Raw genomic sequence first — 57,671 nt, forward strand, 5'->3', positions numbered from 1 at the left:
CACCACGCTCGAGCTGCGGAAGCGCCTCGCCGCCCAGGCCTTCGCGCACACCGCCGCGTACGACACCGCGGTCGCCGGCTACTTCGCGAGCGACGTCGTGGCGGACGCCGCGGCACCGACCACGCGCGGGGACATCGAGACGCCGGGGTCGTTCGACGCGCACCTGACGGTGGACGCCGACCTCGCGGCGACGCTCCGGTACGGCGAGAACGCCCACCAGGCCGCGGCGCTGTACACGAGCGCCGGTGGCACCGGGATCGCCCAGGCGGCGCAGCTGCACGGCAAGGAGATGTCGTACAACAACTACGTCGACGCCGATGCCGCCGTCCGCGCGGCCTACGACTTCGCCGAGCCCGCCGTCGCGATCATCAAGCACGCCAACCCGTGCGGGATCGCGATCGCCCCGGCGGACGCCGCCGACCCGATCGCCGCCGCGCACGCCGCCGCGCACGCGTGCGACCCGCTCTCGGCGTTCGGCGGGGTCATCGCCGCCAACCGACCCGTCACGAAGCAGATGGCCGAGACGGTCGCCGACATCTTCACCGAGGTCGTCGTCGCGCCGGCCTTCGACCCCGAGGCGATCGAGATCCTCTCGCGGAAGAAGAACATCCGCCTGCTCACGCTGCCGACCGACTTCGCCCTCGCCCCGCGCGAGGTCAAGCAGATCTCCGGCGGGTTCCTCGTGCAGGACGCCGACCGCTTCACCGCGTTCGACCAGTCCACGTGGACCCTCGTCGCGGGCGAACCGGCCGACGAGCAGACCCTGGCCGACCTCGCCTTCGCGTGGAAGGCGAGCCGTGCGGTGAAGTCGAACGCGATCCTCCTGGCGAACCAGGGCGCGAGCGTCGGCGTCGGCATGGGCCAGGTGAACCGGGTCGACTCGTGCCACCTCGCGGTGAACCGAGCGGGTGAGCGCGCCACGGGCAGCGTCGCGGCCTCCGATGCCTTCTTCCCGTTCGCGGACGGGCTGCAGGTGCTCCTCGACGCGGGCGTCCGTGCTGTGGCGCAGCCCGGCGGGAGCGTCCGGGACGACGAGGTCATCGCCGCGGCCACCGCTGCCGGCGTGACGATGTACTTCACGGGCGAGCGGCACTTCTTCCACTGAGTCGAACAACCGGCAACTCCGGGAAACGCTTGCGCACCACGTTCGACTGTGAATAGTCTGTAAGGCTCCGCGACAGGCACGCCGACGGCCCCAGTGTCCACGACAGACACCGGCCGGCGGCACCGCGGACACAACGGTGACGATGACGACGACTGGAGTGACGATGAACACGACGACCGGAACCGTGGCGACGGCTGCCCGTGCGGGTCTCGTGCTCTTCGTGGGGACCGCTCCCGACGCACGACCGTTCGGTGGGGCACGTGGCATCCGCCCACGTCCCGCACACGCGGCCGTCGCGCCGTACCCCCACCGGGGTGCGCCCGCCGTCACGGCACCGCTGTCCGCGTAGGGCTGCCTCCCACAGCCAGCGACGAGCCGTCGGCACCGCCCGACGACGACGAGCACGCGACGAGCCGTCGGCACCGCCCGACGACGAGGAGCACGCGACGAGCCGCCGCGACACCAGCGACGACGACGAGCACGGGCCAGCGCGAGCCCACGCCTGAACCCGGGGGACGACTGTCTCCCGGTGCACTCCGACCGAACCGACGCCGCGCGCGACGCGGCGGCGGGCGACCGCGACGAGGACCGAGCACGCCCCACCGGGGTGGGCACGGCCCGGGACGCGACCGACCCGCTCGGCCGACGACCACCACGCAACGGACACCGAGCCTCCAGACCGACGGCTGCGACAGCAGCGGCCGATCCAGAGGATTTCGGCACGACGCACGAGGACGCAATCCATGTCCAAGACGCCAGACCAGGCGCGCCCGTCCACCGACCGCCCCTCGACCTTCCGCGCGATCGCGCGGATCTACCCCTACGTGAAGCCCTACCAGGGCCGGCTCATCGGCGGCATGTTCGCCGCCATGGGCGCCTCCCTGGTCGCGCTCGCGATCCCCTACGTCCTGCAGTGGCTCGTCGACGGCCCGCTGTCCTCGAAGGACTCCGCACAGATCTGGCCCGCGGGTCTCGGTGTGCTCGCGCTCGGCGTGCTCGAGGCCTTCTTCATCGCGTCCCGGCGCCGGATGGTCATGCGGCCGTCGACGCGCATCGAGACGAGCATGCGGAACGCGCTCTACGCGAAGCTGCAGGACCTGCCGGTGGCGTTCCACGACCGGTGGGAGTCCGGGCAGCTGCTGTCCCGCTCCGTGTCCGACCTGTCGCTGATCCGCCGGTGGCTGGCCTTCGGCGTCGTGCTGCTGGTCGTCAACATCGTGACGATCGTCGTCGGCTTCGTCGTGCTGTTCACCTTCGGGTGGCTGCTCGGCCTGGTGTTCCTCGTCGCGTCGATCCCGCTGTGGATCAACGGCCTGCTGTTCGAACGTCGGTACTCCGTCGTCGCGCGCCGCAGCCAGGACCAGGTCGGCGACCTCGCCACGAGCGTCGAGCAGTCGGTGCACGGCATCCGCGTGCTCAAGGCGTTCGGCCGCGGTCGCTACAAGCTCGACGAGTTCAGCGAACAGGCCGAGGCGCTGCGCGGCACCGAGATCGAGAAGGCGAAGGCGATCGCGGGCATCTGGCTGTGGCTGCTGCTCGTGCCCGACGTCGCGTTCGCGCTCTGCCTGCTCGCCGGCATCTGGCTCGCGAGCCAGGGGGAGCTGTCCGTCGGGCAGCTGTTCGCGTTCTTCGCGACGGCCACGGTGCTCCGGTTCCCGATCGAGTCGATCGGCTTCCTGCTCTCGATGACGTTCGACACGCGCACCGCGGTCGACCGCTTCTTCGAGGTCATGGACTCCGAGAACACGATCACGGACCCCGAGCACCCGGAGACGATCGCGGAGCCGCACGGTGCGCTGTCGTTCAACGGCGTGCACTTCCGGTACCAGGACTCCCCGCCGCAGTTCCCGGACCTCATCAACGGGGTCGACCTGCAGCTCCGACCCGGTGAGACCATGGCGCTCGTCGGGCTGACCGGCTGCGGCAAGACCACGCTGCTGTCGCTCGTGCCCCGGCTGTACGACGTCACGGGCGGCTCCGTGACGATCGACGGCGTCGACATCCGCTCGCTGACCCGTGCGGAGCTGCGTCGCCACGTCGGTGTCGCGTTCGAGGACGCCACGCTGTTCTCGACGACCGTGCGCGAGAACGTGCTGCTCGGTCGCCCGGACCTGTCCGGCGACGAGGCAGAGGCCCTCATGCGCGAGGCCCTCGACATCGCCCAGGCGTCCTTCGTGGACGACCTGCCCGACGGGGTCGACACCCGTGTCGGCGAAGAGGGCCTGTCCCTCTCCGGCGGGCAGCGGCAGCGCCTGGCGCTCGCCCGTGCGATCGCGGCGCGGCCGTCGGTGCTCGTCCTCGACGACCCGCTGTCCGCGCTCGACGTCGACACCGAGGCGCGGGTCGAGGCCGGTCTCCGCCGCGTCCTCGCCGAGACCACGTCGCTCATCGTGGCGCACCGCCCGTCGACCGTGACGCTCGCCGACCGGGTGGCGCTCATGGAGAACGGCGTCGTCACGGCCGTCGGCACCCACTCGGAGCTGATGGCGAACAACGACCACTACCGCTACGTCATCTCGTCGCTCGACGACGACGACGCCACCGCACGAGAGGAGGCGATGGCATGAGCCAGCAGGAGAAGAACCTCCCGGTCGACACGTCGGCCGGTCCAGGAGGCGCGGATCCCGTCCTCGACGACATCGCCGACACGCAGGCTGCCGCGCCCGTCACCGCGTCGATCACCACGCTCGGCGTGCGCGGCGAGGAGCGCGAGGACTTCACCAAGGCGGAGAGCAAGCGCCTGCGGCGCCGCTCCCTCGCCCTGCTCGGGTCGCTCGCCGCGCCGCTCAAGGCCCGGCTCGTCGTCCTCGCCGTCGTGGTCGTGGTCTCGACCGCGGGCACGGTCGCGGGCCCGGCGCTCATCGCCTGGGGCATCGACAACGCGCTGCCGGCGGTGATGGAGCAGAACGACTGGGTGCCGGCCTTCGGCGTCGTCGCGACGTACATCGTCGTGGCGGTGCTCGGTGCCGTGCTCACGGCCTGGTACACGGTGCTGGCGGCGCGGATCAGCCAGGCGATCCTGTTCGACCTGCGCAAGCGGGTGTTCCTGCACACGCAGCGGCTCTCGCTCGAGTTCCACGAGACCTACACGTCCGGTCGGATCATCTCCCGCCAGACGAGTGACCTCGACTCGATCCGCGAGCTGCTCGACTCCGGGCTGAACCAGCTCATCCAGGGCGTGCTGTACATGGTGTTCACCGCCATCGCACTCGTGGCGCTCGACCCGACGTCCGGGCTCGTGCTCGCGGTGTCGCTCGTGCCGCTGTGGTTCCTGATCCGCTGGTTCCAGTCCAACTCGCAGACGCTGTTCCGCGCCACCCGTGTCACCTCGGCGCGCGTGATCGTGCACTTCGTCGAGACGATGACGGGCATCCGGGCGGTGCAGGCGTTCCGCAAGGAGTCCCGCAACCGCGACGAGTACGGCGGCTACGTCGAGGACTACCGGCAGGCGAACACGAAGGTGTTCAACCTGTTCGGGACCTTCGACCCGGTGCTCGTGCTCATCGGCAACGTCACGCTGGCCGCGGTCGTCGTCGTCGGCGGCTTCCGGATCGTCGGCGGGACGCTCGAGGTCGGCGCGCTGCTCGCGGTCGCGCTGTACGCCAAGCGCTTCTTCGACCCGGCCCAGGAACTCGCAATGTTCTACAACGGGTACCAGTCGGCCTCGGCCGCGATGGAGAAGATCTCGGGCGTGCTCGAGGAGCGGCCGAGCGTGCCGGACCCCGCGAAGCCGGTGAAGCTGCCGGACGCCACGGGGAAGATGGACTTCGACGACGTCGTGTTCGCCTACAACAAGGGCAAGGTCGTCCTGCCCGAGTTCGACCTGCACATCCCGGCGGGGCAGACGATCGCGCTCGTCGGGTCGACCGGTGCCGGCAAGTCGACGCTCGCCAAGCTCATGGCGCGCTTCTACGACCCGTCGCAGGGCTCGGTGAAGCTCGACGGCGTGGACCTGCGGGACCTCGACACGAAGGACATGCGCCGCGCGATCGTCATGGTCACGCAGGAGGCGTACCTGTTCTCCGGCACCGTCGCGGACAACATCGCGCTCGGCAAGCCGGGGGCGTCACGGTCCGAGATCGAGTCGGCGGCGAAGGCGGTCGGCGCGCACGAGTTCATCATGGCGCTGCCCGACGGGTACGACACCGACGTGAACAAGCGCGGTGGCCGGGTGTCGGCCGGGCAGCGGCAGCTCCTGTCGTTCGCCCGGGCGTTCATCGCGGACCCGAAGGTGCTCATCCTCGACGAGGCCACGGCGTCGCTCGACATCCCGTCGGAGCGGCTCGTGCAGGAGGGGCTCGAGACGCTGCTCGCCGACCGGACCGCGGTGATCATCGCGCACCGGCTGTCGACCGTGGCGATCGCGCACCGGGTGCTCGTGATGGAGTACGGCCGGATCGTCGAGGACGGCACCCCGGACGACCTCATCGCCGGGACCGGACGGTTCGCGCAGCTGCACGCGGCCTGGCGGGACTCGCTCGTGTAGCGGCACCGTCGGACGGCACTGTCGATCGACGCTGTCGATCGGCACTGTCGGACGAACCACGGATCCGACGTGGAACCACGCACTCGCGCTGGTTCCGCGTCGGATTCGTGGTTCCACGTGGTTGGGTTGACCCATGAGCGACGACAGCGTGCAGCCCGGCGGCGTGGCCCTGCGCGACCCCTTCTACGGGGCACCCTTCACCGAGGCCGTCCGGCGGTTCTGGCGGAAGTACACCGTGTTCACCGGGCGGGCCTCCCGTTCCGAGTTCTGGTGGTGGTGGATCACGTCGCTCGCGATCGGCCTGGTGCTGCAGCTCGTGCCGCAGGTCTTCACGCCGGACACCCCGGTGCTCGAGAACCCGGTCGGCTCCTACCTGTTCGTGCTCTGGGGGCTCGCGACGCTGATCGGGTCCCTCGCCCTCGGCGCCCGACGGCTGCACGACGCGAACCTCTCCGGCTTCTGGCAGTTCCTGCACGTGGTGGTCGGCATCGGCTCGCTCGTGCTCTTCGTCATGTGCCTGCTGCCGTCGAACCCGAAGGGCGCACGCTTCGACGCGTGACGGTGCCGCTCAGAACGGGTCGTCCGCGTCCGTGGCGGGTGACCAGCGCGCCCGACGCATGTCGATCCTCCAGGTCGTCGTCCCCTGCACGAGCGGGGTGCCCTCGGCGCGGTAGTGCTCGTGCGCCCGGGCCTCGTGGTGCACCGGGGGCAGTCCGCCGGACCGCACCACGCGCCACCACGGCAGGTCGGAGCCCTCGTGCGCCATGACCTTGCCGACGGCACGCGACGCCCGGGAGCCGAGCGCCGCGGCCACGTCGCCGTAGGTCATGACGTGACCTGCCGGGATGAGCCGGACGACCTCGGCGACGGCTGCGCCGAAGTCGTCGGGGGGAGCCTCGGTCACACCAACGGCAGGACCGCGAAGTGGTCGCCGTACTGGGTCTCACGCACGACCTCGAACCCGACGGCGCGGAAGAACGCCTCGGGGCTGTCGTCGCCACCGGGCTCGTACACGACCGTGAGACGCTCGAGCCCACGGTTGCGGGCCTCGTCGGCGAGGCCGTGCACCGCGAAGCGACCGACGCCGCGGCCCTGGGCCGTCGCGGACACGTTGACCCGCCAGATCGCGCTGCGCAGTTCTTCCTCGGCGTTGTCCTCGTCGAAGGTGCCGATGATCATGCCGACGACCTCGTCGCCGTCGAGGACCACGCGCGTCCACGCCGAGCTCGGCTTCACGTCCGACTCCGCGACGCCGTAGGTCGTCGGCTGCACGAACTGCTCCTGCCCGGGCTTGAGCGTCAGGGAGTTCGCCGCCGCAGCGGTCGACGCGGAGAGTTCTTCGAGGCGGAGGTCCGTCATGCCGCTCAGGGTAGCCGTGCGACCCGTGTGGGGGCCAGCGGGGCGGGAGACCGATACCGCACCGTTGTGCCGACCGTGCACGATCGACCGGCGCGGTATGGTCGCGGCATGGCAGAGCATCGGCGCGGGGCGAACCTCCCGTCGATCGGCGGGTTCAACCGGACGGTGGTGCTGGACGCCGTGCGCCGCTCGCCGGACGGCCTGAGCCGCGTCGAACTCGCGTCCCGCACGGGCCTCAGCGCGCAGACCGTGTCGAACGTGACGCGGTTCCTCATCGAGGCGGGGATGATCGCCGAGTCCGGCACGGTCGTGTCCGGTCGCGGCAAGCCCCGCACGATCCTGCGGCTCGAGGCCGGCAGCCGCTACGCCGTCGGGGTGCACGTCGACCCGGCCGTCGTGACCTACGTGCTGCTCGACCTCGCGGGCACCGTGGTCGCGTCGAGCACCACGTCGACCCCGACCGCGGACGACCCGTCCGAGGTCGTCCGGACCATCGCGACCGCGATCGACGAGCTCGTCTCGGGCGCCCGCGTCGACGTCGAGGCCGTGCTCGGGGTCGGCATCGCCAGCCCCGGACCCATCGACGTCGACGCCGGCGTGGTGCTCGACCCGCCCTTCCTGCCGCGGTGGCGCGACGTCCCCCTGCGCGACGCGCTCGCCGAGGCGACCGGGTACCCCGTCCTCCTCGAGAAGGACGTCACGGCGGCCGTGGTGGGGGAGATGTTCCTCGCCGGGGAGTCCTCCGCGCGGAACTTCGCCTTCGTGTACTTCGGCACGGGCTTCGGCGTGGGCCTCGCCGTCGACCACGAGCCCGTCCGCGGGGTCGGGTCGAACGCCGGTGACGCCGGGCACATCATGGTCGACCAGGGCTCGCTCGCCGGGACGCCGGACGGCGAGGGCACGCGGGGCGAGGTCGGAGCGGCGGTGGCACCGGACCGCCTCGTGCACATCGCGCAGGCCCGGGGGCTCGCGCTCGGCGGCGCACCCGCGGACGTCGCGGCGGTCGACCGTGCCTGGGACGCGCTCGGCGCGGCGATCGACGCCGAGGACCCGGTCGCCGTCGGACTCGCGGCCGAGGCGGGGACGGTGATGGGCAACGCGGTCGTCCTCATCGTGAACCTGCTCGACATCGACCGCGTCGTGTTCGGCGGCCCGTTCTGGTCGCGGATCGCGAGCGCGGCCCTCCCCGCTGCGCGCGAGGCGATCGTCGGTTCGCCGCTGCTCGTGCCGAAGCACCCCGTCGTCGTGACCGAGAGCGGTCGCGGAGCGGACGTGGCCGCGGTCGGCGCGGCCTGCCTCGTCCTCGACGCGGCGCTGTCGCCGCGGGCGAGCACCCTCCTCATCCGTCGCTGACGGGGGTCGGTCGCGACCAGCCCGTGACGGGAGGCGCGGTGCAGGCCCGACCCGCGCCTCCCGTCCGGCACACTGTGCCGTTCCCCGTGTCGCGCGCGACACCGGTCGTTCACCTCGCCGCCACCGGCCGGATGCCCGGATGCTGAACAGTCGTGCAGGTCCCCCCGAACTCCTGAGAAGGACTCTGCATGCATCCCCGTGCTCTGCGCCTCGGCGCGTCCGTCGCCGCCGCCCTCGTCGTCGCCGCCGGCGTGCTGACGACGTCGCCCGCCTCCGCTGCCGTCGGTGACGACGATCCGTCCGTGGGCGCCGCGAGCCCGAACGGACTCGTCGTGAACGAGGTCGAGTCGAACGGCGACGACACCGACTGGGTCGAACTGCGGAACACCTCGTCGGCGGCGATCGACCTGTCCGGGTACGCGTTCCTCGACGACGACAGCTCGCACGAGGCGTACGTCCTGCCCGCCGGTTCGACCATCGCCGCCGGCGGGTACTTCGTCATCGACCAGGTGTCGGCGACCGCTCCCGGCTTCGACTTCGGGCTCGGCGGCGCCGACACCGCCAGGGTGTACGACCCGGCCGGCGACCTCGTGCTGCGGTACTCGTGGACGGCGCACGCCGCGGTGACGTACGGGCGCTGCCCGGACGGGACCGGCGCGCTCGTGGACACCACGGCGTCGACGAAGGGGGCGGCGAACGACTGCTCCTCGCCGGTGCGCATCAACGAGGTGGAGTCCGACGGCGGGACCCCGGGCGACTGGGTCGAGCTGACGAACGTCGGGACGACCACGGTCGACCTCGGCGGGTACGTGTTCCGGGACAGCGACGACACGCACGCGTACACGATCCCGAACGGGACGACCGTCGCACCGGGTGGCTTCACCGTCCTCGACGAGCAGGACTTCGGGTTCGGGCTGGGCAAGGCGGACTCGGCGCGGGTGTTCGATCCTCGTGGCGACGTCGTCGACTCGTACACGTGGACCGCGCACGCCGCGACGACGTACGGCCGGAACCCGGACGGCACCGGCGCGTTCGCGGAGACCTCGGCACCGACCAAGGGCACCGCGAACCGGTTCGCCGGGGTCGTCACCGCCGAGGCGTGGCCCGGCGGTCCGGACGAGCGGGTGCTCGACGACGAGGACACCTTCACCGGTGACCTGAGCGGCATCGACTGGACGGCCTCGGGTTCGACGTCGGGTTCGGCCGCCGGGCGGCTCTGGGCCGTGCAGAACGGGGACGGGCTGCTCTACCATCTCGTGTCCGACGGCGAGGGCGGATGGGCGCCCTCGAACGCAGCCGGTACGGAACTGCACTACGCCGACGGCTCCGGCACCCCGGATGCCGAGGGCATCACCGTCACGTCCGACGACCCCGGCGCGGTCTACGTCTCGACCGAGCGGAACAACGACGTGTCCTCCACGAGCCGCCCGGCCGTCCTGCGCTTCGCCACCGCCGACGGCTCCCAGTCGACGCTGGACGCGACCGACGAGTGGAACCTCGCGGCGGACTTCCCCGGGCTCGGCGCGAACGCGGGCCTCGAGGGCGTCACCTGGGTCCCGGACTCCTGGCTCACCGCGCACGGCTTCGCGGACGAGCACACCGGCGCCGCGTACACGCCGGCGACCTACACCGGACACGGCGACGGGCTGTTCTTCGTCGGCGTCGAGGGCACGGCCAGCGTGTACGCGTACGCCCTGATGTCCGACGGTGCCTTCCAGCGGGTGGCCACGATCGCGACGCCGTTCTCCGTCGTCGCGGACGTCCAGTTCGACCCGACGCTCGACGCGCTCTGGGTGGTCTGCGACGACGCGTGCTCGGGCCGGACGGCGCTGTACGAGGTGGCCGACGGGGCCTTCGCGGCGACGACTGTGTACGAGGCGCCGTCGAACGCCGACCGGACGCTGGCGAACGAGGGCTTCGCGATCTCGGGTGTCTGCACGGGTGGCTCGCGGGCGACGTTCTACGCCGACGACAACGACACGGACGGGTTCTCGCTCCGGACGGGCACCTACCCGTGCGACGGTGGGACGCCGGGCGACGGTGGGACGCCGGGCGACGGTGGGACGCCGGGCGACGGTGGGACGCCAGGCGACGGCGGGACGCCGGGCGACGGTGGCACGACGCCGACGCCGACGCCGACGCCGGGTGGTGGCTCGACGCCCGCCCCGGGTGACACCGCGCCCGGTGGCTCCACCCCCGGAGCGGGCGCCTCGCCGTCGGGCGCGCCCGCCGCACCGTCCGAGTCGTCCCTGACCGAGGCGAACCGCGGCACGCTCACCGCCCCGGCCACGGCGCGCCCCGGCGAGACGATCACGATCGGCGTCGGCACCCGGTACGCCGGGCAGCAGGTGCACGTCTGGATGTTCTCCACGCCGACGCTGCTCGGGACCGCCACGGTCGCGGCGGACGGCACGGTCACGGCGACCATCCCGGCCGACGCCCCCGCGGGCGAACACCGCATCGTGGTGACCGCCGAGGACGGCACGGTGCTGGGCTGGACCACGATCACGATCGACCCCGTGACCGGTGCGCTGGCGTTCACGGGTGCCGAGGGGCTCGGGGTCGGCGCCGTGGCGGCGTTCCTGCTCCTGGCCGCCGGTGCGGGCGTGCTCGTGCTCCGTCGGCGCCGGGGGACCCCCGCCTCGGAGTGATCTGGTGAGCAGGAATGGTCGGGTTCGTGATGCGGACCCGACCATTCCTGCTCACGAACGCGCGCCCGCGAGCCCCGACGCCCGCGGGCCACGCGCCCGCGGCGGTACGGTCGCAGGGTGCACAACGAGATCCTCCGGTACACCGCCTTCGCCGCCGAGCCGGGCGGCGGCAACCCCGCCGGCATCGTGCTCGACGCGGCCGACCTCTCCGACGACGAGATGCTCGCGATCGCGCAGGCGGTCGGGTACCCCGAGACCGCCTTCGTCACCGGGCAGACCGCCGCGGGCCCGCGCCTGCGGTACTTCTCGCCGGCGGCCGAGGTCCCGTTCTGCGGCCACGCCACGATCGCCACGGCCGTGGTGCTCGCCGAGCGCGAGGGTCTCGGGCGCCGGGTCTTCACGACCGCCGCGGGGGAGATCGCCCTCGACGCCACGACCGCTCCGGACGGCAGCGTGCAGGTCGCGATGACGAGCGTCCAGCCGGCGTCCCGGCCGCTCGACCCCGACCTCCGCGACCGCCTGTTCGCCCTGCTCGGCCTGACGGTCGACGACGTCGCGGCGGGCTTCCCGGTGCTCGAGTCCTTCGCCGGCAACTGGCACCCGGTGATCGTGCTCGCCGACGTCGAGCTGTTCCACCAGTTCCGCTTCGCCCCGGAGCCCCTCGCGGCCCTCAAGCGCGAGGCCGGCTGGGCGGGGACGGTCACGGTCCTGCACCGCACCGACGCGCTGGAGTACGAGGCGCGCAACCTCTTCCCGGCCGGCCGGATCACCGAGGACCCCGCGACCGGTTCGGCGGCGGCATCGACCGGCGCGTACCTGCGCGAGATCGGGGCCGTGCAGCCCGGCGACCGCGTGATGATCCGGCAGGGACGCCACGTCGGACGGCCGAGCGTGCTGCTCGTCGACGTCCCGGCGACCGGCGGCATCACGGTCACGGGCGGTGCCACTCCGGTCTGAGCCGTCCGCGAGCGTGACCGAATCGACACGCCACAGCTCTTGACACGGATAAGTCAATACGGTGGAGTAATCCTGCGCGCGGGTGACGGAGCCCGCGAACATCCCGTGCAAAGGAGCACCGATGAAACGCCGCACCCGAATCATCGCCGGACTCGCAGCCGTGGCAGTCGCCGCGGTCGGTCTGGCTGGTTGTTCCAGCTCAGGCTCCGCCTCGAGCGACACCATCAAGATCGCGTACCAGAAGTTCGGTGCCTTCCAGCAGCTCGACGCCCAGATGAAGGTCGTCAAGACGGAGTACGAGAAGGAGAACCCGGGCAAGAAGGTCACGCTCGTCCCCATCCAGGCCCAGGGCAACGACTACTACACGAAGCTCGCGCTCATGAACAAGGCGCCGGCAACCGCGCCGGACGTCATGTACGAGGACACCTTCCTCATCAAGGCCGACGCCGAGGCGGGCTACCTCCTGCCGCTCGACAAGTACACGGCGAAGTGGAAGGACTGGAGCCAGTTCTACGACAACGCCAAGCAGGCCGGGCAGGGCGACGACGGCAAGATCTACGGCGTCCCGATGGGCACCGACACCCGGGCCCTCTGGTACAACAAGGACATCTTCAAGGAGGTCGGCCTGCCCGTCCCGTGGCAGCCCAAGACCTGGGACGACGTGCTCGCGGCCGCGAAGACGATCAAGGACAAGAAGCCCGACATCATCCCGTTCAACATCTACTCGGGCAAGGCGCAGGGCGAGGCCTCGACGATGCAGGGCTTCGAGATGCTCCTGTACGGCGCGGACGGCTCCGGCAACACGCTCTACAAGGACAAGAAGTGGGTCACCGGCTCGAAGCAGTTCGAGGACTCGCTGCAGTTCATCAAGGACGTCTACCAGGGTGACCTCGGACCCACGCCACAGCAGGCGCTCGACACGAACGTCGGGACGACCATCGCCCAGACGTGGCTCCCGCAGGGCAAGCTCGCCATCGACCTCGACGGGTCCTGGCAGTCCGGCACGTGGCTGAAGTCCGGCACGGCTCCGTGGGCCGAGTGGAACGACGTGATGGGCCAGGCGCCGATGCCGACCCAGAACGGCCAGGAGCCCGGCTACAACTCGATGTCCGGTGGCTGGACCCTCGCGGTCGGCAAGAACTCGAAGAACCCGCAGGCGGCGTTCGACTTCATCGCGAAGTTCCTCGACAAGGACGGGTCGCTCAAGTACGACAGCGAGAACAGCCAGATCGCCGTCCGCAAGGACGTCGCCGAGGACACCGCCTACACGGACGCGAACCCCACGTTCAAGTTCTTCTCCGGGCTCGTCGAGCACACCAACTTCCGCCCGGCGACGAGTGACTACTCGCAGGTGTCCAACGCGATCCAGGTCGCGATGGAGGCGGTGATGACGGGGCAGCAGACGCCGAAGCAGGCGGCCGCCGCCTACGACAAGGCCGTCGAACAGGTGGTCGGCAAGGAGAACACGGTCTCCGGCTGATCGCTGCGGTGACCACCTGACGGACTGGAGGCGCGGCTCGCGTCGTGCGCCGCGCCTCCCGTCCGACCCCACCCACCTTCGGAACCCCTCTCCGCACCCGGAAGGCAACCACCGTGTCCAGCACCCCCCTCGCGCCGACGCTGTCGGCGCCCGGTGCGCCGAAGCGCACCGATCCGCCGGTCCCGCGCAAGCGGAAGCCGCTGCGGAACGTGGGACGAGCGGTCCCGCTCCTCCCCGCCGTCGTCCTCCTCGTCATCTTCCTGCTCGGCCCCGTCATCTCGTCGTTCTACGGGTCGTTCACCAACTCGGCGCTCACCGGTGTCGGCGCCGCCGACCAGCAGTTCGTCGGCTTCCAGAACTACGTCGAGCTGTTCCAGGACCCGGACTTCCCGAAGTCCGTCATCCTCACCATCGTGTTCCTGCTCGCGTCCGCGGTCGTGGGCCAGAACGTGCTCGGGCTCGGGCTCGCCCTGCTCATGCGCTCGGCGAACAAGGCCGTCCGCGCGATCGTGGGCACGTTCGTCGTCGCCGCGTGGGTCCTGCCCGAGATCGTCGCCTCGTTCGCCGCGTACGCGTTCTTCAACGACGAGGGCACGCTCAACGAGTTCCTGCGGTCGATCGGGATCAGCGGCCCGAACTGGCTCTACACGTACCCCATGCTCGCCGTCATCCTGGCGAACATCTGGCGCGGTACGGCCTTCTCGATGCTCGTCTACTCCGCCGCCGTGCAGGAGGTCCCCGAGGAGATCACCGAGTCCGCCGAGGTGGACGGAGCCGCCGGCTGGCAGCGCCTCGTCTACATCACCCTGCCGGTCATCCGCCGGTCGATCTCGACGAACCTCATGCTGACGACGCTGCAGACGCTGTCGGTCTTCACGCTGATCTTCGTCATGACCGGCGGCGGTCCCGGGACCAACTCGTCGACGCTGCCGATCCTCGCCTACCAAGAGGCGTTCAAGTTCTCGCAGCTCGGCTTCGGGACGGCGATCGCGACGATCCTGCTCGTGGTCGGCGCGGTCTTCTCGATCATCTACATCAAGGCACTGAAGCCGGAGGTGGACTGATGGCCATCACTGCCCCGTCCCTCGACCAGACCACCACCCGTTCGGTGACCGCACCGGGCTCGCTGCACATGACCTCCCCGCGGGGTCGGACGATGCGCTGGGTGTCGAACGTCGTGCTGCTCGTCATCGCGGTGTGCTTCGCGGTCCCGCTGCTCTGGCTCGTCCTCGCGTCGGTCGACACCCAGGCGTCGCTGTCCGTGAAGATGCCGACGCAGTTCACGCTCGACAACTTCACGAAGGTGCTCACGCCGGAGCTGTCGTTCATCCCGCTCGCGAACAGCCTGCTGCTCTCCGGCGGCACGGCGGTCGTCACCGTGGTGTTCGCGCTGCTCGCCGCCTACCCGCTGTCCCGCTACAAGATGCGGGTCAACAAGCCGTTCCTGTACAGCATCCTGTTCGGCACCGGCCTGCCGATCACCGCCATGATGGTGCCGGTCTACGCGCTCTTCGTGTCGCTCAACCTCATCGACAACGTGTGGGGCTGCATCTTCTTCCTCGCCGCCACCTCGCTGCCGATGGCGATCTGGATGGCGAAGAACTTCATGGACTCGGTCCCGGTGTCACTCGAGGAAGCGGCGTGGACCGACGGCGCCTCGATGATGACGACCCTGACCCGCATCGTGATCCCGCTCATGCGCCCGGGGATCGCCGTGGTGTTCATCTTCGTGTTCATCCAGGCCTGGGGGAACTTCTTCGTCCCCTTCGTCCTGCTCCTCTCGCCCGACAAGGTGCCCGCCGCGGTGAGCATCTTCAACTTCTTCGGGCAGAACGGGGCGGTCGCGTACGGGCAGCTCGCCGCGTTCTCGATCGTGTACTCCGTGCCCGTCATCGCCCTCTACGTGCTCGTGTCCCGGGGCCTCGGCGGCGGCAACGCCCTCGCCGGCGGCATCAAGGGCTGACACCCGTCCCTGCTGGAAAGGAACCACCTCCATGCACCACGACGAACCCCTCGTCGAAGCCCGTATCGCCCGGCTCGTCCGGGACCGCATCGACCCCGCCGTCCTGCGCCGGTCCGCGCCGGTGGAGATCGCCGCCTGGACCGTGCCGGACGAACCGGTCCCGTTCGACGTCGCGGTGGCTGCCGACTACGAGCCGTTCACGGTGGGCGGCTCCTGGGGTGGCCGACCGTGGGGGACCACCTGGTTCCGGATCCGCGGCACCGTGCCGGAGGACTTCGGGACGGCGCCGGGCACCACGGCGGAACTCCGGGTCGACCTCGGCTTCACGAAGCGCCACCCCGGGTTCCAGGCCGAGGGACTCGCGTGGCGGCCGGACGGCACGACCGTCAAGGGCATCGAGCCGAAGAACGACACCGTCCCGCTCGAGGTCGGTCCAGGTGAGTCCTTCGAGCTCTACGTCGAGGCCGCGGCGAACCCGGACATCGGCGGCGACTCGTTCCAGGGGGCGACCCCGCTCGGGTCGCGCTCGACGGCCGGGACGAAGCCGATCTACAAGGTGAAGGCGCTCGAGATCGTCGAGCGGGACGACACCGTGTGGGAGCTCCAGCAGGACTTCTGGGTCCTCCGCGGCCTCATGGCCGAGCTGCCCACCGACGGCACCCGCGGCGCGGACGTCCTGCGCGTGCTCGAACGCGCCGCCGACGCCCTCGACCCGGACGACGTCGCCGGGACGGCCGCCGACGCACGAGCGGTCCTCGCGCCCGTCCTCGCCGTGCCGGCCAGTGCCGCCGCGCACCGGGCGATCGCCGTCGGCCACGCGCACATCGACTCGGCGTGGCTCTGGCCGGTGCGCGAGACCATCCGGAAGTGCGCCCGCACCTTCTCGAACGTGCTCGACCTGATGGACCGCGACCCCGACTTCACGTTCGCCTGCTCCTCGGCGCAGCAGTACGCCTGGATCCGGGACGGCTACCCGTCGATCTGGGCCCGCATCAAGCAGCGGGTCGCCGAGGGCCGGTGGATCCCGGTCGGCGGCATGTGGGTCGAGTCGGACACGAACCTCCCCGGTGGCGAGGCCCTCGCGCGGCAGTTCGTCGCCGGCAAGCGGTTCTTCCTCGAGGAGTTCGGCATCGACACCCCCGAGGCGTGGCTCCCGGACTCGTTCGGGTACTCCGGAGCCCTGCCGCAGATCGTCCGGGCCGCCGGCTCGAAGTGGTTCGTCACGCAGAAGCCCTCGTGGAACGAGACGAACGTCATCCCGCACACCTCGTTCCACTGGGAGGGCATCGACGGCTCCCGGGTCCTCACGCACCTGCCCCCGGCGGACACCTACAACTCGGACGTCTCACCCGCCGACCTGCACCGCGGCGAACGGCAGAACAAGGAGCGCGGCGTCGCGAACACCTCGATGCTGCTCTACGGCTTCGGCGACGGCGGTGGCGGCCCCACCCGCGAGATGGTCGCCGCTGCCCGACGTCAGCACGACCTCGACGGGTCCCCGCGGGTCGACCTCGGCACCCCGGCGCAGGTCTTCGAGGAGATCGAGGCCGCACTGCCGACGCCGGCGGTGTGGTCGGGCGAGATGTACCTCGAGTTCCACCGCGGCACGTACACGTCCCAGATCCGGACGAAGCAGGGCAACCGGCGCTCCGAGCACCTGCTCCGCGAGGCCGAGCTCTGGGCATCCACCGCTGCCGTCCGACTCGGGCTCGACTACCCGTACGAGGAGCTCGAGCAGGCGTGGCACACCGTGCTCCTGCAGCAGTTCCACGACATCCTGCCCGGCTCCTCGATCGCCTGGGTCTACGAGAACGCCGAGGCGAACTACGCCGAGGTCGCCCGGGTGCTCGAGGGCCTGATCGGCAACGCCACGACGGCGCTCGCGAACGGCGGTGCCGCGGCGCTCGCCGGGGTCGGGGCGTCGTCCACCGCCCGGTCCGGCGGTGGCAGCGCCCTGCTGGACGCGCCGTCGGGGGCGGACGCCGCCGGCGGCAGCGGCTCGACCGGGAACGTCGTGCGCTTCAACGCCTCGCCGGTCGCGGCGGGAGACGCAACCGCCCTGGGTGGTTCGCTGGGCGACGAACTGCGAGCCGTGCCTCCCGTCCGGAACGGCGACCGCTTCGTGTTCGACACCGGCGTCGTCACGGCGACCATCGACGCGGCCGGTCACGTCGTGTCGCTCGTCGACCACGCGTCCGGACGCGACGCCGTCGCCCCGGGCGCGGCCGCCGCGGAGTACACCGTGTTCCGCGACACCCCGAACCAGTGGGAGGCGTGGGACATCGACCGCGCCTACCAGCGCAGCGGCACGGTGCTGGAGGCGTCCTCGGTCGAGGTGTCCGGCGACGAACTCGTCGTCCAGCGGTCCTTCGGGTCGTCGTCGATCACCACCCGGTACTCCGCCGTCGCCGGGCAGTCCGAGCTGACGATCGTGACCGAGGTCGACTGGCACGAGCGCCAGAAGCTCCTCAAGCTCGCGTTCCCCCTCGACGTCCGTGCGGCGTCGGCGTCGAGCGAGATCCAGTTCGGCCACATCGACCGCCCGACCCACCAGAACACCTCGTGGGACATGGCCCGCTTCGAGACGAGTGCCCACCGCTGGGTGCACGTCGCCGAGCCCGGGTTCGGCGTCGCCGTCGCGAACGACTCCACCTACGGACACGACATCACCCGGAGCACCCGGGCCGACGGCGGCACCACGACGCTCGTCCGGGAGTCGCTGCTGCGGGCCCCGACGTTCCCGGACCCGCACGCCGACCAGGGGCACCACGTGTTCCGGACGGTGCTGCGGGTGGGTGCCTCGGTGCTCGACGCCGCCGATGCCGGGTACCGGCTCAACCTGCCGGTGCGCACGGTGGAGGGGACGACCACGGTCGACCCGCTGGTGACGGTGTCGTCGCCGCAGGTGTTCGTCGAGGCGGTGAAGCTCGCCGAGGACCGCTCCGGCGACGTCGTCGTGCGGCTGTACGAGGCGTCGGGCGGTCGCGCGGCCGACGTCGGCGTCGACTTCGGGTTCGACGTCGCCGGGGTGGCGGCGGTGGACCTGCTGGAACGCCCGCTGGGGGACTCGTGGGAGTCGGGGGAGCCGGTCGTGCTCACGCTCCGGCCCTTCGAGATCGTGACCCTCCGGGTGCGTCGGGCCTGAGGCAGCGGGCTCGCGCGCGAAGGACCGCGGCGCCGGACGGGACACGGGTGCGTTCCGTCCGGCGCCGTGCTGCGGGTTGGCCTGGTCGTTCCGGGCGTAGGTGGTCGAATCGGGCGTACCTGGTCGAAAGATCTGACCAGGTACGCCCGATTTCGTCAGGGATCGCGTCCGTCCTGGGAAAGAACGTTGGTCCTCCACAACAGCGTGGGCCTGGAGGCGCGTCAACAGTTGACGAGATCGGACCGCTTTGCGCGTGGCTGGCGGGCATCGTTTCGTCGATGAACGAACCGCTGCCCATCCTGCGGGCCTCCACCACGCGCGAAGCCGGCCTCGACGCCAGCACCCTCCGCCGCCGGACACGGCTGCACGGCCCCGGTCGTCTCGTCCGCGCGGGGCCGAACGCCTTCGTCGACGGGGCGGCGTGGGACGCAGCGGGGCCCCGGCAGCGGTACGTCACCCGCGTGTACGCGCGGCTCGGTCGACTCGGCGGCCGGGCAACCGCCTCGCACGCATCCGCGGCCGCAGTGCACGGGCTGCCGTCGCTCGGCGGGTGGAGCATCCCGGTCCACGCGACCGTGCCGGAGTCGATGTACCGCGCCCGGACCGCCGAACTGGTCCTGCACACCCGGCCGGTGTCCGACACCGAACGGACCCGAGCGGGCGACCTCGCGATCACCACGATTCCACGAACCGTCATCGACATCGCGATGACGGACGACCTGCGGACCGGAGTCGTCGTCGCCGATGCAGCGTTGCGCCGCGGCATCCGACGCGACGACCTGTGGCGGGCGCTGCACCCGAGCGCTCGGGGACGGGCACGGGCTGCGCAGGTCGTCGAGCTCGCAGACGGACGGTCGGGTTCCCCGGCGGAGTCTCTCGCGCGAGTGGTCTTCCGCGAGCTCGGGCTCCCCGCGCCCGTGCTGCAGCAGGAGTTCGTGATCGGTGGTCGTCGGTCCGCCGTCGACTTCTGGTTCCCGGACGAAGGGGTGATCGTCGAGATCGACGGGCGTGCGAAGTACACGCAGGAGCGGTACCTCGGGGGCCGCGACCAGACCGAGGTGTTCATCGACGAGAAACGTCGTCACGCCCGCCTGCTCACGGTGCCGGGCGTCCGCACGGTGCTCCGCGTCGAGTGGCGCGAGCTGTTCGACCTCGACGCGCTGGCACTCCGGTTCCGTGCCGCCGGCCTCCCGTGTGCGGTCCGGCCGGTGCGGAGCGCTCGACGCCCCGCGATGACGCCGATGCGGTGAGTCGGCTCGGTGTCCAACGCCGCTCCTTCTTTCCCAGAGCGTCCGCGATGCATGGTGTTTCCGGGCGTACCTGCCCGAAACTTCCGACCAGGTACGCCCGAAACGGTCAGGTACGCCCCGGCGCCTACGAGCGCAGGGACTCGACGGCCTTGTCGATGCGGCGCTGCCGGGTATCCGGGGACTTCGCCTGCGCGACCGGGTCGGCGAGGGCCCGCTGCCGCGAGTTCGACAGCGTGTCGAAGGCCGCACGGACCCCGGCCTCCTGCAGCGCCGATGCGAGGTCCTCCGGCAGGTCGACGACGCGGGGCAGCGTGTCGACCTCGATCGTGACCTCGACGGTGTCGCCGGCCGCGACCCCGGAGGCGGCACGGTGCTCCGCCGACAGCGGGACGAGGGACTGCTCGTTCATCACGCCGATCGAGGACCGGTACGTGTAGGCGCCGTTCAGGGTGACGACCACGGGTGGGCGGCGCCCCGCGCCCAGCGCGTCGACCACGTCGGAAGGGACCGGCAGGCCGGTGGCCGTCTTCCGCGCCTGCAGGACGGTCGTCGTGAACTGCATCCGTGCCTCCTGGACTGAACCGGGCTGACCCGGCCGGCCCGATGCGGGCCGACGCCGGCGCCTGTGCCGACAAGCGAAACCGTACAGGCGAACCCGCTGTTCCGCCGCCGTTCACCGCCGCAGCACTGGCCGGAAACCGGACGCGTCCACGATCGTCCAGGACCCGGACCCCGGTCCACCCCGACGCACCACAGCACCCGAAAGGCACACCCCGTGCAGCACAAGCGCACCCTCGCCGGCATCGCCCTGGCCGCCGCCGCCATCGTCACCCTCGCCGGCTGCTCGGCCACGAGCTCCGCCAGCACGACCAAGGACGACACCGACTGGAAGACCGCCACGAGCGCCGAGTCCGCCGGTGGCATGGACGCCCTCGTGAAGGCCGCCAAGGCGGAGGGGCAGCTCAACGTCATCGCGCTGCCGCCGTCGTGGGCCAACTACGGCAAGATCATCGACGGCTTCACCAAGAAGTACGGCATCAAGATCACCTCCGCGAACCCGAACGGCTCGAGCGCCGACGAGGTCGCCGCAGTGAAGTCGCAGAAGGGCCAGTCGACGGCACCGGACGTGCTCGACCTCGGCAACGCCGTGCTGCAGCAGAACCTCGACCTGCTGACGGACTACAAGGTCGCGAACTGGAGCGACATCCCCTCGGACCTCAAGGACGAGGACGGCGCCTGGACCCGCGACTACACGGGCCTGATGTCGATCGGCTACGACTCGTCGAAGATCACGGACGCCCCGAAGGACCTGGACGACCTGCTCGGCTCCGAGTACAAGGGCAAGGTCTCGATCGCGGGCGACCCGACCCAGGCGAACCAGGCCGCGTCAGCGGTGTACCTCGCGGCGCTCGAGAACGGCGGCTCGGCCGACGACATCACGAAGGGCGTCGACTACTTCGGCAAGCTGAAGCAGGCGGGCAACTTCCAGAACGTGCTGCCGTCGCAGGCGACCGTCGCCTCGGGTGAGACGCCCGTCGTGATCCAGTGGTCCTACAACAACCTCGCGTGGGGCCCGGCGGCCGGCGCGAGCGGGAACAAGAACTGGAAGACCGTCGTCCCCGAGGGCCAGGCCCTCGGCTCGTACTACTCGCAGGCGATCAACAAGGACGCCCCGCACCCCGCGGCCGCGCGCCTCTGGCAGGAGTACATCGCCAGCCCGGACGTGCAGAACCTGTACCTCCAGGCCGGCGCCTTCCCGTCCACCCTCGCCGCGCTCGAGAAGTCGGGCAAGGTCGACCAGGACGCCCTCGACGCCGCCGGTGGCGCGCCGAAGGACTACGTCGAGCTGACCGACGAGCAGGTCACCGCCGCGGCGAAGGTGCTGTCGGCGAAGTGGGCCTCGACGATGGGCTCCTGAACAGCATGACCACCGCATCGGCACCGGGTGTGCCCGCCCCCGCGGCGGGCGCCACCGCATCGGCACCGGTCGCCGGGGCGACGCTCGTCACGAGCGAGCAGCCGGCCGATGCCACCGCCCGCCGCGTCGCCGGACCCCGTGTCCGGCGCCGCGGCGGCATCGCGTGGCTCGGCCTCACCCCCTTCGCCGCCTACGTCCTGCTGTTCCTGGCCGTCCCCGCGGTGGTCGCGATCGGCAGCGGCTTCTTCACGAGCGACGGCGCGTTCACGTTCGCCAACCTCGCCGCGTTCGCCGACCCGTCGGTCCTCCGTGCCTTCGGCGGCTCGTTCGCCCTGTCGGCCGTGTCCGCCGTGATCGGTGCCGTCGTCGGGGCGGTCGTGTGCTGGGCGCTCGCCGCACTCCGGCCCGACGGGCTCGTCCGGTCCGTGATCGACTCCGCCGCGAGCGTCCTCGCCCAGTTCGGTGGCGTCATGCTCGCGTTCGCGTTCATCGCCACGATCGGCGCGCAGGGCCTCGTCACGACGTGGTTGGTGTCCGTCTTCCACATCGACCTCAACGCCGAGGGCACCTTCCTCTACACGGTCCCCGGGCTCGTCATCCCCTACGTCTACTTCCAGGTGCCGCTGATGGTCCTCACGTTCATGCCCGCCCTCGAGGGCGTCAAGACCCAGTGGGGTGAAGCCGCCGCCACCCTCGGCGCCTCCCGCGCGACGTACTGGCGCCGCATCGGCCTGCCCGTGCTCGCGCCGGCGTTCTGGGGATCGCTGCTGCTCCTCTTCGCGAACGGGTTCTCGTCGTTCGCCACCGCGGCGGCCCTGATCTCCCAGGGCGGGATCGTGCCGCTCACGATCCGCACGCAGCTCACGAGCGAGACGATCATCGGGCTGCAGAACGTCGCCGGTGTGCTCGCCTTCGGCATGGTCGTCGTCATGGCGATCGTGATGGGCGCGTACTCGCTGCTGCAGCGTCGGGCATCGAGGTGGCAGCGATGAGCGCGGCTGCCCCAGTGCGTCCGTCGCGTGGGTCGGGTGAGTCGCGCCCGTCGCGCCCGTCGTCCCGTCGACGGCCAGGAGGCGCGGCTCGCCCCGGCCGCTTCGGCGCGGCCCCGTCACGGGTCACCGCCGCGATCGTGCTCGTCGTGGTCGGCCTCGTGTTCGCCGTCCCGCTCGTCGCCCTCGCGCAGTTCACCTTCCGCCAGGGGACGGACGGCAGCCTGACGCTCGCGCACTACGGCGCACTCGTCGACCCGGTGAACGCCGCGACGTACCAGCCGGTGTTCGACGGACTCGGGGCATCCCTGCTCATCGCGCTCATCACCGTGGGGATCGTGCTGCTCGTCCTGCTGCCGGCCCAGATCATCACGGCCCTGCGGTACCCGCGGCTCCGTCGGGTCCTCGAGTTCGTGTGCATCGTGCCGATCACCGTCCCCGTGGTCGTCCTCGTCGTCGGGTTCATCCCCGTGTACCAGGTCGTCGCCCAGGTGTTCGGCTCGGGCGCGTGGACCCTGTCGTTCGCGATCGGCATCGTCTCGCTGCCCTTCGCGTTCCGACCGATCGCCGCGGCCATCACCGCGATGGACATGGCCGTGCTCTCCGAGGCCGCCCGGTCGCTCGGCGCCTCGTGGTGGACCGTCACGTGGCGGGTGCTCCTGCCGAACCTCCGCCGCGGCATCACCGCCGCCTGCTTCCTGACCATCACGGTCGTCCTCGGCGAGTACACCCTCGCCTCGTTCCTCTCCCGCACGACGTTCCAGACGGCGCTCCTGCTCGTGCAGTCGACCGACCCCTACGTCGCCGCGATCTTCTCGCTGGGCGCACTCGTCTTCGGATTCGTGCTGCTCGTCGTCATCGGCCGGGTCGGCTCCCGCCGTCGCCGTGCCCCGAAGGAGTCCGCATGACCGTCACCGCCCCCGCCGCCCCGGCATCGCTCGCCACCGACGGCGCGACCGTCGAGCTGCACGGCGTCGAGAAGCACTACGGCGCGCACCGTGCCCTCGCCGGCCTGTCGCTCCGCATCGAACCCGGCGAGTTCGTGTCGCTGCTCGGGCCCTCGGGCTGCGGCAAGACGACCGCGCTCCGGGCGCTCGCCGGCCTCGAGGCCATCGACGCCGGCTCCATCCGCATCGACGGCGTCGACGTCGCGGGCACCCCGGTGGACAAGCGGGACATCGGCATGGTGTTCCAGCAGTACTCGCTGTTCCCGCACATGACCGTGCGGCAGAACGTCGCGTTCGGCCTGGAGATGCGCCGGGTCCCCGCAGCCGCGCGCCGCGAGCAGGTCATCGACGCGCTCGACATGGTGCACCTCGCCGAGTTCGCCGACCGCTACCCGCACCAGCTCTCCGGCGGCCAGCAGCAGCGCGTCGCCCTCGCCCGGGCCCTGGTCACCCGGCCCCGTGTGCTCCTGCTCGACGAGCCGCTGTCCGCGCTCGACGCCAAGGTGCGGGTGACCCTCCGCGACGAGATCCGCCGCATCCAGAGCGACCTCGGCATCACGACCGTGTTCGTCACCCACGACCAGGAGGAGGCGCTCGCCGTCTCGGACCGCATCGCGGTGATGAACGCCGGCGACATCGAGCAGATCGGCACGCCCGAGGAGCTCTACCGGTCCCCGTCCTCGGCGTTCACGGCGGACTTCGTCGGGCAGTCGAACCGGCTCCGCGGGGACCTGCGCGGGGGCGACGTGTTCGTCTACGGGTTCAGCGTCCCGGCCCTCGACGCCTCGGTGCCGGACGGCCCGGTGCTCGCCTACGTCCGCCCGGAGGACGTCGCCTTCGCCTCGGAGGGCGTCACCGGCACGGTCGTGGCCTCGAGCTTCCTCGGGTCGATCCGGCGCACCACGGTCCGGCTCGACGACGACACCGTCGTGACGGTGCAGCACGAGGTCGGCGACCGTCGTGCGGCCGGCGAGGCCGTCGCCGTGCGCCTGCTCGGCGCGCGCGTGGCGGTCGCCCCGCTCGCGTAGCCGCGAACTGACGGACGGGAGGCGCGGTGCGGGCCCGCGCCGCGCCTCCCGTCCCGTGGGTCAGCGCTGGAAGCGCGCGGCCGGGTCGTCGGACAGGGCCGCCTCGATCCGTGCCCGCATGGTCGCGGGCATCTCCGGCAGCGCGTCGAGCCGCACCCAGAAGGCCTCGGTGTTCTCGCCGTCGGCGGGGAAGGGATCCCCGGAGACGTACCGGCAGGCGAACACCAGGTCGAGGTACTGCGCCCGGTCGCCGTTCGGGTACGTCATCTCCGGCAGCACCTGCACCCACGCGAGGCGCTCGGCGACGGCGACGACGTCGGCTTCCTCGAGGACCTCGCGTTCGGCGGCGACCGCGGGTTCCTCGCCGGGGTCGACGATGCCGGTGACCGGCGTGAACGCGTGGTTGTCGGCCCGGCGCACGACGAGGAGCTCACGGTCCGGGCCCTCGCCGCGCGTCACGACGGCGGTGACCCCGGTGAGCCAGAGCGGCTCGTTCCCGATCTTCGAGCGGAGGGACAGGACGAAGTCAGGCGTGGGCATGCCGCCACGCTACCGACACGGGACCCTGTCGCGGACTGGTCATGACCAGTAGGCTGTCACCGTGGAGATCATCATCCTGCCCACGCCGGCTGAGGTCGGTCGCGTCGCCGCGGCCAAGATCGCCTCCGTCGTCGCGAAGAAGCCGTCCGCCGTCATCGGTGTCGCCACCGGGTCCAGCCCGCAGGGCATCTACGCCGACCTGCAGCGTCGTGTCGACGCGGGGGAGATCTCGTTCGCCGAGGCCCGCGCGTTCGCCCTCGACGAGTACGTCGGCATCCCGCTCGAGCACCCCGAGTCGTACGCCTCGGTGATCCAGCGCGACGTCATCGAGCCGCTCGGGTTCGAGCCCTCCCGCGTCCGGGTCCCGGACGGCCGCGCGTCCGACCTCGAGTTCGCGGCGAAGGAGTACGACGCCGCGATCCGTGCCGCCGGCGGGGTCGACGTGCAGATCCTCGGGATCGGCGCGAACGGGCACATCGGGTTCAACGAGCCGACGTCGTCGTTCGCGTCCCGCACGCGCATCAAGACCCTCGCCCCGTCCACGCGCGAGGCCAACGCCCGGTTCTTCGACAGCCTCGACCAGGTCCCGACGCACTGCATGACGCAGGGGCTCGGCACCATCCTCGAGGCCCGCGAGCTCGTCCTCGTCGCCCAGGGCTCGTCGAAGGCCGACGCCGTGGCCGCCGCCGTCGAGGGGCCGCTGTCGTCGTTCGTCCCCGGGTCCGCGCTGCAGCTGCACGAGCACGCCACCGTCGTCGTCGACGAGGAAGCCGCGGTGGGCCTCGAGCTCGCCGACTACTACACGTACACGTACGCGAACAAGCCGGCCTGGCAGCTGTTCGAGTAGGGCCGCGGATCAGCCGCCTGCACGTCGTTCGAACGCGGTGTGCAGGCGGCTGAGTCCGTCGTCGAGGGTCTCCGCCGAGCACCCGAAGTTGAGTCGCGCGAACCCGGCCCCCTGGCGTCCGAAGTCCGGTCCGCTGCCGAGCGCGACCTTCGCCTCGTCGACGAGCAGGGCTGCGGGGTCGTCACCCCACGGGAGCGCCCGCAGGTCGAGCCACGCCAGGTAGGACGCCTGCGGCTGCCGGTACCCGGTGCCGGGCAGCACGTCACCGAGTCGCTCGGCCAGGGTGCGGCGGTTCGCGGCGAGCTCGGTCAGCAGCGACGCGAGCCAGGGTCCGCCCTCGCTGAACGCCGCCACGCTCGCGGTGTACCCGAGGATCCCGGTGCGCTCGACCACCTCGCCGGGCATGCCGTCGAACCAGGCGCGGGCACGCTCGGAGGCGCCGACCATCAGGGCGCACTTCGTCCCCGCGAGGTTCCACGCCTTGCTCGCGCTCGTCAGGGTGACCCCGAGCTCCGCTGCCTCGGGGCAGGAGTCGAGGAAGGGCGTGAACGTCGCGTCCGCGTGCACGAGCGGCGCGTGGATCTCGTCCGAGACGACCACGGCGTCCCACTCGGCGGCGAGTCGGGCGAGGGCGGCGAGGTCCTCGCGGGTGTGGACGAGTCCGAGGGGGTTGTGCGGGTTGCAGAGCAGCACCGTGCGGGCCCCGTCCGCGAACGCCCGGCCGATCCCGTCGAGGTCCATCCGCCACCCGGCCGTCGTGTCGAACGGATCCGCGGTGCCCTCGGGTGCGATCAGCGGGACCTCGGTCACGGAGCCACCGGCCTCGGCGACGTACTCCCAGAACGGCGGGTACACGGGCGGCATGATGACGACCTGGTCCCCGGGCTCGATGACCCGGCGGAGCGTCTCCACCGCAGCCACCGAGACGTCCGTGGTGGTCCGCACGAGGTCCGGGTCGAGGCGCCACGACCAGCGGGCCTCGGCGAAGTCGGCGAACGCCTCGGGGAGCGCCCGCCCGTGCCCGACGTACCCGGTGTCACCGTTCGTGACCGCGGCCACGAGGGCGTCCCGCACGGGTTCGGCGAGCATGCTGTCCATCTCGGCGACGAACATCGGCAGCACGTCCGGCGGGTAGGCCGTGTACTTCTCGCTGGTGCGGGTGCGGTGCGCATCGAAGAGGGAGACCATGACGCTCATGGGGCCATCCTCGCAGCGGAGGGTGTGATCTGGACCTCAGTCGACGTCGGCGAGGGTGTACGGTCCGCTCGCGCCCGCGAAGGACACCACCTGCGCCCGGACGCCGACGTCGGCCTGCATGCGTGCTGCCGTGCGGAGTCCCAGTGCTCGGGTCCCCGCGTCACCGAACGGACCCCCGGCCCGCTCGGTCAGCGCGCGCCACCCGACGATCGCGCGCGCGGTGCCCTCGCGGAGCCCGGCGGCGCGCGCGGACATGATCTCGGCGCGGCGGCGGCCGTTCCAGGACTCGACCTCGGTGCCGACGCGGTCGGCGGGCGCCACCACGACGGGGTGCGCGACCGGGAAGGTGTCGATCCCGCTGCCGGCACCGCACCAGACGTGGACGTCGTCACCGACTTCGAGCTGCACCCTGCTCGCGAGCGTGAACGCGTCGACCCGGTGGGCGTCACGGACGGCGGCCGAGGGCCACTCGAACGACGTCCCGCTCAGCGCGTCGAACACGTCGTTCCACGCCTCGAGGTCGTGCCGCAGGGCAGCGCTGAGGCCGAGGGCGTCCGCGCCCGCGTCGACGAGACCGACGTCCTCGGAGGATCCGCGGTACCAGAGCGGCGAGTCCCCGACGCCGTACTCGGCCATCACGAGGACGATCGCCCGCGGTGGGCGACGTCGACCGCCCGGCGCGTGCTCGTCCCCGTGCTGCATGGCGTCCATCCAAGCAGGCGCGGGCGGGGCGACCGATCGACGTGAACAGCAGGAGAGCGCTCGGTGACCGATCGCGCGTCCCCCGTCCGAGGGGTCTAGCGTCGCGGACGTGAACCGTTCCCGCGTGCACCGTCGCCCGCTCCTCCGCCCGCTGCCGCTCGCCGCGGCGGCCACGATCGCCGCGCTGCTCGGGACGGGGATGGTCGCCGCACCGGCGGTCGCCTCGCCGTCCGGGCAGGCAGGGCAGGCGGCCCGCACCGTCTCCGATCCCGCCCGCTACGTCGACCCGTTCATCGGCACGAGCGGCGACGGCAACACCTGGCCCGGCGCGACCGCCCCGTTCGGCATGCTCCAGTGGAGCCCCACCGGCACCGCGGGCGACCAGACCTCGACCCCGGTCGCGAACGGCTACTCGTACGACGTCGACCGACTGCGGGGGTTCAGCCTGACGCACCTCAACGGTGCGGGCTGCGCGCCGGGGGCCGCCGGTGACGTGCCGATCATGCCCGTCACCACACCGGTCACGACCTCGCCGTCGTCCGACTCCACCGACGCGGTCTACGCCGCCGGGTACTCGCACGACGACGAGTCCGCGAGCCCCGGTCGCTACACGGTCCGCCTCGACAACGGCGTCCGCACCGACCTCGCCGTCACCACGCGTGCCGGCGTCGGCGAGTTCGCGTTCCCGGCCGGCGAGGACGCGAACCTGCTCTTCCGCACGTCGAACTCGATCAACGGCAGCGAGGCGGCGACCACCCGCGTCGACGCACGGACCCGCACGGTCAGCGGCAGCGTCCTGACCGGCGGCTTCTGCAGCCGCCGTGCGAACGGGGGCGGGGCCACGAACCCCGACCGCCGCAGCTACTACCGCCTGTTCTTCACGGCGACCTTCGACCGGGCGTTCACGAGCACCGGCACCTGGCAGGACGGCACGGTCCGGCCAGGAGGCACGTCCTCCTCCGGCGGGGAGGGGTACCTGACCGGCGCCGACCGTGCCGGACGCGGCTCCGGCGCGTGGGTCGGGTTCGACGCGCGTCGCGGTGCGACGGTGCACGCGAAGATCGGCATCTCGTACGTGAGCGCGGCAGGAGCCGTCGCCAACCGCGACGGCGAGGTGACCCCGCGCTCGACCGTCGCCAGCGTGGCGGCCGGCACCCGCGCCTCCTGGAACCGCGAACTGTCGCGCCTGCGCGTCGGTGGCGGCACGGCGGACCGGACCACCCAGCTGTACACGTCCGTGTACCACGCGCTCATGCAGCCGAACACCCTGAACGACCGTGACGGCCGCTACCTCGGGCCGGACCAGCGGGTGCACCGGATGGACCGGGGCCACCGGGCCGTCTACGGCACGTACTCCGGGTGGGACCAGTACCGGGCACAGATCCAACTGCTCGCACTGCTGCGACCGGACGTCGCCGGGGACATGGCGCAGTCGATGCTGCGGTTCGCCGAGCAGAACGGCGGGGAGTGGGACCGCTGGCTCCACCTCGGTGCGCCGACGCACGTCATGACCGGCGACCCCTCGGCCGCGACCCTCGCCACCTGGTACGCCATGGGCGTCCGGAACTTCGACGTGCGAGCCGCCTACGCCTCGCTGAAGCACCAGGCGACCGTCGAGAACGCCGACGCCGAGAGCGACATCGGCTGCCCGGGCCAGTGCCTGGCGCAGCGGCCGGCCCTCGACGAGTACCTGCAGCGGCACTACGCGGCGAACGACGACTGCTCGTGCTGGGGCGGCGCTGCCGAGACCCTCGAGGACTCGATCTCCGACAGTGCGCTCGGGTACTGGGCCTCGTCGCTCGGACTGCGCTCGGATGCCCGGATGTTCGCGGAGCGCGGGACCTACTGGAAGAACACGTTCAACCCGGCCGTCGGGTACCAGGCCGCTCGCCAGGCCGACGGGTCGTGGACGCCGGACTGGTCGCCCTCGACCGGCACCGGGTTCGCGCAGGGGACGAGCGCGCAGTACACGTGGCTCGTGCCGCAGGACGTGCACGGGCTGTCGACCGCGCTGGGCGGTGACGACGCCGCTGCGGCTCGCCTGGACACGTTCTTCCACGACAGCTCCGGCGCGTTCGCGGTGAGCGGCGGTGACCCCACGAAGTTCGACCCGACCAACGAGCCCGACATCCACACGCCGTGGATGTACAACGCGCTCGGCAAGCCGTGGAAGACGCAGGAGACCGTGCGTCGGGTCGTCGACGACGCCTACACGACCGGGTCGAGCGGGCTGCCGGGCAACGACGACCTCGGCACGATGAGCGCCTGGTACGTCTTCGCGTCGATCGGGTTGTTCCCGCAGACGCCGGGGCGGGCGGAGATGCTCATCGGCAGCCCGACGTTCAGCACGGTCGACATCCGACGGTCGAGCGGGGAGCGGATCGTCGTCCGGTCCTCCGGCACGGAGCCGTACGTCCACGGTGCACGCCTGGACGGCCGGACGCTCGAGAAGTCCTGGGTGCCGGCGTCGTTCGTGACCCGCGGTGGGACGCTGTCGCTGCGGGTCGGGGACACGGCGGACACGTCGTGGGCGAGCGGGGTGCGGGGGCGGCCGGTCGACCGGTAGGCGCCGCGGCGATCAGCGGAGCGGCCGCCCGGCACCCCAGACGCGGCGGACCTCGAACGACGGCGACAACGCCACGAGGTCGGCGGCGTACCCCGGCGCGAGCCGACCCAGCCGGTCGCCGAGCCCCAGCGCCGCCGCCGGCACGCTGGTCAGCGCCGCCACGGCGTCCGGCAGCGTCTGTCCCGCGAGGGTCACGGCGTTCCGCAGCGCCACGTCCTGCGTCAGCGTCGACCCCGCGATGGTGTCCGTCCCCGCGACGTGCGCGATGCCGTCGGTGACGGTCACGGCGAGGGACCCGAGCGTGTACGAGCCGTCGGCCGCACCGGCAGCACCCATGGCGTCGGTGATGAGGGCGACGCGGCCCGGTGCCGCACGCAGCAGCATCGACGCCACGGACGGTTGCACGTGCACGCCGTCGAGGATGAGCTCGAGCGTCACGCGGTCGTCGGCCACGGCGGCCGTGATCGGCCCGGGAGCCCGGTGGTGGATGCCCGGCATGGCGTTGAACGCGTGCGTCAGCAGGGTCGCGCCGGCGTCGAACGCCGCCCGGGCCTGGTCGTACGTGCCGACCGTGTGGCCGACGGCGACGGTGACGCCCGCGGTGACGAACCGTTCGGTCGCGTCGAGGGCGCCGGCGAGCTCCGGCGCGATGGTGACCTGGCGGACGACGCCCTCGCCGGCCTCGAGCAGGTCCGCGACCGGACCGGGCGCCGGGTCGATCAGGAACGACTCGTTGTGGGCGCCCTTGTTGTGCGGGGAGAGGAAGGGGCCCTCGAGGTGGACGCCGAGCACGAGCGGGTCGTCGGCCATCACCGTGCGGATGCGGTCGAGCGAGGCGGTCAGCGCGGGGACCGGGTTCGCGACGAGGGACAGGACCGAGCGGGTCGTGCCGTGCGACCGGTGGACCTCGAGCGCGGCTGCGATCGAGTCGTCCTCGTAGGCGGTGCCGCCGCCGCCGTGGCCGTGCAGGTCGATGAAGCCGGGCGTCAGGACGGCGTCGCCGAGGTCCACGACCTCGTGCACCGAGGTCGCCGCCGGTGCCTCGGGGCCGGAGCCGACCGCGTGGATCGTGTCACCGACGACGAGGACCCAGCCGTCCGCGGTGGAGCCGGCCGCGTCGACCACGTGGGCCGAGCGGATCAGCGTGCGCCGCGCCTCATGGCCGACGGAGCCGCCGACGTTCACCGGGTCTCCTTGCGGAACTGCACCACGCCCGACAGGGCTGCCACGAGGATGAAGACCAGCCCCACCACCGGGTGCCCGATCGAGATCCAGCACCCGCCGGCCGCGATCACGAGGGCGACCTCGACGATGGTCTTGCCGACGATGTCCGTCTCGATCGGCGACGCCTGCGACCGGAACAGGTACCAGACCACCGCGGCGAACACCGGCGCGCCGATCATGAAGAGGATGCCCGGCATCGGGAACGGCCAGGCGATGTAGCCCCAGTACGCCAGCGAGACCAGGCCGAAGGCGCACACCAGGATGCGGAGCACCGTCCAGCCGTCGAGCCTCCGCGGGCGGATGGCGTGCGGGTCCGGGGTGTCGCCCCAATCGACGGGGGACTGCGGTGCTGACATGCGGTGCCTACTTGAAGATGATGGTGCGGGCGCCGTCGAGGAGGACACGGTCCTCGGCGATCCAGCGCACCGCCTGGGTGAGCGTGCGGGACTCCTCGTCCTGGCCGATCGAGACCAGCTCGGCGGGGTCCTTCGTGTGGTCCACGCGGACGACGTTCTGCTCGATGATCGGGCCCTCGTCGAGGTCGCTCGTCACGAAGTGCGCCGTCGCACCGATGAGCTTGACCCCTCGGGCGTGCGCCTGCCGGTAGGGGTTCGCGCCCTTGAAGCCCGGCAGGAACGAGTGGTGGATGTTCACCGCGCGACCCTCGAGTGCGGCGCACAGCTCCGGCGAGAGGATCTGCATGTACCGGGCGAGGACGACGAGCTCGATGTCGTGCTCCTCGACCGCCTGCAGCACCCGGCGCTCCATCTCCTGCTTGCTCGCGGCGTCCGTCACCGGCCGGTGCTCGAACGGCACGGAGTAGAACGACGCGAGCTCGGAGAGGTCCGCGTGGTTCGAGAGCACGAGCGGCACCTCGATCGGGAGCTGTCCGCCGCGCTGCCGGTACAGCAGGTCGTTCAGGCAGTGCCCGGCCTTCGACACGAGGACGAGGGTGCGCAGCGGCCGGCCGACGACGTCGAGCTGGACGCGGGCGTCGTAGCGCTCGGCGACGGGGGCGAGCGCGGCCTCGAACGTGGTGCGGTCGACGGGGGCCATGACCTGGAGGCGCATGAAGAACGTGTTCGTGTCGACGCTCGAGAACTGCTGCGACTCGGTGATGTTCCCGCTCGCGGCGACGACGGCTCCGGAGACGGCGTGCACGATCCCGGGCTGGTCGTCGCAGACCAGCGTGAGGGTCCAGTGCGTGGGGGTCTGCTCGCTCGGGGCGGTCGGAGCGGTCGGGTCGGTCACCGGATCAGGGTACCGGGATCGGGCTGTCGGGAGGCGCGGTGCGGCCCCGCCGGTCGGGCTGCGGCCCGCCGGCGGTCGCGCGGGGGCGGCGCGCGGGTGGCGGGACTGACCGGGCGCCGTCAGCGGGGGCGCGGCGCCGCCGCCGGGCGCCGCTGCCCCGCGGCTCCGACGGGCGGCGCACAACCAAAGTCACGTCGAACCGGACGATCGCGCGGTTCGACGTGTCTTTGGTTGTGCGCGCGCCTGGCCGGCGGCCGGCCGGCCCGGCGCCGCCCGCCTCGCGGCGTCAGCGCGGGAGCGGCCGCGACAACGCCCGGTCGGCGATCGTCAGGACGCTCAACAGCACCGCAACCCCCACGATCACCCACGCCAGCACGTGCAGGTCCGGCGTCGTCGGGGCCTGGCCGAACACCCCGCCGATCAGCGAGGACGCCCCGATCGCCCCGATGTACACGCTCGTCCGGGACAGCCCCGCCGCGGTGCCGATGTACTCCGCGGGCACCACCCGGTAGAGCGCCGCCTGGTTCGACACGGACGCCAGGGCCTGCGGCACGCCGAACAGCGCCGGCGCGAGGACGAGCAGGAACACCGGCGACCCGGTGTGGAGCAGCAGGAGAAGCAGCCCGCCGACGATCGGCACCACGGCCGCGACGATGAGCGGCCCCCGCACGGCGGTCTTCCGGGCGATGAGGAACGACGCGACCCCGGCGACGATCGCCGCGGGCAGCTGCATGTACCCGGCGACGTCGCTCGAGTACCCCGCGACGTCCTGCACCCACTGCGAGAAGCCGTAGGTCATCGTGTAGGCGAGCATGTACACGAGGAAGAGCCGCATGTACGTGCGCGAGAGGGCACCGTTCCGGGCGAGCATCCGCACGTCGACGAACGGCCGCACGGCGCGGAGCTCCCAGAGCACGAGCGCGACGAGCAGCACGACTGCCGTGCCGAGCAGCCACCAGAGTCCGGCGGACAGGTCGAGCAGGAACACGAGGAGCGCCGACACGAAGCCGGTCATGAGCAGCATCCCGAACGGGTCGAGCGCGGTGAGGACGGGCAGGTCCTCGTCGGTCCGCGGCCGGAGCCTGTCGGACGGCAGCCACAGCGCGGAGACGACGATCCCGAAGGCGGCGAGCGGGACGTTGACGAGGAAGATCGCGTGCCACCCGAACGCGGCGATGAGCGCTCCACCGAGGGGCGGCCCGGCGGCGGCGGACACGAGCGACGTGATCGACAGCGCGCCGAGCACGAGCGGCGGGGTGGGCTTCCCGATGCGGGCGGAGTGCTGGCGCAGGGTCGTCAGCGCGGCCGGGTACGCCGACGAGGTCCCGATGCCGATCAGCACGCGCGCGAACACCGCGCCGCCGAAGCCGGTCAGGAACTCGGGCACGATCCCGGCGATCCCGACGATGACGAGTCCGGTCAGGAACACCTTCTTCGGACCGAACCGGTCGGCGAGCTTGCCCATCGTCGGCTGCGCGATGGCGCTCGCGAGGTACAGCGCCGCGACGAGCCAGATCGCCTGCGCCGCACCGATCCCGAGGTCGCGGGAGATCGGCGCGAGGGCGACCGACACCATCGTCGTGTTGATCGGGTTGAGCAGCGGTCCGACCAGGACCGGCACGAGGAGTTTCGGGCCGAAGCCGCTGCCGCCGGGTCCGGTCGACGGGGAGACGGGTGTGGGGGCGGTTGCGGTGGACGTGGTCGGCTGCCTTTGCGAGGGGGTCGCGTCGTGACGGCCAGGAGGCGCGGCTCGCGTCGGTCGACGCGGGTCGCCCCTCCTGGTGGTCACGGTTCGACGAGGGGTTCGAGGATGCGGAGGGAGCGGGCGACCGTGGCACGGTCGTCGGGGTCGAGCGTCGCGAGGCGCTCGGCGAGCAGGCGGGTCCGGGCGCGGTGGGACTCGTCGCGGGCGGTGCGGCCGGCGTCGGTCGCGGCGACGATGGTCCGGCGCCCGTCGGTCGGGTCCTGCGTGCGGGTGACGAGGCCGAGGTCCTCGAGCGCCTGGACGGTCGCGCCCATCGACTGCGGGCGGACGCCCTCGGCACGGGCGAGTTCGGCGGTCGTGGTCGCGCCGTCGCGGACGAGCCGCCCGAGTGCGGCGGACTGCGAGGCCGTGACGTCGTCGACCTTGCCGACCAGGGTCGTGCGGCGGATCTTGCCGTACAGCGTCAGCAGCGCCCCGGCGAGCACGTCCGGGCCGTCGCCGTTAGATTCCATACCGTCACGGTACTACTTCGACAGGCGAACTTGCAAGGCTGCCTTCTGAACTCACGGCTCGAAGACGATCCGCCGCTTCGTCACCACGAACCCCGCACGCTCGAACGCCCGACGCATCGGGGTGTTCGTCGCGTCTGTCGTCCCGACCACCCGCGGTGCACCGGCAGCGGCGTGCACCCGGACCGCCTCGGCCAGCAGTCCGTCGACGACGCCGCGCCCCCGGTGCTGCGGCAGGACGCCGATGTAACTGACGGCCGCGTCGTACGCCGTCCGGGTCGCGATGACGAAGCCGACGACGAGTCCCTCTGCGTCGAGGGCGATCCGCCACCCGTCCCGTGATCCGGGCAGCGACCGGTAGAACGCGAGGTCGTCGGCGGCCGCACCCCGCGAGCCCAGTTCGGCGACGGAGGCCAGCGTGTGTGCATCGAGGCTCCCGACCGCGACGCGCGCGAAGAGGTCCACGAACTCGGCGTCGTCGCCACCGCGGAACCGCAGGGCCGGCGTCGACACCGACCCCGTCGCGGGAGCGCCCGGCTGTTCGAGCGCGACGCTGACCCGCTCGGTCATCCGTCCGAGTCCGGCGGCACGGGCCGCTGCCGTCCGCCACCGCACGGCCGCGACGGCGTCGTCGTCCGTGTGCCAGTCCACTGCGACGTCGACGATCCACTCCGGCAGCGAACCGAACGCGGCGGTCCCGGCGGCGATGAGTCCGGCGGCGATCTCCCGGCGCTCGTCGCGGTCGGACGACCCCGGTGCGATGAGCAGGTCGTCGAGTGTCGACGGCGCCGCAGCGTCCGCACCGCCCCACCAGAGCGCACGGCCGACGGGACGGCCGTCCCGCAGGGCCAGCCACGACCACTCCGGGCGGTAGTTCCCCGTGGCGGACTCGGCCCGGTACCGGTCCGCACCGATCCACGCGACCGGTTCGTCCGTCGAGAAGGCGAGCAGCGCCTCCAGGTCGTCACCGTCGACGGGGCGGAAGGCGACGCTCACCGCGGACCGGTCAGGGTCTCGACCAGATGTTCCTGCACGTACCCGAGCCAGTCGTAGACGTCCCGGAGGCCGACGCCCGCGTCGGCGGTGTACGACTGCTCCTCCGTGGCGGAGTCCACGATCCCCAGCCGGTCCGCGATCGTCAGCCGCAGGTCCGTCAGGCAGCGCAGCCAGGCCTGCTCGTCCGAGGTCTCGAAGGCGCCGTCCCGTGCCCCGGTGAGCCACGCGTGCACGGCCCGGGCGTTCTCGGTCTTCCTCGCCACCAGGTCCGACTCGGTCCACCGCCGGAACTCCGCGCTCGCCTCGGCGTCGTCGCGGTAGGCATCCGGGAACATCCGCGCCGCGACCGGGTCGGATGCGAGGTCCCCGTCGAGCACCTGCTGCAGCTGCTCGGTCAGCGACGTGAGCACGCCGCGCTCGCCGGAGGACATGGCGAGGTGCACGCCGTCGGCACGGCGGACGAACGGGATCACGGAGCGGGCGCCCTGTCCACCGAGGCCTGCAGCCCGTACCCGTGCATGGCCTCGACGTGGGCCTCCATCGCTTCGCGGGGGCCGGTCGCCACGATCGCGCGTCCGTCGTCGTTCACCTGGCGCATGAGTCGCTCCGCCTTCGCCCGCGGGAAGCCGAAGTACTGCTGGAAGACGTAGGTCACGTAGGACATGAGGTTCACCGGGTCGTCCCACACGACGGCGACCCACGGCGTGTCCGGTCGCACGCTCGTGCGGGCGTCGGTGCGCTCGTCCACGTCGGGCGTCAACAGGGTCATGCACCCAGGGTGACACGAACCTGCTCGCTCGGTACGATCGGGGGGTCGCGACTGGCGTTGGATGGGTCACCATCGGGGAGCGACACCTGACACGGTGCGCGGCCGTACGCCTGGGCCGCGCCCACCCGTCCACCTCGTCGTGCGCGTGCGCGACGGAACAGACAACGAGGAGTCCCGTGTCCATCACCGATCTGCCCCCCGCAGCCACCAACACCGCCTTCAACGCCCCGCTGAACGAGGTCGACCCCGAGATCGCCCGCGTCCTCGAGCAGGAGCTCGGCCGCCAGCGCGACACCCTCGAGATGATCGCGTCCGAGAACTTCGTGCCGCGCGCCGTCCTCGAGTCGCAGGGCTCCGTGCTCACCAACAAGTACGCCGAGGGCTACCCGGGCAAGCGCTACTACGGCGGCTGCGAGTACGTCGACGTCGCCGAGCAGCTCGCCATCGACCGCGCGAAGGCCCTCTTCGGCGCCGAGTACGCCAACGTCCAGCCGCACTCGGGCGCCACGGCCAACGCGGCCGTCCTGCACGCCATCGCCTCGGCCGGCGACACCATCCTCGGCCTCGAGCTCGCGCACGGCGGTCACCTGACCCACGGCATGAAGCTCAACTTCTCCGGCCGCATCTACAACGCCGTCGCGTACGGCGTCGACCCGGAGACCTTCGAGGTCGACTACGACGACATCCGCGCGAAGGCCATCGAGCACCAGCCGAAGGTCCTCATCGCCGGTTGGTCGGCCTACCCGCGCCAGCTCGACTTCGCGAAGTTCCGTGAGATCGCGGACGAGGTCGGCGCGAAGCTCTGGGTGGACATGGCGCACTTCGCCGGTCTCGTCGCCGCCGGCCTGCACCCGTCCCCGGTGCCGCACGCCCACGTGGTGTCCTCGACGGTGCACAAGACCCTCGGCGGCCCCCGCTCCGGCATCATCCTGTCCAACGACGAGTCGCTCTTCAAGAAGCTCAACTCGGCCGTGTTCCCGGGCCAGCAGGGCGGTCCGCTCATGCACGTGATCGCCGCCAAGGCCACCGCGTTCCTGCTCGCTGCCACCCCGGAGTTCAAGGAGCGCCAGGAGCGCACGATCCGCGGTGCCCAGGCGCTCGCCGCACGGCTGACGGCCGACGACGCGAAGGCTGCGGGCATCGACGTCCTCACCGGTGGCACCGACGTGCACCTCGTGCTCGTGGACCTCCGCACGTCCGAGGTCGACGGCAAGCAGGCCGAGGACCTCCTGCACGAGGTCGGCATCACCGTGAACCGCAACTCCGTGCCGTTCGACCCGCGCCCGCCGATGGTCACCTCGGGTGTCCGCATCGGCACCTCGGCGCTGGCCACCCGTGGCTTCGGCGACGCGGAGTTCACCGAGGTCGCGGACATCATCGCGCTGACCCTCATGCCGAACCCCGACATCGACGCGCTCTCGGCACGGGTCAAGGCCCTGACCGACGCGTTCCCGCTCTACGCGTGAGCGGCGCCGCCCCGTCGCCCGCGCCGCTGCCGCGCGAGCGCTGGGCGGGTGAGGGCAGTGCCGTCCGCATCGACGGCACCGCCCTCGCCGCCCGCACGCTCGACGACCTGAAGGTCCGCATCGACCGGCTGCACGACCACGGGTTCCGCCCCGGGCTCGGCACGATCATGGTCGGCCAGAACGCGGGCTCGGTGTCCTACGTCGCGGGCAAGCACCGCGACTCGGCGCAGATCGGGCTCGACTCGGTCCGCATCGACCTGCCCGAGACCGCGTCGGCCGCCGACATCCGGGCAGCGATCCTGCAGATGAACGACGACCCCCGGGTCACCGCGTTCATCGTGCAGCTCCCGCTGCCGCAGGGGATCGACCCGATCCCGATGCTCGAGCTGATGAACCCGGCGAAGGACGCCGACGGCCTGCACCCGACCAACCTCGGTGAGCTCGTGCTCGCCGTCCCGGGCGGTGCCGGCACGATCGACGCACCCCTGCCGTGCACCCCGCGCGGCATCGTCGCGATGCTCGAGGCGTACGACGTCCCGATCCGGGGCCAGCACGTCACGATCATCGGGCAGGGACTCACGGTCGGTCGTCCGCTCGGGCTGCTCCTCACCCGGCTCGAGGCCACCGCGACCCTCACCCACTCCCTCACCGAGGACGTCGCCGCAGAGTGCCGCCGCGCGGACATCATCGTCGCCGCGGCCGGTGTCGCGGGGCTCGTGCAGCCGGACTGGGTGAAGCCCGGTGCGGCGGTCATCGACGTCGGCATCAGTCGCGTGGTCTCCCCGGACACGGGCAAGGCGCGCCTCCGGGGCGACGTCGACCCCGCGGTCGCCTCGGTGGCGGGCTTCCTGTCGCCGACGCCCGGCGGTGTCGGCCCGATGACGCGCGCGATGCTGATGAAGAACGTGGTCGAGGCCGCCGAGCGCCACTTGCACTAGCGCGGGCGCCGCGCGTGCGCTTCGTGAGCAGAAATGGTCGGGTCCCGTCGTGGAACCCGACCATTTCTGCTCACGAAGCACGGTCGGGAGGCGCGGGTCGCCGCCGCCACGTCCGCTCGGGCCCGAGGTGGCCGGGCCCGGGGCGTGCCCCGGACGGGCGCTTCTGCCGCGGCCGGCACCGCGCTACCGTTCGAGCATGACCACCTCCGCCGCGGAGCCCCGGGCACGCGAGTCGCTCTTCACGAAGGACACCCGCAAGCTCGTCTGGATCACGCTGCTGTGCCTGTTCCTGCAGGTCCTCGGACAGAACTGGTCCGCTCAGCCGCGGCTGCCCGGCAGCACGGACGTGCACGAACTCGGCTTCGTGCAGTTCGAGGCCCGGCCGTGGATCGGGTGGGTGCTCCTCACGGTCGGCTTCGCGGTGGCCGGCTTCGTCGTCGGGGTCGCTCGGCGCGGTGCCGCACGGTGGGACCAGGACCGCGTGCTCGCGCTCGGTCTGGCCGGGGTGGTCGGGGTGACCGTGCTGGTGTGGGTGCTGTTCATCGTGCAGTGGCAGTGGGTGTACTGGGCCGTCGCGCACGGCGACCTGCACCCGTTCACGATCGGCGACGTCTCGTGGTCGATCCAGCGACTCGAGGGCGCGCCGTGAGCGTCGACCGCAGTGCTACTGTCTCGCACATGGGGGAGAACGTGCAGACCGCGCCCGTGATGGCGCACGCCGGACGGCAGCTGCGACCGCGAGCGGGGGGCCTCGTGCTGATCGGGGCCGTCGCGCTCCTGTCGTACCCGACGCTCACGATGTGGTCCGCCTCGTCGGAGTACGGCGGGACGGACAGCGACGGGCACTGGATCGACAACGCCGGCAACCCGCTGTCGAGTGCGCCGCCCACCGTGAACGTCGAGGGACACACGGCGCCGGCCGCGATCGCCGTCCTGCTCCTCGTGGTCGTCGTCGGGGTGTTCCTGCCGCCGATGCTCGCGCGGTTCGGCAAGCGATCGCTCGGCGACGTCGTCCGGTTCGCGGCGTACCTGGCCGTCCCGGTGGTCGTCGTGGTCGGCGTGCTGATCTACACCGTGTGGCAGGGGCACGTCGTGATGGACCAGATCGACCACGAGGTCCTGCACCCGCACGGCTTCCCGTGGGGCGGCGTGACCGTCACCACGGGGCACGCGACCCGCTGACCCGCGGCCCCCGGTCGGCCCGCCGGGACCCGGCGCGTCAGTCGCGCCGGGCGCCCTGCGCGGCGTGCACCGTGAACACCGTCGGCTCGCGGTACCCGGCCGCGGCGAAGGCGGCGGTGACCGCGTCTGCGATCGTCTGCCGCGCCTCCTGGTCGACCAACGCGATCGCCGCACCGCCGAAGCCGCCACCGGTCATCCGCGCGCCCACCGCACCGTGCTCCATCGCGGTCGCGACCGCGAGGTCGAGCTCCGGCACCGAGATCTCGAAGTCGTCCCGCATCGACTCGTGCGACGCGACCAGCAGGGACCCGATCGCCCGCGGCCCGTGCTCGCGCAGCGTGCGGACGGTGTCGAGGACGCGCTGGTCCTCGGTCACGACGTGCCGGACACGGCGGAAGGTCTCGTCGTCGAGGAGTTCCTGCGCGCGCGGCAGGTCGTCGACCGACAGGTCGCGGAGCGCCTCGACGCCCATCACGGCTGCACCGTGCTCGCACGACGCGCGACGGGCCTTGTAGCCGCCGGTGGCGTGTGCGTGCTCGACGCGCGTGTCGACGACGAGGACCTCGAGCCCGTTCGCCTCGAGCGCCAGGTCGACCACGGCGGTGTCGAGCGTGCGGCAGTCGAGGAAGACGACCGCGTCCTGCTCGCCGAGCAGCGAGGCGGACTGGTCCATGATCCCGGTGGGGGCGCCGACGGCGTGGTTCTCGGAGTACTGGCCGACCCGGGCCAGGGTCTTCCGGTCGAGCCCGAGCTCCCACAGGTCGTTGAAGGCGAGTGCGACGCCGCACTCGATCGCGGCGCTCGACGAGAGCCCGGCACCGACCGGGACGTCCGACTCGATGAAGACGTCGAAGCCGGTCTTGTCGGTGAGGTCCGCGCCCGCCTGCTCGCGGAGTGCCCACGCGATGCCGAGGACGTACGCCGACCAGCCGTCCATGCGCTCGGGCGCCAGCTCGTCGAGGGAGAGCTCGACGACGGTGCCCGCGTCGAACGCCGACGCGACGCGCAGCTGCCGGTCGTCCCGCGGGGCGATCGAGGCGGTCGTGCGACGGTCGATCGCGAAGGGCAGCACGTACCCGTCGTTGTAGTCGGTGTGCTCGCCGATGAGGTTGACCCGGCCGGGCGCGGAGTACCGCACCGCGGGCTCGTACCCGTAGACCTGCTGGAACGTCATGCGCGTTCGATCCCTCCTCGGATGAACTCGGCCGCCTTCTCGGGGACGAGGTCCCCGATCCACGCGCCCATGGCGGCTTCGCTGCCGGCCAGGAACTTGAGCTTGTCCGCCGCGCGACGCGGGGACGTGATCTGGAGCATGAGCCGCACGGTGTCGCGGCCGGTGTGCACCGGCGCCTGGTGCCACGCGGCGATGTACGGCGTCGGGTCGCCGTAGAGCTTGTCGATCCCGCGGGTGAGCCGCAGGTGCATGTGCGCCAGCTCGTCCTTCTCGGCGTCGGTGAGCCCGGCGAAGTCGGGGACGTGCCGGTGCGGGAGCATGTGGATCTCGATGGGCCAGCGTGCGGCGAAGGGCACGAAGGCGGTGAAGTGCTCACCGGCGAGGACGACCCGGTCGGAGGCACGTTCGTTCGCGAGGTGCTGCTCGAACAGGTCCGGCCCGAACCGCTCGATGCTCGCGAGCAGGCGCTGGGTGCGCGGGGTGACGTAGGGGTAGGCGTAGATCTGCCCGTGCGGGTGGTGGAGCGTGACGCCGATGGCCTCGCCCCGGTTCTCGAACGGGAAGACCTGCTGGATGCCGGGCATCCGGGACAGCGCCGCCGTGCGGTCCGCCCACGCCTCGACCACGGTGCGGGCGCGTGACTCGGAGATCGACGCGAAGGAGCCCTCGGTCGCGGGCGAGAAGCAGACGACCTCGCACCGCCCGACGCTCCGGAACTGCCGGTTCAGCCCGACCTCGGTCAGGGAGTCGAGCGACGGCGGGGCGTCGTCCGCCCCGTCGGGTCCTGCGAGCATCGGGCCGAAGGACGGGGATCGGTTCTCGAACACCGCGACGTCGTACCGACTCGGGATCTCGGAGGGGTTCTCCGCCGACTGCGGCGCGAGCGGGTCCTGGTCGGCCGGAGGCAGGAACACGCGGTTCTGCCGGCTCGCCGCGATGGACACCCACTCGCCCGTGAGGACGTCCTGCCGCATGCGCGCCGTCTCCGGCCGCGGGTCGAGGACACGCTGGTCGATGCTGCGTTCTGCGGGCAGCGTCGAGTCGGCGTCGTCGAAGTAGAAGAGGTCGCGTCCGTCCGCGAGCTTCGTCACGCGCTTGGTGATCACCGCACAACCCTAGCGGCTCCACGAAGCATTGCGAAAGTGTTCGTAAGCACGCGAAACTGGTGGCATGACGGACGACGACCTCTCCTTCCTGGCCGGCGCGCTCCCCGCGCCGCTGCGGCAGGACCGCATCGTCTCGATCGTCGAGGGCGCGCCCGGACTCGTCCGAACGGCCGCCCTGGCAGCGGCCCTCGGCACCAGCGAGGTGACCGTCCGGCAGGACCTCTCCCTGCTCGACCAGGAGGCGCGGATCCGGCGGGTCCGCGGCGGTGCCGTCCGCCTCGGGGCCGGTTCCACCGAGCGCCCCTTCGAGGAGACCGCCGTCGAGCACCAGGTGGCCAAGGCCGCCATCGGCCGCGCCGCGGCGGCGCTCGTGCGCTCCGGGCAGTGCGTCGTGCTCGACGTCGGCACCACGCCCGCCGCCGTGGCGACGGCACTGGTCGCGCGCGAGGACCTCGTCGACGTCACGGTGGTCACGAACTCGCTGACGACCGCGCTCGTGCTCGAGGCCGCCGTCCCGCGCTTCACCGTCATCGTCACCGGGGGCACGCTCCGACCGCTGCAGCACTCACTCGTGGCGCCGTTCAACGGCACGCTGCTGCCGATGATCGCCGCGGACCTCGTGTTCCTCGGTGGCACCGGGGTCGACGTCGCGCACGGCCTCACCAACGTGAACCTGCCCGAGACCGAGGCGAAGCGGATGCTCGCGGCCGCGGCTCGGCGTACGGTCGTGGTCGCGGACGGGTCGAAGTTCGGCCGGGCCCACATCGGGGTCGTCCGCGCGCTCGAGGACATCGACGTCGTCGTCACCGCCGAGACCACGGCGGAGCAGGTCGCCCCGATCCGGGCGGCCGGCGTCGAGGTGGTCCTGGCGGACGAGCCGGCAGTACCCGCACCATCCGCACGATCAGCACCATCCGCACCGGGAAGGACCCGTACCTCATGACCGCAGCTCCCACCGGAGGCCAGTACCACCTCCGTCACGCCGGACCCGACGGGGTCGTCGAGGCGATCGTCACCGAGGTGGCCGCCGGCATCCGGGAACTCCGTGTCGCGGGGTTCGACCTCACCGAGCCGTTCCCCGTCACGTCGCAGCCGCCCGGGGCGAACGGGATCGTGCTCGCGCCGTGGCCGAACCGCGTCGCCGGCGGCGTGTGGGAACTCGACGGCAAGCAGCAGCAGCTCGACGTCTCCGAGCCGAAGTACGGCAACGCGTCGCACGGGCTGCTCCGGTTCGCGCCGTACCGCGTCGTCTCCCAAACCGAGTCCGGCATCGTGCAGGAAGCCACGATCCACCCGCAGCACGGCTGGCCCTTCACGCTCGAGACCCGCGTGCACCACGAGCTCGTCGACGACGGCATCCGGGTGACGCACGAGGTCGTGAACCGCTCCGGCGTGCGTGCGCCGTTCGCGATCGGCGCGCACCCGTACCTCCGTGCCGGGGACACCCCCGCCGAGGACCTCGTCGTCCGGCTCGACGCGGCGACGGCGTTCACCGTGGACGAGCGGAAGATCCCGAACGGCACCGTGGCCGTCGACGGCACCCCGTTCGACCTGCGCTCCGGCGTCCGCGCCGGTGACGCCGACCTCGACACCGCCTACACGGACGTCACGCCCGACGCCGAGGGGATCCGGCGCACGACGATGCACGGGCCGGAGGGCGACGGCGTCGAACTCTGGCAGGACGGGTCGTTCCCGTACGTGCAGGTGTTCACCTCCCGCGAGTTCCCCCGTGGCGACGGCACCGGGCTGGCCGTGGCGGTGGAGCCGATGACGGCGCCGGCCGACGCGCTCAACTCCGGGGAGGGGCTGCGCTGGCTCGAGCCCGACGAGGCCTGGACCGGCAGCTGGGGCATCCGCCGCGTCTGGTCCTGACCCGGGCGCGGCCGGTCCGCAGCCGAGACTCGGCCGTGCGGACGGTTTCGCGTGCCCAGCGCCGCGGATGTGTCCGCGGGGGCGAGACTCGGTCGGGCGGTGGGGCGCCCGCCGCTGGTCCGCGCCGGACACGACGAAGGCCGCCCCGAGGTGGGGCGGCCTTCGTCGTTCGTCCGGGAGGGTCAGGCGCGACGCATGCGCAGCGCCTCGACCGCGAGGGACTCGCTCGCGTAGCGGCCCACCTCGTGCGCCCACGCCGGGTCGTCCCCGCGGAGGGCGATGAAGTCCTTGCGCTGCCGGCAGACGTAGCCGAGCACCGCGGTGCCGGTCGCGACCTCGACGAAGTCCTTGCGGATGTGGCGGGTCGTGACCTGGGCGTTCCGGCGGAGCGTGTCGAGCAGGAGCTCGTTGCTCATCGTCGTGTTGGTCGCTGCTGCGAGCTCGACGATGCGGCGCGCGTCACCGGTGGTGCTGGTCTGCGTGGCTTCGATGGGCTCGATCACGGTGTACCCCGTTCGTTCTGCGATGGTGCGGTGCTGCAGGATCCGTCGATCGGATCCGGGAACGACACTATCGGCGGCAGCCCAACAGTCGGCTGAACGCGGACTGAACTGTGCAGTGGAACCACCCTGAGGCTCCTGAGGACGACTTGTACCCCGACCGAGTGCTCAGAGGCACTGCTCGCCGTCGGGCTGCGTCGCGAGCTGCTCGAGCTCGGCGTCGATCTTGCCCGCGAGGTACAGGTACCCGGCGTCGTTGAGGTGCTGCTGGTCGGTCGCGGCGTAGCTGCCGCTGTTCATCGCGGTGAACCACTGCCCGTCGATCGCGTCGATGTACGGGACGCCCACGGCGCTGGCACCGGCGGCCACCGCGTCGTTGATACCGGTCGTGGCCTCGGCGCGCGGTTGGGGTGCCGACGGGCCGATCGCCACCACGACCGCGTCCGGCCACTGCACCTCGGCCTGCCGGAGCGTCCGCTCGACGGTCTTCTCGAGGGTGGCGGAGTCGGTGAGCCAGTCGTTCTGGCTGCCCTGGACGATGACGAGGTCCGGCGTGAGCGCTGCCCGCTGCTCGATCCGGGACAGGTAGACGGCGCGCGACGAGCGACCGCGGCCGGGGTTCACGTAGCCGGTGCCCGGGTAGCCGTTGATGGTCGCGTCCCACTGCCGCTCGGACACGAGGTCCTGCGCCCACCCGTGCACGTCGTCGTAGGAGCCGCGACCCGTCGTGTACGAGTCGCCGACGATGAGGACGTCGGAGCCCGGGGCGATCGCGTCCGCGACCTGCTCAGCCGAGAAGTCGGACGTCGCGGGCACCGGCTGGCAGGCGTCGGACACGGCGGGCAGCATGACGAGCAGCCCGGCGATGCCGAGGCACATGGCGCCGAGGGCGATCGCGGGGACCGCTCGTCGGCGCCTGGTCTGCGCGGTGGACCGACGGGAGCCGCCGGGCACACCGCCGTCGGTTCGTCGAGCCACACCGGGATTGTAGGTGCTCAGCATCCGTGCCCCCGGACACCCGCCCGGCGAGGTGCTGAACCGTCAGACAGCCTGCGGGACGGGTGGACGGCTCGAGAGCGACTTCGCGATGTGCTTCGCCAAGCGGTGCGCCGGCAGTTCCACGAGCCGTGAGAACACGTAGGCGACGCCGATGCCGATCGGGATCGCGACGAGGACCAGCCAGGACGGCAGGGCACGCGGGAGGAGGTTCGCGACGGACACCGTGATGGGTTCGTGCACGAGGTAGAGGCTGAACGAGAGTCGTCCGAGCTCGCGGGGGATCGCGCCGAGCAGGAAGCGCTCGGCGGGCAACCACCTGCCGGCGAGCACGACGATCGTGCCGGCCGAGGCGAGGATGATCGCGGGCAGCACGGGGGACCACCACGCCGTCGTCGGCAGCCACCACTTCACGGTGATGCCGAGCAGGCTCACCACGAGCAGGACCCAGCCGAGCAGCGTCGGGACGTCCGGCAGGCGCTCCCAGCCGGCCGCGAGCGCGGAGCCGAGCAGGAACATCGGCAGGTACATCAGCCACTTCGAGTGCTCGTACTCGCCGAGCGCAGACAGGAAGACGGCGACGATGGCGGTCACCCACCACCAGCGTCGGGTGACCGCGGCGATCGAGACGAAGAGCGGCAGCAGCAGGGAGAAGAGGACCTCCCACGTGAGCGACCAGAGCGGGCTGTTCACGAGCGTCGGAGCGAGGAGCGTGAGGTCGTTCACGAGGCCGTGCAGGGTGAACGGCTCGGCGTGCCGGTTGATCCAGAACGACTGGTGCGGCTGGTCCTGCCGGGGCACGAGGAAGAAGAACACGAGCGCGAGTGCGATCGACGCCACCACCGGCAGGTAGAGGCGGACGAGCCGGCTCGGGTAGTAGGCGATCCAGTCCTGCGACCGGCGGAGGGCCGGGAGGGTCAGGACGAAGCCGCTCAGCACGAAGAAGACGAAGACGGCCTCGCTGCCGGCCCACACGAGGTGGGCGGGGGAGTACACCATCCAGCTCGCCCAGTCGGGGACGTCGCGGCGGTAGTTGCCGTCCGAGAGGGTCGGGATCGAGAGGAAGGCGTGGTGGACGACGACGACGGCGGCAGCGACGCCGCGGAGTCCGTCCAGTGAGCCGATCCTGCCGGTTGGGCGATCGCGCATGCCGACGATCCTACGGGAAGCCCGGCCAAGCCAAGGAACGGTCACGTTCGGTGGGCGCGACATCGGAACACGATGTGGGCCCCGTGGGGCTCGAACCCACGACCCTCGGATTAAAAGTCCGGTGCTCTACCAACTGAGCTAGAGGCCCTCACCCGCAAGGCTAGCGGGTGAGGGCCTCCGGGAAGAACCGAGGGGACGGGTCAGCTGCGACGCCCGGTGAGCGTGCGGACGAGCCACAGCACGACCGCGACGATGAGCAGCACGAGGCCGACCCAGAGCAGGAACTTCAGGCTCGCGGTGAAGCCACCGACGAACAGCAGGATGACCGCGATCACGGCCAGGATGATGAGCAGGGGGTTCATGGGAGTCCTCTTCCTTCGCGTGCGGGAGGAGCGCCTCCCGATCAGACACCGTACGCGCGACGGAGCGGTTGCGTTCTGGGCGAACGGAGGGCGGGCGCGTCACCGGCCGTGCCTACACTGACGCGGTGCCTCGCGATCACCACCGTCCCGTCCACTTCACCGACCAGGAGTTCGCCGCGATCCAGGGCGGCGAGGACCCGGCCGTGGTGAACCGCGTCGCGCACGAGACCGCGAACGCCCTGCTCCACCGCGTGCGGCAGGACCCGGACCCGGCGGTCGTCGAGCGCCTGGTGACCTACACGGACGTGCACGGGATCGACGCCATCGCCGAGCTGTGGGCGCGGGTCGGGGCGCACACGCTCCCGGGCGCACTGTGGCGGATCTACCTCGTCCGCACCGTCATCCGGCAGAACCCGGAGGAGATCGCGTACCTCTTCGCGCGCGGCACGGAGCGGATCGGCACGATCGACCAGGCCGTCGCGGGCGCCGAGCAGCCGACCGGGCCGGCGGAGATCCTGACGCTGGCCGACCGGATCCTGCACGGCCTCTACACGGGGGACCTCGCGGTGGCGCTCGACCGCGGTGCCGCGTTCTGCCGGCTCACGGCAGCGGGAGCGACCGCGGTGGCGGACGATGCGGACCTCACGGCGGGGGACCGGGCGTCCGAGCTCACGACGCGTGCGCTGCGCCTGTCGGAACTGGCGGCCGACCTCACCGAGGCGGCGTCGCTCTGGCGCCGCGACAGCCTGGACTGAGCGGGCCGCGGGGCGGACCCGCACCGCGCCTCCAGGCCGAACGCGACGACGCCCACCGGGCACGCGACGACGCCCACCGGGCACGGAACGCGCACCCGAGAAGCGGGCACGGAACGCGCACCCGAGAAGCGGGCACGGAACGCGCACGCACGAAGCGGGCAGAGAAGAACCGGGCCGCAGAAGCGCCTCTCGGCGCGAGGCCGCTCGAAGCGGCGAATTTTGGAGCCCGGGGCTTGCTGCGGCCCGGCGACATCGATTCTACGAGACCGCGGCCGTGCACACGACCCTGTTCACTCTCGGTGGACAGAACTGACGCCGGGCGTGCCCCGAGCGCGCCCCAGCGACAAGCCGTGAGAACCGCTCCAATCCGGTTAGGCGAGGGTGCCGAATCATCACCGTGACAGGCGATGAGCCGGTCACGACAGCGAGGGTCCCGCGAGACCCGGTCCGCTCCCTGGCGGTCAATTCCCTGCGGGTCACGCGGGCCCTCGTGCTGTCCTGCACCACTGTCCCGACCACGAGACCCGAACGCGTGGTCGGACAGGACTCACAGCCAGATCGCAACCGAGAGGAGGGAAACCTGCAATGCTTGCCATCGTGGACAGTGACACCGAGAGCTGGAGCTCGACCGAGCCTGCTCAGGCGTCCCCAGACGACCTCCTCACCCGCGTGGCGACCGGCGACCAGGCAGCCTTCTCCGACCTGTACGACGTGCTCTCGGGCCGCGTGCTCGGCCTCGTGACGAGGCTCCTCCGGGACCGCGCACAGTCGGAAGAGGTCACGCAAGAGGTCTTCCTCGAGGTCTGGCAGCAAGCCACCCGCTACGACCGCAAGCGCGGCACCGCAGCGAGCTGGATCCTCACCATGGCCCACCGCCGAGCGGTCGACCGGGTGCGGGCGTCGCAGTCCTCGCACGACCGTGACACGAAGATCGGCATCCGCGACTTCGAGGCCGGCTTCGACCAGGTCTCCGAGTCGGTCGAGATCCGGATCGAACACGAACGCGTCAGCCGGGCGCTCGCGAAGCTCACCGAGTTCCAGCGCCAGGCAGTCCAACTCGCGTACTACGGCGGCTACTCGCACAGCGAGATGGCCGACCACCTCGGTGTCCCGATCGGCACCGTCAAGACCCGTCTCCGTGACGGGATGATCAGACTCCGCGACGAGATGGGGGTGACATCATGACCGAACGACACGACGACCCCGCACTGCTGACGGGTTCACACGCCCTCGACGCGCTGTCGGACGACGAGCGGGCACTGCTCGACTCGGCGCTCTCCACCTCTCCGGAGCTGCAGGCCGAGACCGACTCGCTGCGCGAGACCGCGCTGCAGCTCGCCTACGCCGTCACCCCGATCGAGCCGCCCTCGTCGCTCAAGGCGTCGCTGATGGCCCAGATCGCATCGACCCCGCAGGCTGCTCCGGCGGCGTCGCGGTCCGAGCCGACTGCCACGACCGATCCGGTCGCTGACGCGCCGGTCGGCGATGCCGGCCAGGAGGCGCGGTTCGCCCCCGCCACGGACCTCACGTCCGCCGGTGGTGCGGCTTCGGAGAAGGCTCGCCGTCGCTGGTTCCAGCGTCCGGCAGCAGCACTCTCCGCCGCAGCCGCCGTCGCCGTGGTCTTTCTCGGCGTCGGACTCGGCGTCGGCACGTCCTTCACGCCCTCGAACGAGCCCGGCCCGGGCACGACCCAGGCGTCCGGCGGACTCGACCGCATCTACGCCGCGTCGGACTTCCAGCGCAGCACCGCCAAGGTCGCGGGCGGCGGGACGGCCACGGTCGTCTGGTCGAACGAGGTCGGCAAGTCCGCGGTCATCCTCGACGGGGTCCCTGCGGCTCCGGAGGGCAAGACCTACGAACTCTGGTACATCGGCTCCGAGGGCACCGGCGGCAAGATCAACGCTGCCGGCCTGATGGACGGGGTGTCCTCCGGGGTGCACTCGGCGGTCCTCAAGGGGTCGCTGTCGCACGGTGCGACGATCGGCATGACGGTGGAGCCCGCCGGTGGCTCGGACCAGCCGACGACGACGCCGATCATGGCGGTCCCGACCACCTCGGCCTGACCCGGGCACTGGTTCGCACGTCTCCCCGCTCGCGTGGCACGGTCCGCGGGCGGGGAGTTCGTCGTGCCCGGCGGGTGGTGGCGATTCGTGACCTGCCTGTGGGCGGTGGGACGCGCCTCCTGGCTGCCGCGGCGTGCGGAGCCGGAACGACATCGCCGCTGTCGTACGACGACCGCATTGTCACAAGCATGCGCCCGCAACAGCCCGCGCGCACAACGAACGACAAGACCGACGTCGTACGACGTCGGTCTTGTCGTTCAGGGTCCGCACGGGCGGACGACGATCATCCGAAGCGGCCGGAGACGTAGTCCTCGGTGGCCTGCACGGACGGGTTCGAGAACATCGTCGCGGTGTCGTCGAACTCGATGAGCTTGCCGGGGGCACCGGTGCCGGCGATGTTGAAGAACGCCGTCTTGTCGCTGACGCGCGAGGCCTGCTGCATGTTGTGGGTCACGATGACGATCGTGTACTCCTTCTTCAGCTCCTCGATGAGGTCCTCGATCGCGAGGGTCGAGATCGGGTCGAGCGCCGAGCACGGCTCGTCCATGAGGAGCACGTCCGGCTGCACCGCGATCGCCCGGGCGATGCACAGGCGCTGCTGCTGGCCGCCGGACAGCCCCATGCCGGGCTTGTCCAGGCGGTCCTTGACCTCGTTCCAGAGGTTCGCGCCCTGCAGGGACCGCTCGACGACGTCGTCCGACTCGGAGCGGGAGAGGCGCTTGTTGTTGAGCTTCACGCCCGCGAGCACGTTGTCCTTGATGGACATCGTCGGGAACGGGTTCGGACGCTGGAACACCATGCCGACCTGGCGACGGACGAGCACCGGGTCGACGCCCGCGCCGTACAGGTCGTCGCCGTCGATCTTGACCGAGCCCTCGACGTAGGCGCCCGGGATGACCTCGTGCATGCGGTTCAGGGTGCGGAGGAAGGTGGACTTGCCGCAGCCGGACGGACCGATGAACGCGGTCACGGTGCGGGGCTCGATCGTCATGTCGACGCCCTCGACCGCCTTGAACTTCGAGTAGTAGACGTTGAGGCCGTCGACCTCGATGCGCTTGGACACTGTGTTCCTTCGGGGTGGGTGGATCCGCGCGTCAGCGCGAGAGCTTGGGGGCGAAGAGGCGGGTGATGAAGCGGGCAAGCAGGTTCAGCAGCATCACGATGAGGATGAGCAGGAGCGCTGCCGTCCAGGCCCGGTCGACGAACGGCACCGGGTTGGCGCCCTGCTGCGAGTACTGCGTGTACGCGAACACCGGCAGGGTCATCATCGGGTTCTTGAACAGGTCGTAGTTCATGCTCGCGGTGAACCCGGCGGTGACCAGGAGCGGGGCGGTCTCGCCGATGACGCGGGCGATCGAGAGCATGACGCCGGTGGTGATGCCGGCGAGCGACGTGGGGAGCACGACCTTGAGGATCGTGAGGTACTTCGGGACGCCGAGGGCGTACGAGGCCTCGCGGAGTTCCATCGGCACGATCTTCAGGACCTCTTCGGTGGAGCGCACCACGATCGGGATCATCAGCACCGACAGCGCCACCGAGCCGACCAGGCCGAAGCGGGCGCCCGGGCCGAGGAACAGCGCGAAGAGCGAGTAGGCGAAGAGGCCGGCGACGATGGAGGGGATGCCCGTCATGACGTCGACGAAGAACGTGATGCCCTTGGCGAGGGCGCCCGTGCCGTACTCGACGAGGTAGATCGACGTGAGCAGCCCGATCGGCACCGAGATCAGGGCCGCGAACAGCGTGATCTCGAGCGTGCCGATGAGGGCGTGCAGTGCGCCGCCGCCCTCGGAGATGACGCCGCGCATCGAGTACGAGAAGAACTCCACGTCGAAGCGGGCGAGGCCGTCCGCGAGCACCGTGTAGAGCAGGGAGACGAGCGGCAGGACCGCGATCACGAACGCCGTGATGACGAGCGAGGTGATGAGCCGGTCGACGGCCTTGCGACCACCCTCGACGATGCGCGAGACGACCACGATGAGGACGTCGAACAGGACCGTGCCGAGGAAGAGCGCCGCGACGACGTTGAAGTCCTTGACCGCGCCGCCGGCGTTGAGCAGGGCGAAGACCAGGATCAGCGCGACCCAGGAGCCGACGAGGAGCAGCCACGGCACGGACTTGTGCAGCTTGCCGTTGGCGTAGACGTTGCCGGCGACGCCGGACTGACGGATGGCGAGGGACATCGGGTCGTACCTCTCAGCTCACTCGCTTGCGGACGATGTACCGCGCGAGCATGTTGATGACCAGGGTGATGACGAAGAGGATCAGACCCGACGCGATGAGCGCGTTCAGGGCCGTGCCGGACGCCTCGGCGAACTGCAGGGCGATGTTCGCCGCGATCGTCGAGGGGTTCAGCGACGTGAGCATCTGGAAGGTGACGTTCGTCGACACCGACAGCACCAGCGCGATCGCCATCGTCTCGCCGAGCGCACGACCGAGGCCGAGCATGATCGCGGACACGATGCCGGACTTGGCGAACGGCAGGACCGACAGGCGGATCATCTCCCACCGGGTCGCGCCGAGGGCCAGGGCCGCTTCCTCGTTGAGGCGCGGTGCCTGCAGGAAGATCTCGCGCATGACCGCGGTCATGATCGGGATCGCCATGACGGCGAGGACGATCGATGCGGTCAGGATCGTGCGACCCGTGCCGGAAACCTGCCCGGAGAACAGCGGGATCCAGCCGAAGTAGGTGTTCAGGAAGACGTAGAACGGCTTCACGAACTGTGCCAGCACCACGATGCCCCAGAGGCCGTAGACGACCGACGGCACCGCGGCCAGCAGGTCGATCACGTAGCCGAGCACCGGCGAGATCCGGCGCGGTGCGTAGTGCGAGATGAAGAGCGCGATCCCGAGCGAGAGCGGCACGGCGATCACGAGCGCGATGAGCGCGGACCAGACGGTGCCGAAGACGAGGGGGCCGACGTAGTCCCAGAAGTTCGTGGCGCTGTTCGGCAGCTCGCCGACCTTCGCGGAGAACGCCGGGATGCTCTGCCAGACCAGGAAGGCGGCGACGAGCACCAGCACGAAGAGGATGAGCCCGCCGGCGATGACCGACGCGGCCGAGAAGACGCGGTCGCCGATGCGGACGACGGGCTTCGGCTTGGGGGTGACGGGGGCCACTGGCTGGGCCGGTGCGGACGTCATGGGACTCCTGTCGGAGGAACGCCGGGGGAGGCGACGGGTCGGGGGTGTCCGGTGGTGCGCGGTCCGCTCGGAGCGTGGAGCGGACCGGCGAGGGCCCGGACGCCGGTCAGGTGGGTGGGACCGGCGTCCGGGCGCTCAGGGTGTCTTACTTGATGGAGGCGACGGCCTTCGCGGCCTTCTCGGCGAGGTCGGTCGAGAGGGCGGCCGACTTGGCCTCCTTCGCGGCGGCGTCCTGCGCGTCCTTCGAGACGACGTAGTCGAGGTAGCCCTTCACGAGCTTGCCCTTGTCGGCGTCCTTGTACTCCTGGCAGGCGATCGCGTAGGAGACGAGCACCAGCGGCCAGGCGTTCTCGGCCGTGTCGGTGCGGTTGATGTCGATCGCGAGGTCGTTGTCCGCGCGGCCGGAGACCGTCTCGGAGTCCGCGACGACCTTGGCAGCACCCTCGGCGGAGATCTCGGTGGCCTTGTCGCCGACCATGAGCTTCGCCTTGTCGAGGTCACCGGCGCCGGAGTCGTCGATGTAGGTGATGGCGTTCGAGGCGCTGGCCATGGCCGAGGCCACACCCGAGGTGCCCTTCGCGCTGTCGCCGACCTGGTACGGGAAGGTCTGGCTGGGGGCCTCGGTCCAGACGTCCTTGGCGTTCGCCGCGACGTACTCGGAGAAGTTCTGCGTGGTGCCCGAGTCGTCGGAGCGGTGCACGACCGTGATGTTCGCGTCCGGCAGGGTCGCGTCCTTGTTCAGGTCGGCGATCTGCGAGTCGTTCCACTTCGTGATCTTGCCCGAGAAGATGCCCGCGATCGTCTTCGCGTCGAGCGTGAGGTCCTTGACGCCGTCGACCTTGTAGGCGATGGCGATCGGGGAGATGTAGACCGGGATGTCGATGGCCTTCGAGTCCGCGGCGCACAGGGCGAACGAGCCCGCGAGCTCCTCGTCCTTCAGCGCGGCGTCGGAGCCGGCGAAGTCGGCGGCACCCGAGATGAAGTTCTTGCGACCGGCGCCCGAACCGTCGGGCGAGTAGTTGACCGTCACGCCGGAGGCGACGTTCTGGAAACCAGCGGCCCAGGTGGCCTCGGCCGTCTGCTGGGCGGACGAACCCGAGCCGGTCAGCGTGCCCGAGAGCTTCGAGTAGTCGGTGCCGGAGCTCGAGCTGGACGAGGGCGTGTTGCCCGCGTCCTCGTTCGCCGCGCACGAGGAGAGCACGACCGCGCCGGCGATCGCGATTGCCGCGACCGTACCGATTCGCTTGATGTTCACAGGGGTCCCTTCGGGAATGTCAGTGCAGGTGGGACCGCTGCTGGTCCCGTGGGCCGGTGCTGACCCGGGAGCGACTGTAGGGACGCGAGGTGACGGGGATCACCCGCCCTGGTGAACGGGAGGTGAACGAGGGGTTGTCCTGGACGGGGCGCCGTGCGTCGGAGCGCGCGCGGGTGCAGGATCGGGAACGCCGCGCCGTGCGCGGGCGCATGCGTGCGCATGCACACCGCGGGGGCCTGGAGGCGCGGCTCGGCCCGGACGCTCGGCCTACGCCGAGACGGGGTTGCGGTGCGTCTCGACGGCCACGAGCCTGCCGTCGGCGATGTGCAGCACCGAGAAGTCGCCGACCGAGAGCATCGCGGCACGACGGAGGTCGAACCGGCCGGACTCGTCGGCCGTCGCGGTCGCGATGCGGGCGATGATGTCCGGCAGCACGGGCCCGTGCGAGCACAGGACCGTCGTCTTCGCCTTGTCGAGGCGCTTCTGCACGACGCCCTTGACGTCGGCGGCACCCCGGTCGTGGGCGTCCTGGCTGATGTCCGGCGTGCTCGAGACCCCGAGGTGCGTCCGGTCGGAGAGCGGTTCGACCGTCGCGAGGCACCGGGCCGCGGTGCTGCTGACGATCTTCTTCGGACCGAAGGCGGCCACCGGCGACGCGACCGACTTCGCCTGCGACCGGCCGACGGGCAGGAGCGGACGGGTGGCGTCCGGTCCGTTCCACTCCGAGCCGGGGACGGTCTTGGCGTGCCGGAGGGCGATGAGGGCGAAGGTGCGGTGTTCCCCGGCGGCGACGCGGTCGGCGAACCGGTCGAGGATCGCGACGTCGCGCTCGTACGTCAGTCGGTGCCGGGCGTCGTCGAGCGTCACCCACTCGACCGAGGCGACCTCGTCGTTCGGGCGGAACTTGCCGGCGCGCTCGTACTCCTTCGCGGGGACGCGGGCGGACCAGTAGTGCACCACCTTGTCGCGGCCGCTCGGCAGGACGTACTCGGCCGTGCCCAGCGGAGCGCCGAGGTGCACGCGGTAGCCGGTCTCCTCGTCGATCTCGCGCACGGCGGTCGTCGGGACGCTCTCGCCCGGGTCGACCTTGCCCTTCGGGAACGAGACGTCCTTGTGGTGGTCGCGGTGGATGAGCAGCACGAGCGGGACGCCGTCCTGTTCACGCCAGACGACGGCACCCGCAGCGACGACCGGCCCTGAGGAGCCGCCGCTCACCGAGTGGAGCGCTTCCGCGCCGAGATCTTCCGCATGAGGACATTCTGCACGTCATCGAGCGGTCGGCCGTCCTCGTCCGTCGAGTGGCGCGTCCACTCGCCGTCCGACTCGAGGTGCCACGAGCTCGTCGTGTCCGCCATGGCGAGGTCGAACATCTCGTGGACCTCGTTCACGTGGCCGGGGTCGGACAGCCGCACGAGTGCCTCGACGCGGCGGTCGAGGTTGCGGTGCATCATGTCCGCCGAGCCGATGAACACGGCCGGGTCGCCGTCGTTGTGGAACGCGAACGCCCGCGAGTGCTCGAGGTACCGGCCGACGACGCTGCGCACCCGGATGGTGTCGCTGACGCCTTCCATGCCGGGCTTGAGCGAGCAGATGCCGCGGACCCAGACGTCGATCGGCACGCCGGCCTGGCTCGCCAGGTACAGCGCGTCGATGATCTGCTCGTCCACCATCGAGTTGACCTTGATGCGGATCCCCGAGGGCTTGCCGGCGCGGGCGTTGTCCGCCTCGGTCGTGATGCGCTTGAGCAGACCCTTCCGCAGGTGCAGCGGCGCGACGAGCAGGCGCTTGAACTTCTTCTCGATCGCGTAGCCCGACAGCTCGTTGAACAGGCGCGTGAGGTCCTTGCCCACGGTGTCGTCCGACGTGAAGAGCCCCATGTCCTCGTAGATGCGCGAGGTCTTCGGGTTGTAGTTGCCCGTCCCGATGTGGCTGTAGTGCTTGAGCGTGCCGCCCTCTTGCCGGATGACGAGCACGAGCTTCGAGTGCGTCTTCAGCCCGACCAGGCCGTAGACCACGTGCACGCCGGCCTTCTCGAGCTTGCGGGCCCACGTGATGTTGTTCTGCTCGTCGAAGCGCGCCTTGATCTCGACGAGTGCGAGCACCTGCTTGCCCGCGGCCGCGGCGTCGATGAGCGCCTCGACGATGGGGCTGTCGCCCGAGGTGCGGTAGAGCGTCTGCTTGATCGCGAGCACGTTCGGGTCGGCCGCGGCCTGCTCGAGGAACGCCTGCACACTGGTCGCGAAGGACTCGTACGGGTGGTGCACGAGGACGTCCTTGGCCGCGATCGCGCGGAAGAGGTCCGGCTTCGTGTTCGGTTCGCCCGGCTGGAACTGCACCGGGGTCGTCGGCACGTGCTTCGGGTAGTGCAGGTCCGGGCGGCCGATCTTGGCGATCTCGAACAGGCCGCCGAGGTCGAGCGGCGACGGCAGGCGGAACACCTCCTGCTCGGTGATGTCGAGCTCGCGCACGAGCAGGTCGAGCGTCACCGGGTCCATGTCCTCGGTGATCTCGAGACGGATGGGCGGCCCGAACCGACGACGGAGCAGCTCGCGCTCGAGTGCCTGGATGAGGTTCTCGGCCTCGTCCTCCTCGATCTCGACGTCCTCGTTGCGGGTGACCCGGAACACGTGGTGCTCGAGGACCTCCATCCCCGGGAAGAGGTCGTCGAGGTGGTTCGCGATGAGGTCTTCGAGCGGGATGAAGCGGAGCAGCCCGGAGTCGTCGTCCGGCAGCTTGATGAACCGCGAGAAGTTCTGCGGCACCTTGAGGCGCGCG

General features: G+C 71.3%; 53 protein-coding genes, 1 tRNA gene and 1 riboswitch (2 of these 55 cut by a window edge). Of the genes, 27 read left to right on the forward strand and 27 right to left on the reverse strand.

All coding sequences use genetic code 11. The features are described 5' to 3' along the window. The 4 genes from purH to JSX79_RS04120 all read left to right on the forward strand — a co-directional run. Positions 1–1,105, forward strand: the 3' portion of a protein-coding gene (gene purH / locus JSX79_RS04105; protein ID WP_229085240.1) for a bifunctional phosphoribosylaminoimidazolecarboxamide formyltransferase/IMP cyclohydrolase. Its footprint begins 530 nt before the window's first position; only the last 1,105 of its 1,635 coding nucleotides appear in the window; the start codon falls outside the window, past its left edge; it ends in the stop codon at positions 1,103–1,105. Between the two features lie 743 nt (positions 1,106–1,848). Continuing rightward, entirely contained in the window at positions 1,849–3,672 is a 1,824-nt protein-coding gene (locus JSX79_RS04110) for an ABC transporter ATP-binding protein (RefSeq protein ID WP_070417754.1), read from the forward strand. A 110-nt stretch (positions 3,673–3,782) separates the two neighbouring features. Then, positions 3,783–5,591 carry an ABC transporter ATP-binding protein gene (locus JSX79_RS04115; protein ID WP_374474842.1) on the forward strand — a complete coding sequence of 603 codons (1,809 nt, stop codon included), beginning with the start codon at positions 3,783–3,785 and terminating at the stop codon, positions 5,589–5,591. A 133-nt stretch (positions 5,592–5,724) separates the two neighbouring features. Then, positions 5,725–6,150, forward strand: a complete 426-nt coding sequence (locus tag JSX79_RS04120) for a DUF805 domain-containing protein (protein ID WP_070417755.1) — start codon at positions 5,725–5,727, stop codon at positions 6,148–6,150. Positions 6,151–6,159: 9 nt separating this feature from the next. Here JSX79_RS04120 and JSX79_RS04125 read toward each other — a convergent pair whose 3' ends face one another. Next, a complete protein-coding gene (locus JSX79_RS04125; protein ID WP_070417756.1) occupies positions 6,160–6,495 on the reverse strand; it encodes an MGMT family protein in 336 nt (111 codons plus the stop codon). Continuing rightward, complete coding sequence (locus tag JSX79_RS04130) at positions 6,492–6,950, reverse strand: GNAT family N-acetyltransferase (RefSeq protein WP_229085242.1); 459 nt, start codon at positions 6,948–6,950, stop codon at positions 6,492–6,494. Before JSX79_RS04130 ends, JSX79_RS04125 begins: the two co-directional genes overlap by 4 nt. A gap of 108 nt (positions 6,951–7,058) precedes the next feature. Here JSX79_RS04130 and JSX79_RS04135 point away from each other — a divergent pair, with 108 nt between their 5' ends. The 8 genes from JSX79_RS04135 to JSX79_RS04170 all read left to right on the forward strand — a co-directional run bounded on the left by JSX79_RS04135 (position 7,059) and on the right by JSX79_RS04170 (position 19,749). After that, positions 7,059–8,303: an ROK family transcriptional regulator gene (locus tag JSX79_RS04135; protein ID WP_070417759.1), complete on the forward strand. Its 1,245-nt coding sequence runs from the start codon at positions 7,059–7,061 to the stop codon at positions 8,301–8,303. Positions 8,304–8,491: 188 nt separating this feature from the next. Next, positions 8,492–10,954, forward strand: coding sequence for a lamin tail domain-containing protein (locus JSX79_RS18115; RefSeq protein ID WP_267484076.1), 2,463 nt, complete (start codon positions 8,492–8,494; stop codon positions 10,952–10,954). A 117-nt stretch (positions 10,955–11,071) separates the two neighbouring features. After that, positions 11,072–11,911: a PhzF family phenazine biosynthesis protein gene (locus tag JSX79_RS04145; RefSeq protein WP_229085243.1), complete on the forward strand. Its 840-nt coding sequence runs from the start codon at positions 11,072–11,074 to the stop codon at positions 11,909–11,911. Positions 11,912–12,032: 121 nt separating this feature from the next. Next, positions 12,033–13,391: an extracellular solute-binding protein gene (locus JSX79_RS04150; protein ID WP_229085244.1), complete on the forward strand. Its 1,359-nt coding sequence runs from the start codon at positions 12,033–12,035 to the stop codon at positions 13,389–13,391. A 113-nt stretch (positions 13,392–13,504) separates the two neighbouring features. Beyond that, positions 13,505–14,455: a carbohydrate ABC transporter permease gene (locus tag JSX79_RS04155; protein ID WP_083295172.1), complete on the forward strand. Its 951-nt coding sequence runs from the start codon at positions 13,505–13,507 to the stop codon at positions 14,453–14,455. A 68-nt stretch (positions 14,456–14,523) separates the two neighbouring features. Then, positions 14,524–15,354, forward strand: a complete 831-nt coding sequence (locus JSX79_RS04160; protein ID WP_181015180.1) for a carbohydrate ABC transporter permease — start codon at positions 14,524–14,526, stop codon at positions 15,352–15,354. 31 nt (positions 15,355–15,385) lie between these two features. Continuing rightward, positions 15,386–18,499, forward strand: a complete 3,114-nt coding sequence (locus JSX79_RS04165) for a glycoside hydrolase family 38 C-terminal domain-containing protein (protein WP_229085245.1) — start codon at positions 15,386–15,388, stop codon at positions 18,497–18,499. A 278-nt stretch (positions 18,500–18,777) separates the two neighbouring features. Beyond that, positions 18,778–19,749 (forward strand): hypothetical protein, encoded by a 972-nt coding sequence (locus JSX79_RS04170; RefSeq protein ID WP_229085246.1) that lies wholly within the window; start codon positions 18,778–18,780, stop codon positions 19,747–19,749. 124 nt (positions 19,750–19,873) lie between these two features. Here JSX79_RS04170 and JSX79_RS04175 read toward each other — a convergent pair whose 3' ends face one another. Next, positions 19,874–20,311: a YdeI/OmpD-associated family protein gene (locus JSX79_RS04175; RefSeq protein ID WP_229085247.1), complete on the reverse strand. Its 438-nt coding sequence runs from the start codon at positions 20,309–20,311 to the stop codon at positions 19,874–19,876. 213 nt (positions 20,312–20,524) lie between these two features. Here JSX79_RS04175 and JSX79_RS04180 point away from each other — a divergent pair, with 213 nt between their 5' ends. From JSX79_RS04180 to JSX79_RS04195, 4 genes are read left to right on the forward strand one after another with little or no spacing between them, the layout of a single operon-like run. Beyond that, positions 20,525–21,667, forward strand: coding sequence for an ABC transporter substrate-binding protein (locus tag JSX79_RS04180; protein WP_070417766.1), 1,143 nt, complete (start codon positions 20,525–20,527; stop codon positions 21,665–21,667). Positions 21,668–21,672: 5 nt separating this feature from the next. Continuing rightward, positions 21,673–22,659, forward strand: coding sequence for an ABC transporter permease subunit (locus JSX79_RS04185; RefSeq protein WP_229085248.1), 987 nt, complete (start codon positions 21,673–21,675; stop codon positions 22,657–22,659). Then, on the forward strand, positions 22,656–23,564 hold the full coding sequence (locus JSX79_RS04190; RefSeq protein WP_229085249.1) for an ABC transporter permease: 909 nt from the start codon (positions 22,656–22,658) through the stop codon (positions 23,562–23,564). Before JSX79_RS04185 ends, JSX79_RS04190 begins: the two co-directional genes overlap by 4 nt. Continuing rightward, positions 23,561–24,631, forward strand: a complete 1,071-nt coding sequence (locus tag JSX79_RS04195; protein WP_229085250.1) for an ABC transporter ATP-binding protein — start codon at positions 23,561–23,563, stop codon at positions 24,629–24,631. The genes JSX79_RS04190 and JSX79_RS04195 overlap by 4 nt, the downstream gene beginning before the upstream one ends. 60 nt (positions 24,632–24,691) lie before the next feature. Here JSX79_RS04195 and JSX79_RS04200 read toward each other — a convergent pair whose 3' ends face one another. After that, the gene (locus JSX79_RS04200) at positions 24,692–25,171 is read right to left on the reverse strand and encodes an NUDIX domain-containing protein (protein ID WP_229085251.1); all 480 of its coding nucleotides are present in this window, start codon (positions 25,169–25,171) and stop codon (positions 24,692–24,694) included. Positions 25,172–25,232: 61 nt separating this feature from the next. Here JSX79_RS04200 and nagB point away from each other — a divergent pair, with 61 nt between their 5' ends. Beyond that, positions 25,233–26,018 carry a glucosamine-6-phosphate deaminase gene (gene nagB, locus JSX79_RS04205; RefSeq protein WP_229085252.1) on the forward strand — a complete coding sequence of 262 codons (786 nt, stop codon included), beginning with the start codon at positions 25,233–25,235 and terminating at the stop codon, positions 26,016–26,018. Positions 26,019–26,027: 9 nt separating this feature from the next. Here the strand turns inward: nagB and JSX79_RS04210 are convergent, their stop codons facing one another. Then, positions 26,028–27,215 carry a MalY/PatB family protein gene (locus JSX79_RS04210; RefSeq protein ID WP_229085253.1) on the reverse strand — a complete coding sequence of 396 codons (1,188 nt, stop codon included), beginning with the start codon at positions 27,213–27,215 and terminating at the stop codon, positions 26,028–26,030. Positions 27,216–27,251: 36 nt separating this feature from the next. Beyond that, positions 27,252–27,917 (reverse strand): hypothetical protein, encoded by a 666-nt coding sequence (locus JSX79_RS04215; protein ID WP_229085254.1) that lies wholly within the window; start codon positions 27,915–27,917, stop codon positions 27,252–27,254. Between the two features lie 109 nt (positions 27,918–28,026). Between JSX79_RS04215 and JSX79_RS04220 the strand changes: the two genes are divergently transcribed. After that, positions 28,027–30,483: a GH92 family glycosyl hydrolase gene (locus tag JSX79_RS04220; protein WP_229085255.1), complete on the forward strand. Its 2,457-nt coding sequence runs from the start codon at positions 28,027–28,029 to the stop codon at positions 30,481–30,483. A 12-nt stretch (positions 30,484–30,495) separates the two neighbouring features. On the opposite strand, the gene nagA is transcribed toward JSX79_RS04220, so the two are convergent. The 8 genes from nagA to clpS all read right to left on the reverse strand — a co-directional run bounded on the left by nagA (position 30,496) and on the right by clpS (position 36,937). Beyond that, positions 30,496–31,668 carry an N-acetylglucosamine-6-phosphate deacetylase gene (nagA, locus tag JSX79_RS04225; protein ID WP_229085256.1) on the reverse strand — a complete coding sequence of 391 codons (1,173 nt, stop codon included), beginning with the start codon at positions 31,666–31,668 and terminating at the stop codon, positions 30,496–30,498. Then, complete coding sequence (locus tag JSX79_RS04230) at positions 31,665–32,063, reverse strand: YrdB family protein (RefSeq protein WP_083295174.1); 399 nt, start codon at positions 32,061–32,063, stop codon at positions 31,665–31,667. Before JSX79_RS04230 ends, nagA begins: the two co-directional genes overlap by 4 nt. A gap of 7 nt (positions 32,064–32,070) precedes the next feature. Continuing rightward, on the reverse strand, positions 32,071–32,958 hold the full coding sequence (gene purU, locus JSX79_RS04235) for a formyltetrahydrofolate deformylase (RefSeq protein WP_229085257.1): 888 nt from the start codon (positions 32,956–32,958) through the stop codon (positions 32,071–32,073). Positions 32,959–33,244: 286 nt separating this feature from the next. Further along, positions 33,245–34,579 (reverse strand): MFS transporter, encoded by a 1,335-nt coding sequence (locus tag JSX79_RS04240; protein WP_229085258.1) that lies wholly within the window; start codon positions 34,577–34,579, stop codon positions 33,245–33,247. A 164-nt stretch (positions 34,580–34,743) separates the two neighbouring features. Beyond that, on the reverse strand, positions 34,744–35,175 hold the full coding sequence (locus tag JSX79_RS04245) for a MarR family winged helix-turn-helix transcriptional regulator (protein ID WP_229085259.1): 432 nt from the start codon (positions 35,173–35,175) through the stop codon (positions 34,744–34,746). 51 nt (positions 35,176–35,226) lie between these two features. Next, positions 35,227–36,168, reverse strand: coding sequence for an N-acetyltransferase (locus JSX79_RS18580; protein ID WP_229085260.1), 942 nt, complete (start codon positions 36,166–36,168; stop codon positions 35,227–35,229). Beyond that, complete coding sequence (locus JSX79_RS04255) at positions 36,165–36,641, reverse strand: DUF2017 family protein (RefSeq protein WP_070417774.1); 477 nt, start codon at positions 36,639–36,641, stop codon at positions 36,165–36,167. Before JSX79_RS04255 ends, JSX79_RS18580 begins: the two co-directional genes overlap by 4 nt. Then, the gene (clpS, locus tag JSX79_RS04260) at positions 36,638–36,937 is read right to left on the reverse strand and encodes an ATP-dependent Clp protease adapter ClpS (RefSeq protein WP_229085261.1); all 300 of its coding nucleotides are present in this window, start codon (positions 36,935–36,937) and stop codon (positions 36,638–36,640) included. The genes JSX79_RS04255 and clpS overlap by 4 nt, the downstream gene beginning before the upstream one ends. Positions 36,938–36,974: 37 nt before the next feature. Next, positions 36,975–37,060: riboswitch (ZMP/ZTP riboswitch) on the forward strand. 59 nt (positions 37,061–37,119) lie between these two features. Between clpS and glyA the strand changes: the two genes are divergently transcribed. The 4 genes from glyA to JSX79_RS04280 all read left to right on the forward strand — a co-directional run bounded on the left by glyA (position 37,120) and on the right by JSX79_RS04280 (position 40,523). Beyond that, the gene (gene glyA, locus JSX79_RS04265; protein WP_302847420.1) at positions 37,120–38,403 is read left to right on the forward strand and encodes a serine hydroxymethyltransferase; all 1,284 of its coding nucleotides are present in this window, start codon (positions 37,120–37,122) and stop codon (positions 38,401–38,403) included. Positions 38,404–38,429: 26 nt separating this feature from the next. Next, positions 38,430–39,341 (forward strand): tetrahydrofolate dehydrogenase/cyclohydrolase catalytic domain-containing protein, encoded by a 912-nt coding sequence (locus JSX79_RS04270; protein ID WP_070419370.1) that lies wholly within the window; start codon positions 38,430–38,432, stop codon positions 39,339–39,341. A gap of 196 nt (positions 39,342–39,537) precedes the next feature. Beyond that, positions 39,538–39,990 carry a hypothetical protein gene (locus JSX79_RS04275; RefSeq protein WP_229085262.1) on the forward strand — a complete coding sequence of 151 codons (453 nt, stop codon included), beginning with the start codon at positions 39,538–39,540 and terminating at the stop codon, positions 39,988–39,990. A 29-nt stretch (positions 39,991–40,019) separates the two neighbouring features. Further along, on the forward strand, positions 40,020–40,523 hold the full coding sequence (locus JSX79_RS04280; RefSeq protein ID WP_071302108.1) for a hypothetical protein: 504 nt from the start codon (positions 40,020–40,022) through the stop codon (positions 40,521–40,523). 37 nt (positions 40,524–40,560) lie between these two features. Here the strand turns inward: JSX79_RS04280 and galK are convergent, their stop codons facing one another. Both galK and galT read right to left on the reverse strand, forming a co-directional pair. After that, the gene (gene galK, locus JSX79_RS04285; protein WP_229085263.1) at positions 40,561–41,697 is read right to left on the reverse strand and encodes a galactokinase; all 1,137 of its coding nucleotides are present in this window, start codon (positions 41,695–41,697) and stop codon (positions 40,561–40,563) included. Continuing rightward, positions 41,694–42,803, reverse strand: coding sequence for a galactose-1-phosphate uridylyltransferase (gene galT / locus JSX79_RS04290; RefSeq protein ID WP_229085264.1), 1,110 nt, complete (start codon positions 42,801–42,803; stop codon positions 41,694–41,696). Before galT ends, galK begins: the two co-directional genes overlap by 4 nt. 64 nt (positions 42,804–42,867) lie before the next feature. On the opposite strand from galT, the gene JSX79_RS04295 reads away from it, so the two are divergent. Next, positions 42,868–43,746 carry a DeoR/GlpR family DNA-binding transcription regulator gene (locus JSX79_RS04295; protein ID WP_229085265.1) on the forward strand — a complete coding sequence of 293 codons (879 nt, stop codon included), beginning with the start codon at positions 42,868–42,870 and terminating at the stop codon, positions 43,744–43,746. Further along, a complete protein-coding gene (locus tag JSX79_RS04300) occupies positions 43,743–44,675 on the forward strand; it encodes an aldose 1-epimerase family protein (protein WP_229085266.1) in 933 nt (310 codons plus the stop codon). The genes JSX79_RS04295 and JSX79_RS04300 overlap by 4 nt, the downstream gene beginning before the upstream one ends. A 182-nt stretch (positions 44,676–44,857) precedes the next feature. On the opposite strand, the gene JSX79_RS04305 is transcribed toward JSX79_RS04300, so the two are convergent. The 5 genes from JSX79_RS04305 to JSX79_RS04325 form a co-directional block, all read right to left on the reverse strand. Next, positions 44,858–45,178 carry a hypothetical protein gene (locus tag JSX79_RS04305; RefSeq protein WP_070417782.1) on the reverse strand — a complete coding sequence of 107 codons (321 nt, stop codon included), beginning with the start codon at positions 45,176–45,178 and terminating at the stop codon, positions 44,858–44,860. Between the two features lie 165 nt (positions 45,179–45,343). Further along, positions 45,344–46,153: an SGNH/GDSL hydrolase family protein gene (locus JSX79_RS04310; protein WP_175473635.1), complete on the reverse strand. Its 810-nt coding sequence runs from the start codon at positions 46,151–46,153 to the stop codon at positions 45,344–45,346. A 63-nt stretch (positions 46,154–46,216) separates the two neighbouring features. Next, positions 46,217–47,320 (reverse strand): acyltransferase, encoded by a 1,104-nt coding sequence (locus JSX79_RS04315; RefSeq protein ID WP_070417784.1) that lies wholly within the window; start codon positions 47,318–47,320, stop codon positions 46,217–46,219. Positions 47,321–47,395: 75 nt separating this feature from the next. After that, positions 47,396–47,468 (reverse strand) — tRNA-Lys (locus JSX79_RS04320). Between the two features lie 52 nt (positions 47,469–47,520). Continuing rightward, entirely contained in the window at positions 47,521–47,682 is a 162-nt protein-coding gene (locus JSX79_RS04325; protein ID WP_175473634.1) for a hypothetical protein, read from the reverse strand. 125 nt (positions 47,683–47,807) lie between these two features. Between JSX79_RS04325 and JSX79_RS04330 the strand changes: the two genes are divergently transcribed. From JSX79_RS04330 to JSX79_RS04340, 3 genes are all read left to right on the forward strand, one after another. Further along, positions 47,808–48,437, forward strand: a complete 630-nt coding sequence (locus tag JSX79_RS04330; RefSeq protein WP_070417785.1) for a DNA-directed RNA polymerase subunit beta — start codon at positions 47,808–47,810, stop codon at positions 48,435–48,437. A 585-nt stretch (positions 48,438–49,022) separates the two neighbouring features. Further along, positions 49,023–49,622, forward strand: coding sequence for an ECF RNA polymerase sigma factor SigK (sigK, locus tag JSX79_RS04335; protein WP_070417786.1), 600 nt, complete (start codon positions 49,023–49,025; stop codon positions 49,620–49,622). Beyond that, complete coding sequence (locus JSX79_RS04340; RefSeq protein ID WP_229085267.1) at positions 49,619–50,500, forward strand: anti-sigma factor domain-containing protein; 882 nt, start codon at positions 49,619–49,621, stop codon at positions 50,498–50,500. Before sigK ends, JSX79_RS04340 begins: the two co-directional genes overlap by 4 nt. A gap of 283 nt (positions 50,501–50,783) precedes the next feature. Here the strand turns inward: JSX79_RS04340 and pstB are convergent, their stop codons facing one another. The 6 genes from pstB to JSX79_RS04370 all read right to left on the reverse strand — a co-directional run. After that, the gene (gene pstB / locus JSX79_RS04345; RefSeq protein WP_070417788.1) at positions 50,784–51,563 is read right to left on the reverse strand and encodes a phosphate ABC transporter ATP-binding protein PstB; all 780 of its coding nucleotides are present in this window, start codon (positions 51,561–51,563) and stop codon (positions 50,784–50,786) included. A 31-nt stretch (positions 51,564–51,594) separates the two neighbouring features. Beyond that, positions 51,595–52,680: a phosphate ABC transporter permease PstA gene (gene pstA / locus JSX79_RS04350; protein ID WP_070417789.1), complete on the reverse strand. Its 1,086-nt coding sequence runs from the start codon at positions 52,678–52,680 to the stop codon at positions 51,595–51,597. Positions 52,681–52,693: 13 nt separating this feature from the next. Continuing rightward, the gene (gene pstC / locus JSX79_RS04355) at positions 52,694–53,641 is read right to left on the reverse strand and encodes a phosphate ABC transporter permease subunit PstC (RefSeq protein ID WP_229085268.1); all 948 of its coding nucleotides are present in this window, start codon (positions 53,639–53,641) and stop codon (positions 52,694–52,696) included. A 145-nt stretch (positions 53,642–53,786) separates the two neighbouring features. Next, complete coding sequence (locus JSX79_RS04360) at positions 53,787–54,896, reverse strand: phosphate ABC transporter substrate-binding protein PstS (RefSeq protein WP_070417791.1); 1,110 nt, start codon at positions 54,894–54,896, stop codon at positions 53,787–53,789. Between the two features lie 267 nt (positions 54,897–55,163). Continuing rightward, positions 55,164–56,111 (reverse strand): NUDIX hydrolase, encoded by a 948-nt coding sequence (locus tag JSX79_RS04365; protein ID WP_229085269.1) that lies wholly within the window; start codon positions 56,109–56,111, stop codon positions 55,164–55,166. Continuing rightward, a protein-coding gene (locus tag JSX79_RS04370) for an RNA degradosome polyphosphate kinase (RefSeq protein ID WP_229085270.1) crosses the window boundary here: on the reverse strand, positions 56,108–57,671 show its 3' portion. It continues 602 nt past the right edge of the window; the window shows 1,564 of its 2,166 coding nt (coding positions 603–2,166); the start codon falls outside the window, past its right edge; it ends in the stop codon at positions 56,108–56,110. Before JSX79_RS04370 ends, JSX79_RS04365 begins: the two co-directional genes overlap by 4 nt.

This window comes from Curtobacterium sp. GD1 (genome assembly GCF_020882855.1).
In the GTDB taxonomy this organism is placed as follows: domain Bacteria; phylum Actinomycetota; class Actinomycetes; order Actinomycetales; family Microbacteriaceae; genus Curtobacterium.

Coding starts and splice junctions, on each gene's coding strand:
- JSX79_RS04110 (WP_070417754.1), top strand. CDS start 1,849: ATGTCCAAGACGCCAGACCAGGCGCGCCCGTCCACCGACCGCCCCTCG.
- JSX79_RS04120 (WP_070417755.1), top strand. CDS start 5,725: ATGAGCGACGACAGCGTGCAGCCCGGCGGCGTGGCCCTGCGCGACCCC.
- JSX79_RS04130 (WP_229085242.1), bottom strand. CDS start 6,950: ATGACGGACCTCCGCCTCGAAGAACTCTCCGCGTCGACCGCTGCGGCG.
- JSX79_RS04135 (WP_070417759.1), top strand. CDS start 7,059: ATGGCAGAGCATCGGCGCGGGGCGAACCTCCCGTCGATCGGCGGGTTC.
- JSX79_RS18115 (WP_267484076.1), top strand. CDS start 8,492: ATGCATCCCCGTGCTCTGCGCCTCGGCGCGTCCGTCGCCGCCGCCCTC.
- JSX79_RS04150 (WP_229085244.1), top strand. CDS start 12,033: ATGAAACGCCGCACCCGAATCATCGCCGGACTCGCAGCCGTGGCAGTC.
- JSX79_RS04160 (WP_181015180.1), top strand. CDS start 14,524: ATGACCTCCCCGCGGGGTCGGACGATGCGCTGGGTGTCGAACGTCGTG.
- JSX79_RS04165 (WP_229085245.1), top strand. CDS start 15,386: ATGCACCACGACGAACCCCTCGTCGAAGCCCGTATCGCCCGGCTCGTC.
- JSX79_RS04170 (WP_229085246.1), top strand. CDS start 18,778: ATGAACGAACCGCTGCCCATCCTGCGGGCCTCCACCACGCGCGAAGCC.
- JSX79_RS04175 (WP_229085247.1), bottom strand. CDS start 20,311: ATGCAGTTCACGACGACCGTCCTGCAGGCGCGGAAGACGGCCACCGGC.
- JSX79_RS04185 (WP_229085248.1), top strand. CDS start 21,673: ATGACCACCGCATCGGCACCGGGTGTGCCCGCCCCCGCGGCGGGCGCC.
- JSX79_RS04190 (WP_229085249.1), top strand. CDS start 22,656: ATGAGCGCGGCTGCCCCAGTGCGTCCGTCGCGTGGGTCGGGTGAGTCG.
- JSX79_RS04195 (WP_229085250.1), top strand. CDS start 23,561: ATGACCGTCACCGCCCCCGCCGCCCCGGCATCGCTCGCCACCGACGGC.
- JSX79_RS04200 (WP_229085251.1), bottom strand. CDS start 25,171: ATGCCCACGCCTGACTTCGTCCTGTCCCTCCGCTCGAAGATCGGGAAC.
- JSX79_RS04210 (WP_229085253.1), bottom strand. CDS start 27,215: ATGAGCGTCATGGTCTCCCTCTTCGATGCGCACCGCACCCGCACCAGC.
- JSX79_RS04215 (WP_229085254.1), bottom strand. CDS start 27,917: ATGCAGCACGGGGACGAGCACGCGCCGGGCGGTCGACGTCGCCCACCG.
- JSX79_RS04230 (WP_083295174.1), bottom strand. CDS start 32,063: ATGTCAGCACCGCAGTCCCCCGTCGATTGGGGCGACACCCCGGACCCG.
- JSX79_RS04245 (WP_229085259.1), bottom strand. CDS start 35,175: ATGGAATCTAACGGCGACGGCCCGGACGTGCTCGCCGGGGCGCTGCTG.
- clpS (WP_229085261.1), bottom strand. CDS start 36,937: ATGACCCTGTTGACGCCCGACGTGGACGAGCGCACCGACGCCCGCACG.
- JSX79_RS04275 (WP_229085262.1), top strand. CDS start 39,538: ATGACCACCTCCGCCGCGGAGCCCCGGGCACGCGAGTCGCTCTTCACG.
- JSX79_RS04280 (WP_071302108.1), top strand. CDS start 40,020: ATGGGGGAGAACGTGCAGACCGCGCCCGTGATGGCGCACGCCGGACGG.
- galK (WP_229085263.1), bottom strand. CDS start 41,697: ATGACGTTCCAGCAGGTCTACGGGTACGAGCCCGCGGTGCGGTACTCC.
- JSX79_RS04295 (WP_229085265.1), top strand. CDS start 42,868: ATGACGGACGACGACCTCTCCTTCCTGGCCGGCGCGCTCCCCGCGCCG.
- JSX79_RS04300 (WP_229085266.1), top strand. CDS start 43,743: ATGACCGCAGCTCCCACCGGAGGCCAGTACCACCTCCGTCACGCCGGA.
- JSX79_RS04315 (WP_070417784.1), bottom strand. CDS start 47,320: ATGCGCGATCGCCCAACCGGCAGGATCGGCTCACTGGACGGACTCCGC.
- JSX79_RS04325 (WP_175473634.1), bottom strand. CDS start 47,682: ATGAACCCCCTGCTCATCATCCTGGCCGTGATCGCGGTCATCCTGCTG.
- sigK (WP_070417786.1), top strand. CDS start 49,023: ATGCTTGCCATCGTGGACAGTGACACCGAGAGCTGGAGCTCGACCGAG.
- JSX79_RS04340 (WP_229085267.1), top strand. CDS start 49,619: ATGACCGAACGACACGACGACCCCGCACTGCTGACGGGTTCACACGCC.
- pstA (WP_070417789.1), bottom strand. CDS start 52,680: ATGTCCCTCGCCATCCGTCAGTCCGGCGTCGCCGGCAACGTCTACGCC.
- pstC (WP_229085268.1), bottom strand. CDS start 53,641: ATGACGTCCGCACCGGCCCAGCCAGTGGCCCCCGTCACCCCCAAGCCG.